Origin of the sequence: Paenibacillus sp. LjRoot56 (assembly GCF_964253335.1) — a bacterium.
Taxonomy (GTDB): Bacteria; Bacillota; Bacilli; order Paenibacillales; family NBRC-103111; genus Paenibacillus_E; species Paenibacillus_E allorhizoplanae.
The window spans coordinates 1-57,671 of the sequence record NZ_CAXURV020000006.1; the positions used below are offsets into that span (position 1 = coordinate 1).

The 57,671-nt window shown below is 41.7% G+C and carries 64 protein-coding genes and 2 pseudogenes (1 of these 66 running past the window's edge); 8 read left to right on the forward strand and 58 right to left on the reverse strand.

Annotation, left to right across the window (positions count from 1 at the left end):
- Positions 1-208: 208 nt before the first annotated feature.
- The 5 genes from ACSQ8O_RS33375 (at position 209) to ACSQ8O_RS33395 (ending at position 3,349) form a co-directional block, all read left to right on the forward strand.
- Positions 209-376, forward strand: a complete 168-nt coding sequence (locus ACSQ8O_RS33375; protein ID WP_436245204.1) for an NAD-dependent epimerase/dehydratase family protein — start codon at positions 209-211, stop codon at positions 374-376.
- Positions 377-501: 125 nt separating this feature from the next.
- Positions 502-720, forward strand: a complete 219-nt coding sequence (locus ACSQ8O_RS33380; protein ID WP_436245205.1) for a hypothetical protein — start codon at positions 502-504, stop codon at positions 718-720.
- 192 nt (positions 721-912) lie between these two features.
- A complete protein-coding gene (locus tag ACSQ8O_RS33385; RefSeq protein ID WP_436245206.1) occupies positions 913-1,731 on the forward strand; it encodes a peroxiredoxin-like family protein in 819 nt (272 codons plus the stop codon).
- 60 nt (positions 1,732-1,791) lie between these two features.
- Positions 1,792-2,493 carry a Crp/Fnr family transcriptional regulator gene (locus ACSQ8O_RS33390; RefSeq protein ID WP_436245207.1) on the forward strand — a complete coding sequence of 234 codons (702 nt, stop codon included), beginning with the start codon at positions 1,792-1,794 and terminating at the stop codon, positions 2,491-2,493.
- Between the two features lie 208 nt (positions 2,494-2,701).
- Positions 2,702-3,349, forward strand: a complete 648-nt coding sequence (locus ACSQ8O_RS33395; RefSeq protein WP_436245208.1) for an FMN-dependent NADH-azoreductase — start codon at positions 2,702-2,704, stop codon at positions 3,347-3,349.
- A 699-nt stretch (positions 3,350-4,048) separates the two neighbouring features.
- Here the strand turns inward: ACSQ8O_RS33395 and ACSQ8O_RS33400 are convergent.
- The 4 genes from ACSQ8O_RS33400 to ACSQ8O_RS33415 form a co-directional block, all read right to left on the reverse strand.
- On the reverse strand, positions 4,049-4,576 hold the full coding sequence (locus ACSQ8O_RS33400; RefSeq protein ID WP_436245418.1) for an RDD family protein: 528 nt from the start codon (positions 4,574-4,576) through the stop codon (positions 4,049-4,051).
- Positions 4,577-4,803: 227 nt separating this feature from the next.
- Positions 4,804-5,031, reverse strand: coding sequence for a hypothetical protein (locus ACSQ8O_RS33405; RefSeq protein WP_028554780.1), 228 nt, complete (start codon positions 5,029-5,031; stop codon positions 4,804-4,806).
- Positions 5,032-5,130: 99 nt separating this feature from the next.
- Complete coding sequence (locus ACSQ8O_RS33410) at positions 5,131-5,769, reverse strand: cell wall hydrolase (protein WP_436245209.1); 639 nt, start codon at positions 5,767-5,769, stop codon at positions 5,131-5,133.
- Between the two features lie 1,239 nt (positions 5,770-7,008).
- Entirely contained in the window at positions 7,009-7,953 is a 945-nt protein-coding gene (locus ACSQ8O_RS33415) for an alpha/beta fold hydrolase (protein ID WP_436245210.1), read from the reverse strand.
- Between the two features lie 98 nt (positions 7,954-8,051).
- Between ACSQ8O_RS33415 and ACSQ8O_RS33420 the strand changes: the two genes are divergently transcribed.
- On the forward strand, positions 8,052-8,963 hold the full coding sequence (locus ACSQ8O_RS33420; RefSeq protein WP_436245419.1) for a helix-turn-helix transcriptional regulator: 912 nt from the start codon (positions 8,052-8,054) through the stop codon (positions 8,961-8,963).
- Between the two features lie 230 nt (positions 8,964-9,193).
- On the opposite strand, the gene ACSQ8O_RS33425 is transcribed toward ACSQ8O_RS33420, so the two are convergent.
- The 31 genes from ACSQ8O_RS33425 to ACSQ8O_RS33575 all read right to left on the reverse strand — a co-directional run bounded on the left by ACSQ8O_RS33425 (position 9,194) and on the right by ACSQ8O_RS33575 (position 30,870).
- Positions 9,194-9,511 (reverse strand): hypothetical protein, encoded by a 318-nt coding sequence (locus ACSQ8O_RS33425; RefSeq protein WP_436245211.1) that lies wholly within the window; start codon positions 9,509-9,511, stop codon positions 9,194-9,196.
- Between the two features lie 256 nt (positions 9,512-9,767).
- Complete coding sequence (locus ACSQ8O_RS33430; RefSeq protein WP_436245212.1) at positions 9,768-9,998, reverse strand: hypothetical protein; 231 nt, start codon at positions 9,996-9,998, stop codon at positions 9,768-9,770.
- A 215-nt stretch (positions 9,999-10,213) separates the two neighbouring features.
- Positions 10,214-10,612: a hypothetical protein gene (locus ACSQ8O_RS33435; protein WP_436245213.1), complete on the reverse strand. Its 399-nt coding sequence runs from the start codon at positions 10,610-10,612 to the stop codon at positions 10,214-10,216.
- Positions 10,613-10,680: 68 nt separating this feature from the next.
- Positions 10,681-11,151 carry an NUDIX domain-containing protein gene (locus tag ACSQ8O_RS33440; protein WP_436245214.1) on the reverse strand — a complete coding sequence of 157 codons (471 nt, stop codon included), beginning with the start codon at positions 11,149-11,151 and terminating at the stop codon, positions 10,681-10,683.
- A 574-nt stretch (positions 11,152-11,725) separates the two neighbouring features.
- Positions 11,726-12,907, reverse strand: a complete 1,182-nt coding sequence (locus tag ACSQ8O_RS33445; protein WP_436245215.1) for an ankyrin repeat domain-containing protein — start codon at positions 12,905-12,907, stop codon at positions 11,726-11,728.
- A gap of 71 nt (positions 12,908-12,978) precedes the next feature.
- The gene (locus ACSQ8O_RS33450) at positions 12,979-13,530 is read right to left on the reverse strand and encodes a hypothetical protein (protein WP_436245216.1); all 552 of its coding nucleotides are present in this window, start codon (positions 13,528-13,530) and stop codon (positions 12,979-12,981) included.
- A 131-nt stretch (positions 13,531-13,661) separates the two neighbouring features.
- Positions 13,662-14,714, reverse strand: a complete 1,053-nt coding sequence (locus ACSQ8O_RS33455) for a copper amine oxidase N-terminal domain-containing protein (RefSeq protein WP_436245217.1) — start codon at positions 14,712-14,714, stop codon at positions 13,662-13,664.
- A 212-nt stretch (positions 14,715-14,926) separates the two neighbouring features.
- Positions 14,927-15,109, reverse strand: coding sequence for a hypothetical protein (locus ACSQ8O_RS33460; RefSeq protein WP_436245218.1), 183 nt, complete (start codon positions 15,107-15,109; stop codon positions 14,927-14,929).
- 316 nt (positions 15,110-15,425) lie between these two features.
- Complete coding sequence (locus ACSQ8O_RS33465) at positions 15,426-15,827, reverse strand: Imm7 family immunity protein (RefSeq protein ID WP_436245219.1); 402 nt, start codon at positions 15,825-15,827, stop codon at positions 15,426-15,428.
- A 56-nt stretch (positions 15,828-15,883) separates the two neighbouring features.
- Complete coding sequence (locus tag ACSQ8O_RS33470; protein ID WP_436245220.1) at positions 15,884-16,339, reverse strand: hypothetical protein; 456 nt, start codon at positions 16,337-16,339, stop codon at positions 15,884-15,886.
- Between the two features lie 231 nt (positions 16,340-16,570).
- Entirely contained in the window at positions 16,571-17,299 is a 729-nt protein-coding gene (locus ACSQ8O_RS33475) for a GNAT family N-acetyltransferase (protein ID WP_436245221.1), read from the reverse strand.
- Between the two features lie 190 nt (positions 17,300-17,489).
- On the reverse strand, positions 17,490-17,957 hold the full coding sequence (locus ACSQ8O_RS33480; protein WP_436245222.1) for a hypothetical protein: 468 nt from the start codon (positions 17,955-17,957) through the stop codon (positions 17,490-17,492).
- A gap of 419 nt (positions 17,958-18,376) precedes the next feature.
- On the reverse strand, positions 18,377-18,712 hold the full coding sequence (locus ACSQ8O_RS33485) for a hypothetical protein (RefSeq protein WP_436245223.1): 336 nt from the start codon (positions 18,710-18,712) through the stop codon (positions 18,377-18,379).
- Positions 18,713-18,863: 151 nt separating this feature from the next.
- A complete protein-coding gene (locus ACSQ8O_RS33490; protein ID WP_436245224.1) occupies positions 18,864-19,112 on the reverse strand; it encodes a hypothetical protein in 249 nt (82 codons plus the stop codon).
- A 100-nt stretch (positions 19,113-19,212) separates the two neighbouring features.
- The gene (locus ACSQ8O_RS33495) at positions 19,213-19,665 is read right to left on the reverse strand and encodes a hypothetical protein (protein ID WP_056613478.1); all 453 of its coding nucleotides are present in this window, start codon (positions 19,663-19,665) and stop codon (positions 19,213-19,215) included.
- Positions 19,666-19,792: 127 nt separating this feature from the next.
- Positions 19,793-20,002, reverse strand: a complete 210-nt coding sequence (locus tag ACSQ8O_RS33500) for a bacteriocin immunity protein (protein WP_436245225.1) — start codon at positions 20,000-20,002, stop codon at positions 19,793-19,795.
- Positions 20,003-20,174: 172 nt separating this feature from the next.
- Positions 20,175-20,618, reverse strand: coding sequence for a hypothetical protein (locus ACSQ8O_RS33505; RefSeq protein ID WP_436245226.1), 444 nt, complete (start codon positions 20,616-20,618; stop codon positions 20,175-20,177).
- A gap of 347 nt (positions 20,619-20,965) precedes the next feature.
- The gene (locus ACSQ8O_RS33510) at positions 20,966-21,475 is read right to left on the reverse strand and encodes a DinB family protein (protein ID WP_436245227.1); all 510 of its coding nucleotides are present in this window, start codon (positions 21,473-21,475) and stop codon (positions 20,966-20,968) included.
- A gap of 332 nt (positions 21,476-21,807) precedes the next feature.
- Positions 21,808-22,263: a GNAT family N-acetyltransferase gene (locus ACSQ8O_RS33515; protein WP_436245228.1), complete on the reverse strand. Its 456-nt coding sequence runs from the start codon at positions 22,261-22,263 to the stop codon at positions 21,808-21,810.
- Between the two features lie 874 nt (positions 22,264-23,137).
- Positions 23,138-23,458, reverse strand: a complete 321-nt coding sequence (locus ACSQ8O_RS33520) for a helix-turn-helix domain-containing protein (RefSeq protein ID WP_436245229.1) — start codon at positions 23,456-23,458, stop codon at positions 23,138-23,140.
- A 243-nt stretch (positions 23,459-23,701) separates the two neighbouring features.
- Positions 23,702-24,148, reverse strand: coding sequence for a hypothetical protein (locus ACSQ8O_RS33525; RefSeq protein ID WP_436245230.1), 447 nt, complete (start codon positions 24,146-24,148; stop codon positions 23,702-23,704).
- Positions 24,149-24,311: 163 nt separating this feature from the next.
- Positions 24,312-24,845: a DinB family protein gene (locus ACSQ8O_RS33530; protein WP_171649549.1), complete on the reverse strand. Its 534-nt coding sequence runs from the start codon at positions 24,843-24,845 to the stop codon at positions 24,312-24,314.
- A 234-nt stretch (positions 24,846-25,079) separates the two neighbouring features.
- A complete protein-coding gene (locus tag ACSQ8O_RS33535) occupies positions 25,080-25,529 on the reverse strand; it encodes a hypothetical protein (protein ID WP_436245231.1) in 450 nt (149 codons plus the stop codon).
- 228 nt (positions 25,530-25,757) lie between these two features.
- The gene (locus ACSQ8O_RS33540; RefSeq protein ID WP_436245232.1) at positions 25,758-26,609 is read right to left on the reverse strand and encodes an imm11 family protein; all 852 of its coding nucleotides are present in this window, start codon (positions 26,607-26,609) and stop codon (positions 25,758-25,760) included.
- Between the two features lie 534 nt (positions 26,610-27,143).
- The gene (locus ACSQ8O_RS33545) at positions 27,144-27,413 is read right to left on the reverse strand and encodes a hypothetical protein (RefSeq protein WP_436245233.1); all 270 of its coding nucleotides are present in this window, start codon (positions 27,411-27,413) and stop codon (positions 27,144-27,146) included.
- A gap of 18 nt (positions 27,414-27,431) precedes the next feature.
- Entirely contained in the window at positions 27,432-27,629 is a 198-nt protein-coding gene (locus ACSQ8O_RS33550) for a DUF4926 domain-containing protein (RefSeq protein ID WP_056620528.1), read from the reverse strand.
- Positions 27,630-27,817: 188 nt separating this feature from the next.
- A complete protein-coding gene (locus ACSQ8O_RS33555) occupies positions 27,818-28,243 on the reverse strand; it encodes a hypothetical protein (RefSeq protein ID WP_436245234.1) in 426 nt (141 codons plus the stop codon).
- 419 nt (positions 28,244-28,662) lie between these two features.
- Positions 28,663-28,800 (reverse strand): hypothetical protein, encoded by a 138-nt coding sequence (locus ACSQ8O_RS33560; protein ID WP_436245235.1) that lies wholly within the window; start codon positions 28,798-28,800, stop codon positions 28,663-28,665.
- A gap of 142 nt (positions 28,801-28,942) precedes the next feature.
- Positions 28,943-29,509, reverse strand: coding sequence for an immunity protein Imm33 domain-containing protein (locus ACSQ8O_RS33565; protein WP_436245236.1), 567 nt, complete (start codon positions 29,507-29,509; stop codon positions 28,943-28,945).
- 272 nt (positions 29,510-29,781) lie between these two features.
- Positions 29,782-30,366, reverse strand: a complete 585-nt coding sequence (locus tag ACSQ8O_RS33570; protein WP_056620522.1) for a GNAT family N-acetyltransferase — start codon at positions 30,364-30,366, stop codon at positions 29,782-29,784.
- Positions 30,367-30,534: 168 nt separating this feature from the next.
- Entirely contained in the window at positions 30,535-30,870 is a 336-nt protein-coding gene (locus tag ACSQ8O_RS33575) for a hypothetical protein (protein WP_028554775.1), read from the reverse strand.
- A 173-nt stretch (positions 30,871-31,043) separates the two neighbouring features.
- On the opposite strand from ACSQ8O_RS33575, the gene ACSQ8O_RS33580 reads away from it, so the two are divergent.
- Positions 31,044-32,309, forward strand: a complete 1,266-nt coding sequence (locus ACSQ8O_RS33580; protein WP_436245237.1) for an IS110 family transposase — start codon at positions 31,044-31,046, stop codon at positions 32,307-32,309.
- Between the two features lie 436 nt (positions 32,310-32,745).
- Here the strand turns inward: ACSQ8O_RS33580 and ACSQ8O_RS33585 are convergent, their stop codons facing one another.
- The 21 genes and pseudogenes from ACSQ8O_RS33585 to ACSQ8O_RS33685 form a co-directional block, all read right to left on the reverse strand.
- Positions 32,746-33,258 carry a hypothetical protein gene (locus ACSQ8O_RS33585; RefSeq protein ID WP_436245238.1) on the reverse strand — a complete coding sequence of 171 codons (513 nt, stop codon included), beginning with the start codon at positions 33,256-33,258 and terminating at the stop codon, positions 32,746-32,748.
- Between the two features lie 185 nt (positions 33,259-33,443).
- The gene (locus ACSQ8O_RS33590; RefSeq protein ID WP_056620515.1) at positions 33,444-33,854 is read right to left on the reverse strand and encodes a hypothetical protein; all 411 of its coding nucleotides are present in this window, start codon (positions 33,852-33,854) and stop codon (positions 33,444-33,446) included.
- 978 nt (positions 33,855-34,832) lie between these two features.
- Positions 34,833-35,471, reverse strand: coding sequence for an HD domain-containing protein (locus ACSQ8O_RS33595; protein ID WP_436245239.1), 639 nt, complete (start codon positions 35,469-35,471; stop codon positions 34,833-34,835).
- Between the two features lie 120 nt (positions 35,472-35,591).
- A complete protein-coding gene (locus tag ACSQ8O_RS33600) occupies positions 35,592-35,726 on the reverse strand; it encodes a hypothetical protein (protein ID WP_436245240.1) in 135 nt (44 codons plus the stop codon).
- A gap of 433 nt (positions 35,727-36,159) precedes the next feature.
- Positions 36,160-36,996, reverse strand: a complete 837-nt coding sequence (locus tag ACSQ8O_RS33605; RefSeq protein ID WP_436245241.1) for a class I SAM-dependent methyltransferase — start codon at positions 36,994-36,996, stop codon at positions 36,160-36,162.
- 152 nt (positions 36,997-37,148) lie between these two features.
- Complete coding sequence (locus ACSQ8O_RS33610) at positions 37,149-37,379, reverse strand: hypothetical protein (RefSeq protein ID WP_436245242.1); 231 nt, start codon at positions 37,377-37,379, stop codon at positions 37,149-37,151.
- 286 nt (positions 37,380-37,665) lie between these two features.
- On the reverse strand, positions 37,666-37,803 hold the full coding sequence (locus ACSQ8O_RS33615; RefSeq protein ID WP_436245243.1) for a hypothetical protein: 138 nt from the start codon (positions 37,801-37,803) through the stop codon (positions 37,666-37,668).
- A gap of 490 nt (positions 37,804-38,293) precedes the next feature.
- Positions 38,294-38,965, reverse strand: coding sequence for a TniQ family protein (locus ACSQ8O_RS33620; RefSeq protein WP_436245244.1), 672 nt, complete (start codon positions 38,963-38,965; stop codon positions 38,294-38,296).
- A 240-nt stretch (positions 38,966-39,205) separates the two neighbouring features.
- A pseudogene (locus ACSQ8O_RS33625) lies at positions 39,206-39,394 on the reverse strand (sigma factor); the annotation flags it as partial.
- A gap of 180 nt (positions 39,395-39,574) precedes the next feature.
- A pseudogene (locus ACSQ8O_RS33630) lies at positions 39,575-39,699 on the reverse strand (SUMF1/EgtB/PvdO family nonheme iron enzyme); the annotation flags it as partial.
- A gap of 72 nt (positions 39,700-39,771) precedes the next feature.
- Positions 39,772-39,954 (reverse strand): hypothetical protein, encoded by a 183-nt coding sequence (locus ACSQ8O_RS33635; RefSeq protein ID WP_436245245.1) that lies wholly within the window; start codon positions 39,952-39,954, stop codon positions 39,772-39,774.
- The gene (locus ACSQ8O_RS33640; RefSeq protein WP_436245246.1) at positions 39,955-40,368 is read right to left on the reverse strand and encodes a hypothetical protein; all 414 of its coding nucleotides are present in this window, start codon (positions 40,366-40,368) and stop codon (positions 39,955-39,957) included.
- Positions 40,369-40,468: 100 nt separating this feature from the next.
- Positions 40,469-41,656, reverse strand: a complete 1,188-nt coding sequence (locus ACSQ8O_RS33645; protein ID WP_436235164.1) for a cytochrome P450 family protein — start codon at positions 41,654-41,656, stop codon at positions 40,469-40,471.
- 166 nt (positions 41,657-41,822) lie between these two features.
- Entirely contained in the window at positions 41,823-43,421 is a 1,599-nt protein-coding gene (locus tag ACSQ8O_RS33650; RefSeq protein WP_436245420.1) for a sulfatase family protein, read from the reverse strand.
- A gap of 112 nt (positions 43,422-43,533) precedes the next feature.
- A complete protein-coding gene (locus ACSQ8O_RS33655; RefSeq protein ID WP_436245247.1) occupies positions 43,534-45,792 on the reverse strand; it encodes a beta-glucosidase family protein in 2,259 nt (752 codons plus the stop codon).
- A gap of 25 nt (positions 45,793-45,817) precedes the next feature.
- On the reverse strand, positions 45,818-47,377 hold the full coding sequence (locus ACSQ8O_RS33660; protein ID WP_436245248.1) for an ABC transporter substrate-binding protein: 1,560 nt from the start codon (positions 47,375-47,377) through the stop codon (positions 45,818-45,820).
- 118 nt (positions 47,378-47,495) lie between these two features.
- A complete protein-coding gene (locus ACSQ8O_RS33665; protein WP_436245249.1) occupies positions 47,496-49,082 on the reverse strand; it encodes a response regulator transcription factor in 1,587 nt (528 codons plus the stop codon).
- Between the two features lie 20 nt (positions 49,083-49,102).
- Positions 49,103-50,848 carry a sensor histidine kinase gene (locus ACSQ8O_RS33670; protein WP_436245250.1) on the reverse strand — a complete coding sequence of 582 codons (1,746 nt, stop codon included), beginning with the start codon at positions 50,846-50,848 and terminating at the stop codon, positions 49,103-49,105.
- A 113-nt stretch (positions 50,849-50,961) separates the two neighbouring features.
- Positions 50,962-51,849 carry a carbohydrate ABC transporter permease gene (locus ACSQ8O_RS33675; RefSeq protein ID WP_436245251.1) on the reverse strand — a complete coding sequence of 296 codons (888 nt, stop codon included), beginning with the start codon at positions 51,847-51,849 and terminating at the stop codon, positions 50,962-50,964.
- A gap of 18 nt (positions 51,850-51,867) precedes the next feature.
- Positions 51,868-52,737, reverse strand: a complete 870-nt coding sequence (locus ACSQ8O_RS33680) for an ABC transporter permease (RefSeq protein ID WP_436245421.1) — start codon at positions 52,735-52,737, stop codon at positions 51,868-51,870.
- 187 nt (positions 52,738-52,924) lie between these two features.
- A complete protein-coding gene (locus ACSQ8O_RS33685; protein WP_436245252.1) occupies positions 52,925-53,698 on the reverse strand; it encodes an SDR family NAD(P)-dependent oxidoreductase in 774 nt (257 codons plus the stop codon).
- A gap of 368 nt (positions 53,699-54,066) precedes the next feature.
- On the opposite strand from ACSQ8O_RS33685, the gene ACSQ8O_RS33690 reads away from it, so the two are divergent.
- Positions 54,067-55,845 (forward strand): sulfatase, encoded by a 1,779-nt coding sequence (locus tag ACSQ8O_RS33690; protein ID WP_436245253.1) that lies wholly within the window; start codon positions 54,067-54,069, stop codon positions 55,843-55,845.
- Between the two features lie 493 nt (positions 55,846-56,338).
- On the opposite strand, the gene ACSQ8O_RS33695 is transcribed toward ACSQ8O_RS33690, so the two are convergent.
- Positions 56,339-57,055: a chitobiase/beta-hexosaminidase C-terminal domain-containing protein gene (locus ACSQ8O_RS33695; protein WP_436245254.1), complete on the reverse strand. Its 717-nt coding sequence runs from the start codon at positions 57,053-57,055 to the stop codon at positions 56,339-56,341.
- A protein-coding gene (locus ACSQ8O_RS33700) for a sulfatase-like hydrolase/transferase (protein ID WP_436245255.1) crosses the window boundary here: on the reverse strand, positions 56,988-57,671 show its 3' portion. It continues 195 nt past the right edge of the window; 684 of the gene's 879 nt are visible here — the last part of the coding sequence; its start codon lies beyond the right edge, outside the window; it ends in the stop codon at positions 56,988-56,990. The genes ACSQ8O_RS33695 and ACSQ8O_RS33700 overlap by 68 nt, the downstream gene beginning before the upstream one ends.

The following is a 57,671-nucleotide window of genomic DNA, read 5'->3' on the forward strand; positions in this document are numbered from 1 at the left end:
AAATATCGAATGATAGCTTGATTATAATTCTAAAAAAACAGGAGTTCTGTAATGTAGATGACAGATGCCGATTTGGTTGGCATGTTAATCTGTTAACTAAACCGTCAAGTACCATTGAGTTATCACTCAATTTTATTTTGTCATGGATGGCAGGAGATAATTCGCTCGATTAATAAAATAAGAATGCAAACGTGAAAGGAGAATATGGATGAAGATACTCGTTTTAGGAGGAACAGCGTTTTTCGGTCGCCGGTTAGTCCGTTTATTACTCGGGGATGGCCACGATGTGACCATTGCAACAAGAGGTCAAACACCGGATGATTTTGGCGACGCCGTGACCCGAATAAAGGTGACCGGACGAATCAGGATGCCATGATGGAAGCGTTCGGCAATTGTTACTATGATGTCGTTTACGATCAAATCTGCTTTAATCCTCAAGATGCCAAAATTTCGCTGGAATAGTTTGGAAACCGCGTTAAGCGGTATGTATTAACCTCAAGTATGGCACTTTATAATAGTAAAGATACCGAAATCACCGAAGATGATTTCACGCCGGAACAATACGTCTATGATTTAGAAGTTGAGAAATATGATTATGCCGAAGGAAAAGGTCAGGCCGAAGCCTATTTCTTCCGGAATGCGACATTTCCCGTCGTTGCGGTTCGCGTAGCCATGGTCATATCGGGAACCGACGATTATACAGGCCGTTTTGATTACTAAGTGAGGCATGTTGCTGAACATAAATCTATCGGCTTGTTGGAAGCCGAGTATCCTATTACTTATTTGACAGCGTGGGACGCGTCCGAATTTCTTAATTCTATCGGTGCCAAATCCGATTTTGTCGGACCAATCAATGCTGCGAATAGCGGTTACTTAAGCATCCAAGAACTCTGTTATGAGATAGGGGACTGCTTGAATACGACCCCGCTGTTTCATGTAGGCCGACATGAAGAACAAACTTTATCCCCCTACGCCATGTTTCCTTATACTTGGAAGATATTGAATTCCATAGCAGCATCTTTAGGATTTAAATTTCCGCCAATTCAAAAATCGATTTCGCTTATGGTCCAGGACAGTGTTTCTAAATGGGAAAGAAGCTTAAAAGAAGAATTTGATGCACTCCATGCTCAAAACCGTAATATGTCGCCAGATGCCTCTGCGACATTTGCCAGATTGATTCAGGATCTTCGAGATCAAGGTGCAGGCAAAGGACTGAATATCGGAGATAAGGCTCCCGATTTTACCCTGGAAGATGCTACGGGCAAACCCGTCACATTATCTGAAGAACTAGCCAAGGGCCCCGTCATTATCGTGTTCTATCGCGGTGAATGGTGTCCTTACTGCAATTTGCAATTGAAGGCCTATGAGCGCATCATGAATGAGATTAAAGCTGCCGGTGCTCAATTGATTGCCATAAGCCCGCAAACACCGGCTCATTCGCTTTCCATGAAAGAAAAACATGAACTGAGCTTCTTCGTCCTTAGCGATGCGAACAACAAAACTGCGGAAAACTACAATCTTAAATACAAGCTACCTTACTTTATGCAAGCCATCCAGAAAAGATCTGGTATTGAGCTACATCAATATAACGGTGACACATTTGAGCTTCCTGTCACAGCCACATATATTATCGATAAAAAAGGAACCGTCATAGCCGGTACTTCGGATTTAAACCATAGAACGCGGATAGAACCGTCCGAAGCCTTAAAAAAAGTCCCTTCGTTGCAATAATGTTATTGCAACGAACGCCAATGACTTTGCCAACATTATTTTGGAGGACTGATATATCCGATGAACAAGCTTTGGTATTTATCGCAAATAAGTATTTTTGAAGAAATGTCGCTAGAAGAGATGAGAGAGATCGATCAGCTAGATACCTTCCATCATTTCAATTGGATCACAAAAAACACATTGGTCCAAACCCCGGAGTCCACGCGCGAGGGACTCTATTTCATCAAGGAGGGCAGGCTTAGACTCTATAACCTGAACGATAGCGGAAAACAGTTCACGCTTGGCATTCTCACAAGAGGAAATATATTCGGAGAGTTAAATTCATTCTCGTTCGGAACCAGGAGGGTTTATATTGAAACGATGGAATCGACGCTTCTTTGCACCATGTCCGAGCCTCAGTTCGAACGGCTGATGATCAATCGGCCTCAGCTCGCGCTCAAATTTCTTAAAGCACTCAGTGACCGGTTAAAGGAGCGGGAGAACCAATTGGAACAACTTGCGCTTCATGGTCTTAGAAAACGCGTGCTCCATCTCCTTTCCACACTGAGTGCCAAATTCGGCGTCATTCAAGACGGATATGCATTGATCGATCTTCCTCTTTCGCATCAAGAGATTGCCAATATGATCGGTGCTAGCCGCGAAGCGGTCAGTGGCGTGATGAGCGAGCTTGCCAAGGAGGGTGTCGTTAAGCTATCACGCCTGTCTGTTCAACTTGCTGTTACAATACTTGAAGAAAATATTCCTCGAAACTCTATACATTGATATGCTTCAGATCCCTATAGAGTTAGTTTCAGCTGAAACTAGCCTGGAACTGCTTACATTATTCTGTGACAATCATCTCTAATGCTTCCCATCCCCCCGCTGCACCAGGGGGTCATGTTCAACCCTCTCCAATGCAGGGGAAATAGGACTGTTCTGTATTTGCGCTAAAAAGCCAATCGCCATTTAAAACAAATTTAGGAGTGGAAAAATGGAAAAATTACTTGTTATAAATGCGCATGCCAATGTTGATTCCCCTGATTCAGTTAGTCTTGAAGTCGGCAAATATTTTATTGAGAACTACCGCAAGATGAATCCGAACGAATTGATTGAGCAAATTGATCTTTATGGCGAAGAAATTCCAGAAATAAACAGCACCGTTCTGAGCGCTTGGGGGAAATTTGAATCGGGTGGAGAGTTGACGGACGATGAGAAACGCGTTACCAGCAAAATGAACGAAATTTTGCAGCAATTCAAGAGCGCGAAAAAATACGTGATCATCATGCCGCTTCACAACTTCAATATCCCCTCCCGGCTAAAGGATTACATGGATAACATCATGATCGCCCGCGAAACCTTCAAATATACGGAAAATGGCGGAGTAGGTTTACTAACTGACGGACGTAGTCTACTCGTGATTCAAGGAAGTGGCGCTATCTACACGAATAACGATTGGTACACAGATAACGAATTCTCACATAAGTATCTCAAATCTATGTTCAACTTCCTCGGCATTGAAGATTACCGAATTATCCGAGCTCAAGGTACAAGCAAGCTTGACAAAGCAGACGTGTTGGATAAAGCAAAAAATGAGGCCCAAGAAGCGGCAGCGCATCTGGCAAAGATAGTAACTGTCTAACCGTGCCTAAAGCTCATTTGCGACCATCGCTATAGTCGAAGATAAAATAAAGCGATGTTTCCGAAAGGAAATGATCGCTTCCTCTACAGCATTAGATGAAATCCGGAAAATAGTTATTAGGGACTAATGGTTTTAATTCCGCATAATTGCTCATTGACTAGGTTTGTCTCTAGTTATTGTGCTAAACTGCCCGTTACTTTAATGGAATCAAAAAAAGAGCTGCTTCAATGCAGCTCCTGCGCTATAAGTTTTCGTTAGTTAAACAACAATTGTCCTCAGTCCTTTTCCTTTAAGGTCTTAAATGGAAAAAGTAGGTTTATCGCTGTGGCTACGATAAACATAATTATCAACGTCAACCATTCATTAACACTTGGCATTATAAAAAAAAATGACATCGCAACTATATACATAGTTAGCCAAACCATGAATGGATAATAACGCTTTATTGGGAACAATCTCCTCCCCAATATTTCGCCGCCTCTAACAAGCAAAAAGAATAATAATATTTTAACAACATCGCTATTTAAAAACTGCATACATGCGACTCCATTTATTCACTTTTTTTCTTGTTATTATCACCAACCGCTTGACAATTAATCCAAACAAAAAACCTCCAAACATATGCGTGGCAGCCCTTCAAATGTTTAACTATCGTTTTCCGTTAGCGTAATTGATTCTTAGCATGAGATCGATGAATCCTTAATTCTTGTATCTTATAACGGTCCCTGCAATAAGGTCATATACAGTTTGTTTATTTTTGCTCCATAATGGACTTATCAAATAGATCAGTGCCAGAACGTAGACCACTGCCAATAATGAATAAACTAATGATTCCGGGTAATCAGAAGGAATTACCATGTGCCAAATGGTGAAATGCGCTAGTTCCCAAGGGACGAATTTAAGGGCAGAACGAGAAAGTGAAGAACCTAGTCCGATTGATTGACCGTTAATTCCAGTCACCATAACCCCCACTTTTCTTTTCCCCCATGTCGCGTGTGATTTCGATCCCTCACATACGGCAAAATAAAGATATACAGGCAGTGTAATGAATAGAAACCCAGTGACCTCGGCCGACAAAGGATTTGACGTAAACAATGGAGTCAACAATGGCCGAATAAGAAAAGATACACCGATTAGTATAATGATGTAGCCCGTAATGATAACATAATCCCATAAAAAGGCGATAATGCGGGTGCCTAAAGATACACTTCTTAACTTTCCATGCATATGCACAACTCAACCCCTCCTTAACAAAATAAGGAACGTATCACTATTTGTTTATTCGGGTTTTTATTCAACTATTCTGCCCGATAGAGTTGAACAGGCTACCGAAATGTCGGTAGCCTGTTGTCGTGGAGCTATAGTTCTGCGTTAGCTCAATGATTAGTCTGAACCGACGTTATTGTTCCATCTCACAACAGCAGCCGGCTTGCCTGGTTTACGGAGCTTTAAATCTAAACGTACTGCTCCGGTAAAGCTTTAATAATCTCTTCATATTTTAGAGCGATAGTGATTTCCAAAATATGAACCGGGTTTTGATGAGCGTAGGCTAACAGTAGTTCTTTATTGAACTCGTCATCGTTCATTTTCAAGCTTTTTCGGATTAACTCCATCATTGCTTTTTGACTTCTCGTATTCAATTGCTCAATTTTCTCCACAGCCAATTCAATTTCACTCTCCATAACTACACTCCTAAGTCAGATTCGTTTGAGTTCTAACATTTAATGTCATTAACAACAAAAAAGTCGCGATTTACGCGACTTTTGTCATTACATCTACTCTTAAAGGGTAAATATGTGATTACCAATGGTAATCTTGGCGGGTCTTTTTTTGCTCCAAGATGCCTGGGCAATATCAGGATTGTAAAAATAAAGGGCTCCAGTTGTTGGGTCCAAACCATTCAAAGCGGATTTTGCCGCGCGATAGGCAGACAAATTTGGTTTAAGGTTAAACTGACCATCATCAACGGCTGAAAATTGACCTGGTTGATGAATAACCTCAGTGATGGAATCAGGAAATTTTTCGGACTGGACTCGATTAAGAACGACAGCTCCCACGGCAACTTGTCCTAAAAAGGACTCCCCTCGGGCTTCGGAATGAATTATTCGCGCCAATTCGTCCAGCACCGACTGTTTGGGTGAAATCGTATTTTTTAGTTTAGACAAAGTTAAGGAATCGGCTTCACCATCAACTGACAAGCCATAGCCTGCTTGAAATTTCTTTACAGCATTCTTAGTCTGGTTACCGTAATAACCGGTAATTCCTGTTTTAAAGTAACCGAGTGCGCTTAATCGTTCTTGCAAATCCAGTACTTGGTCACTTTGTGTGCCTTGTCCTAACGATTGAGCAACGACTGGTGCGGCTATACCCATTACACCAAGGGAACAGACACAGATAAGAGCTTGTAGTTTCTTCTTCATGTTCAAGATAACCTCCTCTTCCTTTTACGCGCCGCATATGGCAACGAATGCAGCATTACAAATTTAGGGGTGTTGATCCGACTCAAGATGTCGCCTAACACTCTCAAAAAATGGGGAACAGCACCAAGCTGTCCCTATAAACTTCGGGAGAAACACCAATTAAGGGTCGCAATCACAAAAAGGAGCTAGCTTCTTCACTATCGTTACCCTTTAGAGTAATGAAGTTTTAATGTAGTAACATCAAAACTTATAATTGAAACTCAATTAAATGCTCTTGGCACAAACCTAGCCTAACACTCAGTACATTGCATCCAGACGCTCTACTTACACGTTGAAGAAACTGCTTCTGCTTCATTTGTGATTTTAACTCTATGGAGCCTGTTCTAAACTGTCTCTGATGATGTGTAGCGCATAATCCCTTTGCTTTGATAGGCTTTTCACAATTTCCTGCCAAGCATAAATTATTGTCACTCGTAACTGTTTTGGTACGTGCCATATCAAATTACATCCATTCGTAAGTAGTTGCAGGAAACTATCTAACGCGCGTATAAAAGATAATTATTGTCTTTAGAAAATATAGTGTTAGAATGTCACTTTACTATTCAACTAAAGTTCCTCGTTAGCGTAATGACCTCACCTGACTTGACTTGTCATCTATGGTACGGTTCAGCGTATCATCTCTAAGGCGAAATCATTTGTTGTTTTTTCTATGTATTTTTGATAGCGCGAAATCAAGAAGCACCCTCTTAGGGTGCCCTTATTGTCCTTCTAAGTTTTGCTTGCTAAGCGACTCTATTCAGTATCATCGCGGCTTGCACTGTGTCAGTCGGCAGATTGTCAGGAATGTTATTACACAAGTACATTTCGTCGAACGTCCTGCCGGTCAGCAGCTCCTCAAGGGTCCCAAGGTAGACTGAACGATCGGCTCAATCCCACCGCCGTGCACCGCGTGCGGCGGGATCGAGTCCACGTCTATCAAAGCGGCAGCGTCCGTCAAAGCAACGAAGTACTCGGAGATCAGACCCATGAGCCTGATCATGCCCCCTTGCCCTCCCTCAACACGCGCTGACCACATCGAACGCCGCCCGCATGGCTCACGACCGCCACACCTTTAGAAGACACGTCCTAGCCCAACCGGTGTAGCGGTTCCCAATCAGTTACCTCAAATACGGTGGCCGCGTCTCATTTCCCCCTCCGGTCAAGCCGTAGGGCAGGCTCAACCTTGAAACGCTCTTGGGACTAGATGGAATTCTGCTGTTCCAGCCATCTCAAAATCGCTTGATTTGATTCCTCCGGCTTTTCTTCCTGGATCCAATGACCGCAATCCAGATTGACTACTTCCACATTGGGCACGAACTTTGTCAGGTTTTCAGACTTCGCAACCATATCCCGATCGCCGTAGATCATGAGGGTCGGCTGCTGGATGATTGGGTTCACCTTCGCCAATAAGTGCCAGTTGCGTTCAAGGTTCCTGTACCAATTTATGCTGCCCGTGAACCCTGATGTTTCAAAAGCGGAGACGTAAACTGCCAGCTCGCTATCGCTCATTACGGGCTCACCGAGCGGTGTTTCCGCGTTGGCGAGATTGATCAACGCCATACCTGGCTCAGGTGCTTTGAGAGGCTCGTTCTTCCGGTACAGGTTACGAAGGAACCTGTACGTATTGTCTTCGAATACGGCGTCCGCGACGCCTGGCTGTCGATTGAAGTGGACGAAATAGAAATCGCCGCCAAGTATTTCTTCCATGAACTCGATCCAGGGTTTTTCTCCGCGCTCTTGGTAAGGCAAGCTCAGATTTATCACTTTATTGACGCGGTTTGGATGCAACAAGGTCAGTCCCCAAACGACGAATGCACCCCAGTCATGACCGACAAAGGTAGCGTCTTCGTATCCGTAGTGATCGAGAAGGGCGACGAGATCACCCGACAAGTGTTCAATGTCATAGTCTGTTACTTCGGTCGGACGGGATGAGTTGCCGTAACCCCGCTGGTTGGGGACGATGACATGGTAGCCCGCTGCAGCAAGTGCGCCGATCTGATGGCGCCAAGAAAAGGCATGCTCTGGCCAGCCGTGGCAGAGTACAATAGGTTTTCCTGCGTTCTCTCGGCCTGCTTCAAACACTTCGAGTTCCACACCGTTGACTGAAATAAGGGTGGGTTTAGGAAAATTGGTTGAATTAAACATTGAATTAAAACCTCCTTCTTGTGATACATGTAGTATAATGGATAAAAGGTGACATCTTATTGTCACCGTTCTGAAATCATGTAAAAAAGAGGGCAATTATAGACAAAGTGGAGAGACTCATTTCGATTATCATGATATTGCTGAAAAAAGAGGTTGTTGCTGCAACGGAATTCTCACAACTATTCAATGTCTCCAAAAGAACGATCCTTCGCGATATGGAAACATTGAGCTTATGTAACATCCCGATCTACTCTGTCATTGGGGTCAAAGGCGGCTTCGGCATAATGGATGAATACAAGGTGGATAAACGCCTATTAAGCAGCTCCGATTTACAGAATATATTAACTGCGCTGGGTGGATTGGAACAAATCCTCCTTACCGAAGAAGTTGAAAGAACGATAAAAAAAATAGAGGCAATGGTTAGTCCATTGTCTCTTAATCGTTCCATTCAACTGTCGTTTTATGATTGGGAAGGTCGGTCCGAAATTCTTGAAACCGTAAAGACATGTCAAGAATCCATAACAAAGAAAAGGCTGGTTTCGTTTAATTATACAGATAAAGACGGGGCTGTAACGGATAGAATGGTTGAGCCCTATGAGCTGCATTTTAGCGAATCGAGTTGGTACTTGAAAGGATTCTGTTTACATCGACAGGGATCTCGAACATTCAAGTTATCCCGGATCGATCATATTACTATGGATGAACGCGCGTTTCATCCTAGAGACGATTGGTCTGAGCAAGGACACGAAGCAAGTTATCTACCGCAATTCGTCACGATTAAGGCATGGATATCGCCTAGCATAAAAGATCAAATCATCGAAAGGTATGGTCGAAAAAGTATTGAAGACCATGGTTCTGGACTTTTATTAGCAACCATATATGTCCCTCAAAATTATATGGGATTTCAACTTTTAGCAAGCTTCGGCACTCATCTAAAAGTTGTAGAGCCCAAAACCTACGTTGAAGACTTTCGAAATTATTTATCTCAAATGATGGAGAACTATTCCTGATCAAGGTCTCGTCTCGGCCTATATGACCGATTCCACATGAGTTGGGTCTTTACGCGCTTCTTCATAGATTTAGCATCGAAGCTTCAACATTCAACTCAACACTTTTCGCCGTTACTTATGATACGGTTCACCGTAATGTATTTAAACACAAAGTACAATTTGAACGTAAGACATCAGTTTATAAAGATAGGACCACTACTAACAATGGAGTGGTGTATAGAACTTCACTTTTATTTACTTTTACGAAACCAACGAAACATAAAAAAAACCAAACCTAGAATAACAAAAAACGTAAGTAGAAATTTTAAATACCACATTGTTAAAGAAGTTTCATCACTTTTAAATTCCCCATGATTTAACGCATTGTTATATTCTCCACCTCTTTGAACAGCAATCGCTTCTTTCGTACTAATCCCTTTTATCTCAAATAATTTTGTTCCAACAGGAATAGTATTAGAATCTCCGTTTTTTTTCGGCATTGGATTAACGTTGCGTATTACTTCGCCGATTTGTTGCCCAATTCTATCCATGGGAATTATTTCTTTCAAAGTGTCTTATATGTTGTCGTTCCACAACACTCTATCAGAAGGATAACTTGTTGCTTCAGTAGTCGTTGTAATTCCAAGCACACAGATAGTTAAAAAAATAACATATACCCAAATTCGCAGATTTGCCACCACCATACATTAGATTATGAAATCGTTTTGCATCGTTGTTGTTTCCTAATAAACGCCTTCTTCAATATTGTGCTCTCGTTCTCTCGTTAGTGCAATGATGTATTTAATCATTAAACAGATGCTTCTGTTATTGCCTTCTTATTTTGAGAAGTGAAAAAATTAATAAGGCAAGCCCAATAATCAAGAACCATATCCATCCCTCGTAAGAAATCATTAGAGCTAGTTCCCATGTGTTTGATGGTCCTGAATTGGGTCCATCGCTGTATGGATAAGCAGAGACAGATGGTAATACTCCAATAAGAATCAGAGCCATTCCGATTATAAAAAAGAAAAAGTATGAAACTCTTCTCTTTGCCATCCCCTATTACCCTCCCTTTCATCGTTAGGATTCTGCGTTAGTCCAATCAAATAAACTAATGATTAACACAAAAACGCCTCCCAACATTTAGTCCTAGAAATAAGACGAAGGGGAAAGTTTCCATTTTATAACTTTCTTACACGCATGCTATTTCACTACACTGCCCGTTACTTCAATAGAAAAGGCAACCGATCGTATTACCAACTGCCGTCGTGTCATGATTGAGCTATATGTTCTTCGTTAGCGCAGCGAGGGACAATTCCTATCTGGTACTCGTCTTCGTAAATAAGTATGCCTGGAAGATCTTTAGAGATGGATTTAATTATCTCGATGTTATACTTCTCGGCAATATTAAAGAAAGGCTCCAATTGGGTTATCATATTAGGTGCATTATTTCCATCCTTAAACCATGTTACTGCATTTACTGAATTGTTATCATTGTAGAAGTGCGGATTGGGTAGATTCTGTTCGAACCATTCTTTTGTGTCTAGGTAAAGCTTTCTATCGCTTTCCGAAAGCTTATCGTCACGATATAAGTGATAAATAACAACAAAAATGCCATAAGGTTGTTTAGTCTTAGGACTAGTATAATTACCATGATATCTAATGTACAAAAATCTCTCCTCCTTAATTTACGTGGTACGTAAATAAAAAACGTGTTTGACCTTAACATAATGATAATTTAGGTGAACTCAATCAATTTCTTATCTATCTCTTCAATCTGTCCTATATTCGATGTACCGTCCCACAGAATAATTGCCCTAGCTTCATCATTCTCAACAAAATCATCAAGTTGGCATAGTTTACCTGAAAACAATGCACCGAACTCTGTCCTTTCAGGACCATGAAAACTTGGTTTAAGTCTAAATTTCATCAACCCTTTGAAGTCAACTTCATCTATTTTTTGATTGGTTTCCTCAAATAATTCCCTAATTACACATTGCTTAGCAGATTCTCCTTCTTCGATAATACCCCCGGGCAATTCCCAACTGTTCCTCCATTTATTATGCATGAACAGATACTTCCCCTGGCACTCCACTACAATTAATGCATGTGTTAGTGGTGAATCGAGTTCGATAACATCTAGTTGACTCTCTGCTATTTCTAAGAATTCCAAGAAAATATTTCCTTTTGCATCTGTCATGATTGCCATTTCTTTAACCCTCCATTTTCTTATGTGCTGAAACAAAAAAAAGCGCAGAACCCATGGGTCCTGCGCGTTGTATATCGCAGGATGGGAAGCGCGAAGAGCGTTAACCCATCCCAAATCTTTAGGAATGTGTTAACGCCTTTCATGATGATGAGGTTGTTTAAAAATCAAATTATACATTTAAATACCCCATTTCACTAACATTATGGTAATCGTAACCATTATTTTTTAATGCGTCAAGACTTAAATTATTCTGCCATCTGACAACTGCAGCCGATTACATACTGCTGTCGTTTTGTGATTGAACTAACGTTACCCGTTAGCTTAATTCGAAATGCTTCGAGCGATCCAAAGACTAATTTCCCGAAGCGTGAAACTCATAAAGTTTTTATTTATATTTTTCCAATCTGAGGGTGCTGTTTATATTACCTTCGCATTTAATGTCTCAGAGAACAAACGTAAGGGTATATAAACTTTATTATTATAATTAATTACAGGATCATCATTGCTAAATGATACTTCTTTGGTTTCACAATTTCTTCATAGTCTCCACTCCTCAATTTATTCAAAAATCAATTCATTTCGCGCCATATTTCATTAGTAGATCTTTTATTTCTTGCCCTAGGGGAGCAAAGAAAGCAGGTACATTCTGAATTATCTGCAGTGGCGTGTTTCCTTCATTATCTTTCACATCAACAATAGCTTTTGCTGCAAGTATGCTTTTAATCGTTGAAACTGTCTCTTCTTTATAATTTCCATACATTGGTCGTAGTGCTGCAAGTAACGCTGTATAGCCAGAGTCATTTCTTACATTGACGTCTGCGCCGCGATCTAACAGTAACTGAACCAATTGGGGGGAATTTTTGTTTGCAAGTTGAATTAAAGCAGTTGTTCTATTTTTTGACTTAATATTTACATCTGCTCCAGCAAGGACTAGTGGACCTATTAAATTAGTTGCCCGTTCAGCTGCATAGATGAGTGGTGTATATCCTGTTACTTGATCCTGTAAGTTGAGATTAACGGGTTGTTTTAATAAACGATCGAGGATTGAGAAATTAATTTCTCTCGAGTTATTGTTAGAATTTTCCATGAATTCAATAAATAAATCATTTAATTTCTCTGATTGTACTGTTGATAAAATTTGATCTATTTTAACGTCATCATTATTTATTGCTGCCATTTTCAGGTCAGCAAGTACATCTTGTAGTGAAAACCGCATACTGCTTATCAATAATTTGACAGAAGCGTAAGCCGTGATATTGCCTTTCTTTTGATCAGTAAAAGTATTAATTCCAGATTGGTAGTAATTATTAATAGCTATACGGCTAATGAGTTTGTTCTGCTGATCATAAAACAGCACCTCACCTTGAATATGCAGTGATTCCGTTGAAAGTAAATCTAACTTTCCGCTTATGTTGGTAAGATCTGAAGTTGCATCGTAAGTAAGAATCAAGTTTCCTATCGTGACTGTCTTTATATTCGAATCTTTTATATCCATCTTCCCATTAACAACATAAATAGTTTTTGTTGCATCAACATACTCAACATTTGCCCCTGTATTTTCAGCCAAAAATCTAATAGGTACGTAGGCATGCCCATTATAATTTAATGTTGTATACTCGCTATCTAAATCTTTAGTTTGACCATTAAATTCGTATCTCACTGAAAATAAGTAAGCTTGTATCGTGTCTGAAGCATAGACGGCGGTCGTTGCTGCTAAAGATACTCCGCAAATTAAACCAAGAAAAAATTTTTTCATGATTCATCTCTCCCAATCCGAGCGCGTGTTTTCGTATGCTGTTCGATAAGTTTAGGACTTTTTTAAAATGGTTATTTGTAGGCTGTGACTTCAAAATTAACTTTTGTATATTTAGAGAAATCCCCGACTTCCCCAGCCGAAACATACTTAATTTCGCCCGTGCTAATGGTCTGCTTTTGGTCAGAACCACCAGGTTTGGACGTGCTTGATGCCGTCCCAATCAGCTTATCGTTCACGTCATAAAAATGTAATTTAAACTCAATGTCATGTTCGGTTATCGAATTCTTGTCATGATCTAAAGCTAATAATCCTAGAATGCCCGTATATCCGCCATCTAGGTATAAATCGAGCAAACCAAAGTTAATATTGGCATATTTATTATCTTTAAGTATAGGGACATTTGAAGGAAAATGATTGATGGTAATTTCCTTGTATGTACCTTGATCTGTGTAATCTACAAAAGCCCAAAGCTGTTCGGAAATAAAACGGACAGGAACGTAAGCGTGCCCTTGATAATTAAGTACCGCATACTCTTTGTCGTCAATAGGGGCATGGGCATTTTTACCATTGATATTGAAAAATGCTGGAAACAAATATGTTTGAACCGATTCTGAAGCAAACACCGCCGTAGAGATGGATAAAACGTTCCTACAACTAATCCAAGAATAAATTTTTTAAAAATCTCAACTCCTTAATAATTATGGATTAATGACGTCCAGTATTTCTAAATCCTCCCGTCTTAACCTACTCACAACTATAAATCCAAGATAACCTCTTCAATTGTTACATCTCGTTTTATATGCAATTCATGAATCTTTTGATCAATTTCATCAAAATGATATAAAACAAAATGATCAATTAAAGGATAAGATTCTGTTCTCCCCTCTTTCCAATAAACAAATAATTGCGATCGGAGTGAACCATTCGACAACCCTTGGAAATCAACATTAACTTCGTTTGTATTAGGAACCGAATAATTTGTTGTTGCTTTATCATCATACCTCCAAACAGGTAATTGTGATTGCGTACTTATTATTTTCTGATAATTTGAACCAAGTGCATCCACAACATTATGCTCCATTGAACCTGGAACAACGTAAGCAAGTGTTTTAAGAATTAATTCATTATAAATGAGGACTGTCCTTGCATAGGGGTTCCAATCAACTTTTGCACCTAGGGCTTCGCTAACAAAGCGCAAGGGTATCATTGTTTTATCATTAACAATTTCTGAAGGCTGTTCTAGCTTTACTACAGCTCCATCTATAATTGCAGTTGAGTCACCAACGGAGAGAACGATAGTTGTATTTTCTTTTGTTGCAGTTACTGTATACGTATCCTGATTCCACTCAACTTTAGCTCCAAGTTTTTCAAAGATCACTCTTAATGGAATTAATGTAACACCATATTTGATAATAGGAAGTTGTTCATCCTCAAAATCCATAAGGTTGCCGTTAAACTTAACTTTCATTGGTATACGTTCTGGCTCTTTTGGAGACGGAGGTGTACCTTTGGGTTGCCCACTATTTGGGACATATAATCCTTTTTGAATGGGGGTTAAGAAGGCTTTTGTGATGGTCCTTAATTCATTTTCAGTAATGCTTTGTGTTCTTAATGCATTCGCTAAAATTTCACTGCGATAGTCAAGTTTCAATATTTCATCATTTGATAGACCTAGAGTGACAAGAAGATTATCATCGTCTTTCTTTGTCGTACTATCCAAATTCACTTGTGCCGACGAAAAATTAGAAAACAAAAATAATTGAAAAATCATAATTGTAATAATAATAATAATAATATTTTTTTTCATAATCCCCACTCCTATCTTGCGAACAATCTTCTTCTTGGATATTTAAGTAATTTTTCAAGATATCCTAATATGTTTAGACGTTTAATTTTGGGAAAAGTTTCCTTTTTTTTTCGAGTACTTTCGATCTTTATTAACAACTTTATAAGCGCGTTAAGTTAACCTTTCGTAGATTGTTTTAACTCAAATGAAAACCGCCTTTAAAAAAAAGGCGGTTATTTTGCAGCTCCCCATTTCTCAATAGGAAGTTCCTTTGATTTAAAGTTGACATGATATTTCTCTGACAACTTATTTATCTTTTCGTTCTCCAATGTTTTCTCAGTAACCAAAAGAGGTTTTGAAGCCGTAAATTCCCATTCCTTGGTACTCTCCGCCGTATACGATCTGATGTCGTACATTCTATAGCCTGCCCCCTGCAAAAGCTGGTGTAACTCTTCGATCCCTTCCTTACTGACGGAGTAAAATGATATTCCATTACAACATGTTCTCTTCCGTTCGTTTTGTTCGAGCAGCTAGCCAACATTGCGGTCAGGGTTATAGCAGCAAGGAATATTACTTGGATTAGCTTCTGTTTTTAATGCGTCAATTACACACCATCCTTCAGTATTAATTGCAGGGGTATCGAACCCTTTCGAATTAGTGTGTAGGAACAAAGCGGCGCGAAGAATGTCCCTCAACTATCGTTACCCGTTAGGTTAATCATCAAACCATTATTTAATCTATTTTGTTTGGATCATATTCATCCTCAACCACAGGGATATACGGCGATAGGAGACTGTCCGTTTCACGGCTTATAATTCCACGAGTGAGTTTCCATACAATAAATTTGTTGTAATCTTCGACATCTTCATCGTCATGTATATATAAAAGCCCATATGAGCCTGGTAGGTTCTCAGACACCCACTCATATATCCCCAATACATAACTAGAGAAATGATTATGTAAGCCAGAGATGACCCAAGAATCTAATCCATTCCTTCGTTTAATATTCGAAAGTCCTTCAGTATCTACAACTTTCAAATAGTTCATGAACTTACTGTAGGCTTCATCTTGCAAGACTTCACTGGTGTCATGAGTATGGTATCTCAACACAATCCATCCATGAAATTCGAACATTATGCCCCTCCTGACTTCTTGAACTATTGTTATTCGTTAATTGAATGATCTTAGTGCTAGAATGCTTTTAATTTACTTATTTTTCGTAACATTTTCATGTAATGACCTAGTAATCCGAATAAGCTAGGTATTATAAATAATGTAATGTACTCAACAAAAATCTGATACTTAATTGGGAAATAATCTTGAAGAAAATAATATCCTCGCATAGGCTTTACAAAAAGATACTGTAAAAACTCCGCGAGCATATTCCAGTTGAAAATTTGAAATAGCAACCCAAGCAGAATACCAATAATTGGATATATAATTGTAAACAAAATATACATGCTCCTATTGTGTTGACGTATTCCATAAAAAAACCAGATGCTAAGGAATACAGTTGAGATTATAAAAGCTGGAAGAGTATTTTCTTCAGCGTTGGTTAGAGCCATTAAAAAATTCACCAAAACAGTTCCAATTAAAAGATAAACAATATGTCTAAATAACATTTTAACCCTGAGTTTCTCCCCCATGAAAAGTCCCCCTTTCCAAAGTACCTTAACTCCCATAATTATACATCAAAGTAATAATTATATTAACAAAGATTACTGCACCTTTATTGAGCATAACTGCCCGTTAGGTGAGCGAAAGGCTGCCGATCGTGCCGGCAGCCTCCCGTTACTGTATATTGAACAAACGTTCTTACTTTAGATTAGAAGGTTAAATTATATCAAATTAATTACTGCCTAAAACCAATCCAAGAATTACTCAAGAATCCTTATAGCCAAAGTACAAGCTAATTTTTCAAATCCCAGCGATTTAGCAACAGCAACTGACGAACTATTGGACATTAAAGTTTGATAATGCATTGTGTAACCATCCTCTAACCCTTTCCTCGTTAAAGCACTTACAACTGCTTTGGCGTGCCCTTTACTTCGATAATCAGGGTGACTTAAAATACCTACGCTAAGAAAACCAGATTGCTCTTCTCTCCAAGAACCTGCTGCTACAATTTTTTCTTCAGACATCTTTGCTAGGATTGGTTGTCTATTGATTTCTATGGAACTATGCTCCCACTCTGTTTCAGAGCAAGATTTACGTAAATCATTCAGTAGAAATAATTGATTTGAAGTTACAAGTTCTACAACCTCAAGGGAAGATGCTTCGAGAAATGAAGCCCTATCAACATATCCCTGAAATGCAGGACCAACTACCTTGTACTTACTTATATCAATTGACTTTATAAGAAAATTAGCATCAAACGTTTCCGCTGGATGTCTACCACTGATAGACCTTTTTATAAATGAGATATACTTAGTAGGAGACGATATAATGCTTGCTGTTCCATTAAAAAAGCAATAAATACCATTATAACCTTTCAAAGTCTTGGAGTGTTCACGAAGTATGACGTTCGGAATAGTCATGGATGAAATATCACAATCAAATCGCTCAGCCCAATCCTTATATACTCTTAATCTGGTTTCTTCATCCAACTAACTCACCCCCATCATCAACAACACAAATTGTATTATTTATACATATGCAATGATGCATTCATGATTGTTCAATTAAACAAATCTGCCCGTTTACTTCAACAAAAACTCTAACTAGCACAAAAACTAAAAACAGACCCAATGATATCTCCGATATCTCGTTGGGTCTGTTTTTATGACGGTACATGTTTTACACCGCACCTGAGGAATCCGGTACGTCCGGACCATCGACGACATCGATCACACCGATAGCCAAAATGCTGATAGCGACCGCTTTACCCAGCTTTTTCACGCCGTCTTTCATCCGTGCTTTATCGCTATCCTTGAAGCCTGTCACGACATCTTTTCCGCTCTCAACCACATACTCGATGCCATGGCCAACTCCTCTTGCCGTCGTAATGGCCGTTTGTTCAAGCTCATGGAGTCCAGCTTTCGATTGTTGCTTATCCGCGGTAATTAAGCCTGCGCCTACATCCCATACACCGCTCGCTGCATGGCCTGCGATCTCACCCGTTTTGGCCGTTAACTGTTCTACATCATTCCCAATTTCCTTTATATAATCACTGCGAACAAGCTCCCCTGCCACACGGACAGTTCCTCCAAGTACTTTGCCTATCACATCGCCTGCCAGTTTACCTAAATCCTTCAGAAAATCCATCTCAAGCACCTCCGAACATCAGTATATGCTATATTACGATTGTCGAAACACTTGGTTGCAATTCATGAAGAAATGGGGCTTTCTTAGTTATGCACCTTAAATTCATAAGGCCAAAGCACTTGCTCCACTGTAGTTAGAACCCGACACGGTTACCAGAGTATTATATTCGAATATGCGTTCAAAAGTTATTTATAATTAATAACTTACATACGTTATTAGTTCAAAACTTTATTAAATCAATGATATTAGAGAACAAAAAAAGCGTTCGAATTAGGATTAACTAATACGAGCACTTTGGTACCTCGGTTTATTTATTCATTTTTCATGTAATCCCCAATTGCTACAGTATTCCGCAATACTGCCTATTGCTTTTAACAAAACGAGAAAACTACCGTGGCGGTCTGAACGGAGTGGTTTCTTTAATAGGACTTCTCTTTTATATGAAGTTCATTTTTTTCAGTTTTAGGTATCAGAAACAATAACCCCTTTACAAAACAAACCATGCTTAACATCCATATTATACCTATCCAAGCTATGGTTAAAGAATTATCAATCGAACTGGCTGTGGCTCTTGTTTCCAAAATCCTTATCCAACCTAATGCACTCCAAGAAAATAGTAGTAAGTGAGCTAAAAACCAACCGAAGCCACGCTTTCTATATTTCACCATCAAAGTAATTACAATGATTACTACAATTCCCATTACAGCAATAAAACCAGTTCTAAGTAAAGGGATTACCTCTTCTTCCATCGACATATAAATCAATCTCTCCTTAACTAAAAATCGCCAATGAAATCCATGTTTTATTGACATACATTAGGAATTATTTCCCCGAGGCTAATTCTAGAATTACTTTGATATCCTCAGTCTCTATATGTCTTATATTCAAAATTGCCCCTCCAACTCGTTATCTGTTCGAAACAATTTCTTTTTTATTTGCATCATTTTTCCTAACAGGTATTCCATATTTTTCAGGGTGAGTAAAATATTCTTCATAGTTCAGAGTTCCTACGATGTTAAAAGATTTTGTATTACTATCATAATCAAAAATAACTAGTTGTTGATAGCCACTACTATGACCTGTATCAACTATGCCGATTCTATTAGGTTCAATCTGTACTACCCTACCACGATTATCTACATCTACATTGGGCATAGGAGATTGAATGTATTTATCAGTTGGTTTGAATGCAATAATTACAAGACATAATTTGCTAGTAAAAAATGATCGTACCAAATCGTGTTCGGGAATATAATTATATCCACGTTTGAAACGATTTATTGACCATCTTTACATTGTTCATTTTTGCCCAACTCTTTAAATCCGGAATACCTCTATCTTCATCCCTTGAATACCTAAATGCCATATCTAATGGGACTATCTTCCTCCTGTGAAGCAATATTCCGATAACAGGCTTAAAGTACCCCTTGGTCATTATCACTTTAATATCCCCCGAAGTAATTAGAACTCCATTTAATATGATCTTGTCAATGGATAAGCATAACTCGGTTGGTTTCTTGAAGAATGTTCTGTACAATGCGAGTAACAGTACAACTAAACAAAGAAGTATCACCGTTGCCGAAGCGTAATATACTCCTATCCGATCCCATGATCTCAGTACAAGAATAGATTGACTACATATAATAGCAATCATGCCTAAAATGGTTCCAACCCCTGGAGGACTCTTAACCAGATACTTTTTTTCCATCAATATGCCCCCTCCCTTGTTTTAAATCCCTAATCCAAATATACCACATATTGGAACTATCCTGCCCGTTAGCGGGGTGAAGGGCTACCATGACGGCACCCTTCAGATGTTTAACTATAGTTCTCCTTTACTGAATGGGCTTATAGCTTAGTGCTTGTTCAACCACTTGTTCTGCTGTGAGTTCATTTTCATTCCAGTAAATTAAATCACTAACTTCAGGATGCGGGACGTTAGATTTGAGAATTTCGATCATGTTATCGATTTCTTCTTCACTGCCTTCAACGTTCATAATTTTCCTTACTAACTCGATCAATTCCTCTTTAATTAGCACCTTCATTACGGTCACCCATCCTCAAAATGATGAATAATAATTCTGCGTAGTCACCACGTTAACCTGCCCCTTAGGTGAGCAAAAGCTACCGATTGTGCCGGCAGCCTCCCATTGCTGTGTATTGAACAAAAGTTCTTACGTTAGTGGAATGCCCATAAGATAGGCATATTTGTTTGTTTCATTGGACGTCAAAAATCCATTTTTCCTTCTCAGGAGTTGGAGTCTCTTTATAAAGAGCGTTATCTCCCTTGAACCACGCTGTTTTTATCTGATTCTTCAGGGAGTATGTAACGAAAAAGTAATCATCTTTGGGCTTCGCTCTTCCTTTATCCCACTCTTTAAATGGAGTTAAACTCTTCCTCGAAGATTCAATTGATATTACCACTGCCCCCTTACTTTCAATTAGGTTTGTAATTTCCCTTCTATGTTTCACGTCTTTAGCTTGGAGTACAAATACCACAGATACAATAAATATCACCAGCAATATTGGCGATAGTATCCACTGAATCTTTTTACTACTAAAAATACCTTCTGATTTTTGGGAACGATTCATCAAAAAAACGCCAACCAGTACAGTAATAAAAGATACCGCCACAAAAATTTTTCCATATAAAGGATACAACGTTTAACCTCCAAGTCATTTAATAGAAGCTACCGCGTAGCAGGCTCGCTCCTAAACTTATGTTCACAGGTAGTTGAAATTTCGTGAATTTCTATGCATGAAGGATTCGTGAAACGATTGAACTCTCCTGCCCCTTACTTGAGAAAAGGCAACCAATCCACCTGGGCTGGCTGCCTTTTCATGTTATTATTGAACTCTCGTTCTGCGTTTGAGATTATTATTTGCTATTCATTTTTAGACAAAACTCCAGTCAGCAAGCAATCGCTGCTGTTTTTTTCAACCCGTCTTGTCCTCTCTTCATATCAGTCTATGAACGGGGCGGAAAGGGTGCCATAAAGTAAGGACGACTAACTCAAGTAACGATTTCGTATGATCCCCATGTGATGAAGCTCGTGTCCTGCGATGCCATAAGCGAGGGCGCGCGCCGTAATGCTTACGTTGTTGGCTGTGCCCTTGCGGGACCACGCCTCCGTCGGTAACCCGCGCAGCAGTGTGATCGTCGATTGCCGTACGGTCCGGTAGTCTTCGGCCAATTGCGCGGTTGTCCAACTTCCGAAAGGAGAAATGAACAATTCCTGGTCGAAACCGGGCAGAGGCGTCTGATCCCCTCTTGCAAATCGGAGCAGGCGGTAGGTCATGACGCGTTCACTGTCTGCGATGTGGCCCACGACTTCTTTCAGCGTCCATTTTCCTTCCGCATACCGATAGGCGCTCTGGCTTTCGGTCAACGATGCCAGCAGCTCGGTCATTTGCTTTTCCTGGGCGAGCAGAATGTCGATGATGTTGCCTTCCGGCACCAACCAGATATACTCGCCGGCGTCCCCGGCGTATTCTTCTTCTGACGGTCTTTGGTTCATGCATAATCACCTTTCTATGAAGATATAGAAAACTAAAATGCTCTTTCCAATGCTCTACCGCGATTTTTTTGCGAAATTCGTAACTTCAGCATGTCTAATGAATTCGCGAAAGAATAGAACTTTCCTTCCAACAATTGAGAGTAGATTAAGCAACCACTTAGTTGGTTGGCCGCCACGCTAAACTGCCCGTTACTTTAATGAAAACAGGGCGCAGCTGCCGCGGCAATCTGCTCCCTGATTATTGTGCTATCGTTCCCAGTTAGTTTAATAACATATGCCAAGGATTGAATTACCTGATCTCTATATAATATCCGTCAGTTTCTATATGCTCTTCAGGTTCTGATATTTCCCTCTACATTCACAGACATGTAAACGTCTATGAGATCCTCACTTTCAACTTTAAAACCAAACCGTTCATAAAGACGTTTAGCAGAACTTCCTTGTAAAACATTTAATGTTACACGTTTTCCTTTTACATCATTTTGTTCAAGCAATTTTTTTAATACATGACTACCGACTCCTTTACCTTGGTAATTGGGATAAATATAGAAATGTTCCAATAAATAACCATCTAACGTTGGTTTAAGAGCTACGCAGCCAATAATAGAAGAATCTGACTCAATAATCCAAGTGTGATCTGAGTCAAATGAATTACGGAAGCGTTGACGAACCTTCTCTTCATCAAACCTTCCTAACCTAGTTAAATCATTTCGTAGTACAATTGTCCGTAAATTAGCAATTGTCTCAACATCGGAATTTTGGGATTGGCGAAGAGTAATCTGTTTCATTTAACGTAACAGCTCCTTTATTCTTTTTTTGACAGCATAGAGGTTGAGCCACCTTAAAAATCATTGTAATTATTTATTTTAAGGTCATTATGTCCTTCGCATATTATAGCGGGTTAATAAGGGCGTATCTATGTAGTCATTTGTAATACTAAGATATTAACATTGGATAGCTGCCCGTTAACGGAACAGGCTACCGAGAATAAATCTGCGGTAGCCTGTTTTGGTATTTTATTGAGCTATCGTTCTTCGTTAGCGGAATGAACTAACCCATACGTCTTCTTCTTCTTCTCCATACAATTGTCATTGTTAAAAGGACCAAGAAACAAATAAACGATAGTGTAACTATCCATGTTTGTTTTTTGGACTGGTCTGTTGTAACTTGAATCGGTCCAAATTTAGATGCCTTGAAGAACTTATCGTTTACCTTAACTGCTATTACATCTTGAGTGTCTGCCCCTTTAATTTCAAACTACAGGCTTCTTACTGGTATACGTATATCATTTGACTCGCCGTTCTTCTTTGGCATCGGAGTTCTTTGGCGTTCAATCTTTCCAATCTCATTGCCAATGTCTTTGTTATCGACTCCCTCGGTGGAAAGTCCATATAGGAGATTATTCCATGCAACGGAACTTGGGTAGGTACTGGTTAACGCTCCTTCTATATTTGATGAGAACACCGAAACAATGACAAAGAACAAAAGGAAGAATTTCAGATGCTTCACATGCCATACCTCTTATGTTGAATAAAGCTTCCCGTTACTTCAACGAGGCTGCAGATTGATACCGGCAGCCTCGTACTGGTTTTATTATTGAATAATCGTTTTCCGTTAGCCCAATACGTCAAGTCCAATAGATAGGACTTGTCTTACATTTTGTTATTGGACAATAACAGCTTCAGTTTTTGTAAGCCAACTGTCAATAGCTTTCAATGGGAAATATATTGTATTCCCAATTTTCACATACGGGATTTGACTTGTAGTTGTAACCCCCATGGATTGCGGGCCCAGTTTGTCTACCGCAGTTTCACTAATACCTAGGTATTGGGCTAATTCAGAACGGGTTAAAAGCTGATTCTGAAGATTAGAAGATGGAACTTCAACGTTATTTTTGTTAAATGAATTTGATATGAGCCAGCACCCAATTATTAAACAAACACCTAAAAATACAATGGTCAATGCATTTACAGAATTTTTCATTTTTTCCTCCTGCAATATATTTATTTTTCATATTCGTCTACGTAATAATAAACTCCTTTTACAATGTAGTTATTATTTAAATATTATATAACGAATGCTACCCTTTATTAGCGTGGAAAAGGCAGCCGATCATCATGGCCGGCTGCCGAGGTGTCTTTATTCAGCTATCGTTATCCGATCATTAGGTCGGCTGCCTTCTCTTGTTGTTATTGAACTAACGTTATCCGTTAGTTCAATCAATCTTTATTTTATATCTATAACAAACACGTATTCCCCGCGTCCTTCCTTCCAAACACCCGATAAAGTGTAGATGCAACGCCCTTTTTCAGCGGGAAGCTTGGCTTCATAGCCATCAATAGGTTCGCTATAATTTAGTTTTCCTTCGGTTGCCCATGAGGTGAGTTTCAACTCATTAGGTTTGTAGTCAAATTCCACCATGAGCAGTGACGACGGCGAAGCGTTAACTGGTTTGACATGCTCGGCTAATTTCAACGGCTGAGGTGCATCGGCGATAGCACTCTTCCATTGGTAAGATCCTAGTAGGAAAGGTACGTTTTTCCCGTCTACCATTATCTTGGGATTCGGTGGTTCAATTCCAGTGCTCGTTTTCAGCTCTTCCTTTTTCATACAACCTGATGCCAACAAAACAAGCAGAGTGAGCGTGAACAACAGGATTACTGACAGAATCATCTTGCTAAAAGATCGGTTCATTAGAACCCCCCTTTCTTACTACATTATTAGACGAAAAAGGGAATTTTTAGTTGCGCTATACTGCCCGTTAGCTCAACGAAGGGCTGCCTAAGCGGCAGCCCTTCCAATTTTGAACTATAAGTTTCGTTAGTTGAATGAATGATCAATGATACTGTCCTGTTATGTGTTCATTCGAATCTTTCATTAATTTGGAGAGTAGCACAATTTGCCCAGCATGATATCCATAGTGTGCCGCAACCTGAACAAGAAGCCGACTGATTACTCTCACTTCATAGGTTTCATTTTCTGAAGCATTAACCCGAAGCATTCTGTTCCAATCCTCCAAGTCATAGCGGATTATGACTTCCCTTTTTAAATCCTGCTCGGACAAAACTGATAATATACTTTCCGATTCAGATCGTGTCCTCAAAAGAAGACTACTCAATTCATCCTTCGATATGCCACCTTCAGAATTAAATTCTTGAGCGCGTTCCCGAATGAAGGGTTTGTTTCCGATTGCACTTATGAGGTTCTGATACTCGTTTCCCGCTAAATGTAAGCAAAGGTTTCCAATGCTGTTCATAGAATCCTTCATTTTTTTCCAAATCAAATCATCATCAAGTCGGTTTAAGCTCTTTATGATTCGATCGAGCTGCTTGTTCATGTCTTCAAGTACGTTTTTTGTTAGGTCTGGCACACTATTTCCCCTCTGCAATTTAATGAAAATGCACATATCACTTTTTTAATAATTCGCTTAACTCAGAATGATTCCCTTTAATTATTCTGCCTGTCCCTCGGCGGCTGCCGTCGTGTCATGATTGAACTATCGTTCCCAGTTAGTTGAATGACCTTTTAGCTAAATATATACAAGTCAAATTATTATAGAGCTATAGGGACTCGATAGCTTAATCTTCTTCTTTGATAATTCTCCCTAGTGCAGTTTAATCGTTTCTTTATCTTTTATAGATTCATTAATAAGATCGAGAACCTCAGATGTTACATTCCAATAATATCCGTTACTATCTTCCCAAATTTGATTCCCTACATTCCACAAGCTACCACCATAAGTAGAATTAGTTTCTTTATTAATTCCTTCTTGTAATAGAATTTTTGGCATCTGAGAATATAACTCGCCTGGCGGAAAATTGTTTTCTATTTTTGTTGTTATCTTCATTTTAGACATTTCATCTAAAATTTTTTCAAGAAGTTCTTTGTTGTTAATTTGGTAGGTATCAGTTGAAGTATAAACAATAATATCTTGGATTTTAGATTTCCTTATTGTAAAACCGTAAATATTTATATATAACATTGTGTACAGCAAATAGCCTACTGCAATTAAAACTATTGGAATTATTAAGTATCTTTTCTTATTGAATTTCATTGAAACTTCCCCATCTCCTTACTTATCCTGCCCCTTACTTTACAGACGCTTGGTGCATGTACAAAGTTTCGCAATATGGGGAATTTTAACTTTCATAAATTGGTTTTGCCATTTATGTAACTTATGGGTGCATTGAGTATAAAACAGCTTTTACCACTTCGCTCTACTGCCCGTTAGTTGAGAAGGCTACCGATCATTTACAGTCGTTAGCCTTCATTAACAATAAATTTATAAATTAAATATGCTAAATAATGACTTTTTCTTTTCTTTAATTCCCCATGTTAATCCCAAAATCACAGGAGGATAATAAACTGGGTTGATCCAAGAATAAGTGCCGTCTAGTACAAGCTGCCCCAGCAATATTTCATTTTCCTCATCAACTTTTAAAGCCCATTTTCCGCTAAATACTATTTGTCCTTTATTTTTTTGTATATAGTCGATAGCTTTCTGAAAATCAAACGTTACTTTTAATGAAATATTGATTTCTTCACACATGGATACATACTTTTCTTCTTTCTGCTTCCAAGAAAACTCCGAATCCCACATCTCAACGAGTTGATACCCTTTCAGGTGGTTTTCAATCATTTCCTTTAGACGGTCAGAAACATAAATCTTAGTTAAGATCTTGTTTCCTTCATGTAACATGATTCTGAAAATATCATTATCTTGTACAACATCCTTAAAAAGCTCCAACTCTTCATAATCAATTAACAAATTCGAACTACCCAGTCGCTTCTCTTTTGAATGGTTCGGATCTACACAATTTAAAACCGTTAATACATTCAAGACAAAAAACTCAGACTCACCTTCAGTGTTTGTTAGTGGTAAGAATTCAACATTCAGGTTTGGTGTTTGCGATATTATTTCTTTTGCTCGTTCACTTACAATTAGAGCCCCTCCAACCGCATTTAATATATCCGAAGGTTTTTCCTTGTTATCTAAAATCACATTGTATGTTTTCCAATTACCTACCAACGGGTTAGCATCTTGTACCAATTCTCTAACTTTTTTTCCTTCATCATAATTTACAAAACTTACAGTATTATAAACTGGGTGATAATCTAGCCACCATATTTTCAACCAAACCACTCCTTTGCTATCAAAATTTAAAATAAACCATCCTAATTATTTCATACTAGTTTGCTCGCTAACGCCAGTGAAGATTTTCTCTCTATTAACATAGCCATTCTTGTTAAAATGCACCAGTGCCTCAATAACCACTTAATGTAGTTCCGCATTACTGCCCGTTACTTGAGAAAAGGCAACCAATCCACCTGGGCTGGCTGCCTTTTCAATTTGTTATTGAACTATCGTGTCCCGTTAGTTAAATGGACTTTCCCGATTATCATTTATCATTACACGCTATACAACCATTCCAATATAATAAAATTCCATGCTTCTCACATTTCGGATATCCTTCAGGGTTTTTAAACCTTTTGTCCCTAATCCCCAAATTAATCCATTCTATATATTCATCTTTTTTTATATTCTCAGGTGCAAGGATTCGAATCATTTCCATAAAACTCCCCAAATATGACATGATTAATTCTTCATTCGGAACATAATCTAAAGTATCCCATCCAATTTTCTGTTTTGCCCCTTGAATAACATTTACTAAGAACTCTTTTCGATTTCAAAGTTAATTACATCCCAAGGTATATCCTCGACATCAAACCCACCATTTCCAAGACCTCTCACTTCAATGTCGTGTTCCATAAGCCACAATATTAATTCTTTCTCTTTTTTCGTATTAGCTGATAATGTGCCACTCAGTCCCAATACGGTAAGAAAGACGGTCAATCCTCCATTGCTCATTCCGAAATCTAGGTTATTAGAGCGATTGAAAATATAGTTTCCCATGTCCTTTACCTGTAACGTTGTCATTAGTAAATAAGAGGTAGATTAAATGCAAAGTTCAATGTCATCTGGTCCAACAGCGAACAATGCCTTAGTTATCCCACCCTCACCCACAAACTCTAATTCGTAACCTTCCCTTGGCAAAGTATAAACTTCTACAATCGTTGCAACTTCTCCCGTTAATACACCTTCGTCATCGAAGTCTTTAAGCAATCTGACTACATCGAATATTTCAAATTTCACTATAATACTCCGCTCCATTCAACCTTTTAAATATTAATGTTTAACCATATTTTAACATACTGAATTGAAGATATCTGCCCAATAGCTTAATGGCAAAAGGAGCAGCTGCCTCGGCATCTGCTCCCTGGTTTGTTTCAACTAACGTTCTGCGTTAGCTTAGTAAATCAACTCATCACATTTCACTGCAATTAACGTCTTTTTATTTCATTTACTACAGGTTCAGAGACTGAGACTACATCAACAATGTGGTCAAGACAACAAATCCCATAGTGCTTTAATGGTCCTGGAAAATCTACTGATGCGAAAGTCCCAACAGTAATAAAATCAAGATACCTTGATTTCTTATAGATTCTAAATATTTCCCCTTCAAACTCCTCATAATCATCCCATGTTGTAAATGATTCATTTCGGATTGAATATGCAACGTAAGTCTCAAAGTCAACTTGTATTACTGGCGAGTTTTCGTCAATGATAATTGGGTATGAATCACCAAAGTTTTTTTCACCGATAATAAGTGGTTCAGCTTCTCCCGTTTCACTTTTACTGAAGTGCAGTCTTAATGAATTTACTTCAGGCTCTGTAAGACCAAAGAAAAATATATCCTTTTGTTTCATTAAGTCTTTATATTCCAACTCGCACCCTTCCCCTCAATTCATAATTCAATAATACTCCATTAAACTGCCCGTTAATTTAACAAACAAAAAAGAGCTGCCGCGTAGGCAACTCCTCAACTATCGTTATCCGTTAGCTGAACAATCTTCACTTTTTATCTAATTAAATAAAACTGTTACTTCTTACTAGTTCTTTGATCAATGACTTGTATTTCCTCAACATCTTTTAAGGCATCTTTTAATAACAAGGTTAGGTATCCATCTACTCGGAAGTGTTCCAATTCCTGACCCTTAAAAATATAGGATGCTGAAAACGGAAAAATTCCTAAACTAAAACCTTGATCTTCTTCCCGACCACTGAATCCCTGCAAAATTATTCTAAGGGACATTATATCATGTTCTAAATAAACTGCAGGAACTTCTTAGTAAATCTTTTTATCCTTTCCTATGAACTTCAAACCGCCAAACAATTTTTCCGATATTTTCTCTCCAACTTCTTCAATACATAATTCTGATTTTAATGACGCATTTCCGACTAAGTATGGTATTTTTTCATTCACTCTTGATTCTCTCCTATTAATTAAGGCTATGTTAAACCTTAATTGTTGTTTTTATCCCTAAAGAAAACCGCCCTTTGAAAAGGCGGTTAATTAAACTATCGTTATCCGTTAGCGTAATCGACCAGCTGAGGAACAAAAGTGGTTAATTTATTGCATTTTCATCGAACCAAACATCTTGTTCTTTCCCTGCGGTATTAAATCTATATCCATAAGGTAAAGCGAAATATTTCATTAGGTCTGGCCTTTTAAATGCTAAATGGTGATAATAAACCGTCATCAAAGATCCCACGTTATCGTCATACAGGTCAGTTGTAAGCCACCATCCTGACATATGCTCTGGTGAAGGATATCTCACTGCATCGACTGCTAGTCCTTCGTACACACCTTTAGAAATAACTATCATTTGATTAAAAATTGGAAATTTCGGAGTTGCTCCGTTTTCCTGACATTCTTGTTTCTGTTCTTGGACTACTTTAATTGCATAGTCTGCACCTTCACCAAAACCTTCACCATTGCTTTGGACTTCCCATATCTCATAATAAAGTTCAGAAAGTTCACAACATTTTAACAACCAAGAATGGAATGCAATGGTTTGGTCAGGCATAATTAATGGTTTAGCATCAATCACGTAATTAATTAGGTATCTGATCAGCTCTACATATCTCATTATGCAACCTTTTTTTAATGGATATAATAAATTCTTTTTCAATCATTTTATATAGTCCTTTTGTCTGAATGTATCCATTTTCAAACAAAATTTCAATTCCGCGATATTCAATCATTAATTTTCTCCTCATTTCAAATCATTGCACTTCGTCCCTTTTTACAGTTGATTAGTAATTCTAGTTCCATATCACTTTTCCCTTGTCATTATACTATACTCCCTTAACGAATCCAGGGAGCAGCTGCCGCGAGGCGATCTGCTCCCTAATTATTACGCTATCGTTCCGCGTTCAATCCGTAAAAAGATTGGATAAATAATTAAAACTCCACACCGCGAACTTTAGAGAATACCATAGTATCTCTCAATGAACCATCTACATCACAGTTATCATTTCGAAGAATTCCTTCTAATGTGAATCCTAGGCGTTCGGCTATTCGTGAACTTCGTGCATTGCGTCCATCACATCGGATTTCAATTCTATTAGCCTTTAACTCCTGTACAGCATAGTTTGTAATAGCGTCTACTGCTTCAGTAATATATCCTTTATTGCCAAAAGATGTACGCACCCAATAACCAATTTCAAATTTACGCGATTGCCAATCAATTCGATGTAAACCGCTGCTACCAATTAATTGGCCTGTCTCTTTCAGAATAAGGAGTAATCTTAGATCGGTGCGATCCAAGAATTGAAGCCTAGCTCGTCGGATACTTATTTCAGACTCTTCAATTGTAGGAATGTTCCCAGCCCACGGCATCCAGGGACGCAATTCTTCGATACTTTCTTTAACTGCCTCATTTACCGCCACGCCATCTTCCCATAATGGGGCTCTTATAAGCAATCGTTTACTTTCAAAGCTCTCAGGTATCGTATATAGTATCGGATCGGTTGCTTTAGTGCTCATTCAATAACCCCCCACAGAAAATATTTCCATAAGATTAACAGCATTTTACTCATTCTTCAATATAAAATTAACACGTTTATGAAGTAATCTGCCCAATAGTTTAATGAACACGGGGGAACTAATCTTCAACATCTGCTCCATGTAAATGATTCAGTTATGACAATATATTTAACTAGAGGTATTTTCATCATAACCCCAAAACTCTAAAAGCCGTTTATTTTCTCTAATATCATCCTCGGATAAACGGCCCAATTTCATCTTTGCAAGAAGAAGGAGGTCTTTATTATCTGTATACGTAAAGTCTTTATAGATCTCCTGGTTCTTCTTATGGAATAGATGAATTAGTTCAGTTAGTTCGAAATATGGCAATGTCCCTGATTTCCATTCCAAAAAAGAATGATACAAAGGCTCCAGGGCTTGTTCAGTTTCTAATTTGTGATACTCATCAATAATTTCACGTTCTAGTTGTCGTTTTTGTTGCTTAGGAGTTAGTCTGTTCTCCAATTTATTTACCCCCTCTTTTTTGTTTTACTTTGAAATGTTGAACTAACGTTCTTCGTTAGATTCCTGTAGATGGATAAATTTCAGCTTTGTAAAAAAAGGAGCGCCTCTGTACGATGGAAGTACGCTACGGGTCAAAATCCCTTTAATTCCATCATCCAGGAGGACGCTCTACTATGAAGTTTAAATCACAAGATAAGCAAAATCAACTCATTGAAAACATTACCTTTAATCATATTGTTGTTGGTGTAGACATTGCTCAGGAGTCACATGTTGCCAGAGCGGTTAACTTTCGAGGTGTCGCTCTCGGTAATCCTTTAGTGTTTAGTAATGACGAGGATGGTTTCAAGTCCCTCGACCGTTGGATTCGCGACTTGTTAGCTTCATTTAAATTATCTCAAGTTATCGTTGGTATGGAACCGACTGGCCATTACTGGCTAAGCCTTGCCGGGTGGCTCCAAAACAAAGCCATTGAAGCCGTACTTGTTAATCCGCATTTAGTTAAAAAGAATAAAGAAAACCGCGACAATACACGCTCTAAAAGCGACAAAAAAGATGCATTAGTTATTGCAGACATGGTGAAAAACGGCTACTACTCCCCTGTCCGTTTCCACTCCTCTGAGTACGAAGAGTTGCGCGTGCTCATGGCTAACCGAGAAACGGTCGTTAAACGACTCGTAAGTGCCGTTAACCAGATCCACCGCTGGGTCGACATTGTCTTCCCTGAACTGAGACAAGTCTTTAAGATCTTAACTTGTAAAGGTGCACTGTTAACCCTTCGGCTATTTCCGCTCCCGGCTGAGCTATGTAAACTAAGTCCTGACGATGTAATTAAAGGATGGCAGAAATCAATGAAACGGCATTCAGGTGTGCGTAGAGCTCATCTACTCATCGATCTTGCCAAGAAAACTGTTGGATCTAGGCAGGCAACACATGCTTACAAACTCCATCTAGAGCAGCTCCTTGAGGAGCATGACTTAGCCACTAAACAACTGCAAAGAATCGAAAAAGAAGCCAAAGACGTTGTTGAACGTATCCCCTATTCAGGCAAAATCCTTGCCATTACTGGAATAAGTGCAATTGCTCTAGCTGGTATTTTAGGAGAGTCTGGAGATCTTAGAGGTTATGCGCACGGGAATGCTCTACTCCGTCACGCAGGCCTCAATGTGACCGAAGCAAGCTCAGGTAAATGGAAGGGTCAACTGAAGCTCAGTAAACGAGGCCGTCCACGCCTGCGTCACTTTCTCTATTTAATTACGATGTGCATGGTCATGAGTAACCAAGAATTTAAAGCCTTACATCACCATAATGTTCAAGTAAAAAAACTCAAAAAGATGAAATCTATTATGAAATTATGTGGAAAGCTAGCTCGACTCTTAGTAGGAATGGCCCGTAGTGATGAAGCCTACAACCCCGATAAAATCTTTGCAGTAGCAGCTTAAAATATACCTTATCTCACGTAAGTTGGCGTATTCGCATTCGCAGGAGACAAAGAAAGCACGGAGTATCGGGATACATTACGCAAAAGGGCTCTGACCCGTTCCGTTAGAAAGACCGACCTCCACCCCTTAGATAGATGTGACGAAGGAATGTAAGGGCTATGACCCGTTGAGACATGGGAGTGAAAATCACTAAGGGCATCGTGGAGAATACGTGCAGCATTTGGAATGAATTGGGTGAGTTAGCTTCACCTCTGTTCCCGCATGCCTTTTTAACGACACGTCCTAATATTTCCCGCTCTCTTTCATTCATTATTAACATCTAAGAGATGAAATCCTGCGAATAGACGAGCTTGCGTGAGGAAATCAAATCATTCCGAGGGAGCTTAATGTCCTCTTGTACAACGTCGGAAACTCTAAGAGCTGGGCGAAGTTCAAATCAATACATCATAATTTTAGCAAACGCGTTCTCGCGACGTTCTCCAGTTGGATTACTGCGGGGCAGAGCCACACGAACCTCATAAGAGCCAGTTTTGGCTCTTTTCAATCCGTATTGCTCCAATTGCTTTGGGATAAACGTATCTGTGTCTTCAACGGTTTGGTTAGGAATCAGTTTTGAAGTTGCCAAGTCCGCTGTACAATCTCCACCTGGCTTGATGGATAGCTCTTTTTTTGACTTTTCGTGAACAATTTCGACAGATAGGTGACTCGGGCAGCTGGAACTTCCTGATAAGGAGGTATAGGTTTCATTTCCAATATTCGTCACTTTCGTGTGAACTGAAATTTCCTCGTATCTGCTAAACTGGTTCTTGTCTAACTGGATATCATATACCAAGTTTCCAATCGTTACTTGGGTTTGAATCGGTTCTATATTTCTTGGTTTCTGAGGGAAGACAAGGACTACTATAGCAATTGCTATGATAATAAGACCTATTATTAATTTCTTTTTCATTTCCTCACGCCTTTACCTTAATCTTGGTTGATATAGATACGTTGATATTGATTTAAATGTTGCAATTTCCTACTTGGTAAAATTTATCATTATACAGTTTCGTTAACCGTTAACACAACAGGCCACCGAGTTTATCACCGGCAGCCTGACCCTCAACAAACGTCCCCACAAATTCAAGTACGTTACTAAATTTTTAAACCATCTGGAAGAATAATTTCACCATTCTCACTACTGACATTGAAAAAACCAACATTATGCTTAGTTGCTAACATGCGAACATGTTCGTACGCCTTTTCAGCTACTGACCATGCAAAGGCCATGTAAATAGCATTCGATGCAACACAATAATCAGTTAATCTTTCCTCAAGCTCCTCATTCCCATTAATTTCCTCATCAGATGGTGCAAATGAACCGTTCATAGCAGGAAATGACTTGATACTTTCTTGAAACCAATTTTGTAGTGACGTAGTTGTGTGTGATATCTCGTTATAGTCTACATCTTCACTCCAAGTTGTTAAGTTTTCATACCAAGACATAAACTCTTTCTTTGTTTTTGGAGTTCTCGTATTTTCAAATACCAATAAATAGTAACTCATGATTCGTATACCCCCGGTAATTTGGTAAATCAGGTGTAAGCGTATATATTTTTAGCAAGTGTTGGTACTGAAGAGAACTCCCGATACTTGAACGAATAAAAGAGGAGCTGCTACAAGGCAACTCCTGCACTATCGTTTACCCGTTAGTTCAACGAAATCATCAGCTAACTTAAGTCAAATGTTGACCATCCGTTATCCCGTATTCGATATAGTAAGTCTAAATAAATGCGAGAACACTTACGAAAGTTTCGCTTTGTAATTCTCTCCCACAGCGTTTTTTTGTATGGAATTATTATCTTTATTCTTGGTTCACTAAAAAATTCAATTTGCAACATACAACGCCAAGCCACACATTTCGATTCAATTTCTTTTAAATCTGTTATATTAAAGTCGTTAGATGAATTCACATAATTCACAAAATTTTTTCTGCACTCGAGAAAATCAATATAGTGTGTTTCCCCTTCATCAATGTAGTATAAACCCTGAGGAGTAATTTCTTTTATACTTTTATAATGAACCTCTTTACCACTAAGGCGACAATATTCCACAGAGTTCACCTCATTCTATAATATCCTTATCCTTTGCGGACTGCTCGTTTAGCGGAGTGGAGGGCTACCACGTGGTAGCCAACCAGATGTTAACTATCGTTCTCCGTTAGTTTAACATTCATTCATGCAATATGATAAACTTGGACTGAGGTGATTTAACTAATGCCATCAAACAAATTAATGCTATCAGGTATTTTTCTCTTTGTACTGATGTATTACGTTCAAAACAATATGCATATAAGATTGCATCTGTTTGAAGTAATAATTCCACTTATTGGGGTTGTCCTGTTTATTGTTGGACTAATTACGAGGGACAATGAATAGTCAACTGTTAAACTAATCTGCCCGTTAGTTCAGCGAACAAAAAAACGGATGCATCAGCATCCGCTGTTCAACTATCGTTACCCGCTAGCGCGATCATTCAAGTCAATTACTCGTCCCATTTGGAATGAAGGACATGATGGCAAAAGTTGGGGCGCTTATATCCCGGAAGAAGCAATTCGCACACGTCGGCGTTAATCGTCCCGTATGTCGTTTCCGGTTTGTGTTTGAAGCCTTCCAAGAATGCATGTAAGATGTTGTGTTTGAACCGGTTGCGAGGAAAAGCCTCGACGACTTGCTGCCGCGCTTCTGTTGAGATGAGATCGAAGTTCTTCCCGACCACATCATAACCGACGCCAAAATTCATAAGCGCCACTTCGGTTTCCTTATATTCGACGATTCCGATGGATGTATGCAGGGCAACAGCATCCCATACAAGCCGAATGGAATCTTCCGGGACGCCGCGACTTTTAAGAAAATCGCGGGCAGCATTAGCCCCATCGACCTCAAAGCGTTTGTCCATGCTTCGGAATGCGGAAGTAAGACCGATATCGTGGAAAAGCGAACTGATATAAAGCAATTCAGAATCGTATTTCATTTGATTCAGGTTACCCTTCATAGCCGCAAATAGAAATACCCGGTTAGAGTGGTTCCACAGAAGGTCGTCGCCATGCTCACGCAATAATTCAGCAGCTTCAACGGCTAGTTTACTATCGGGAATCTTTATATCAGCGATTAAATTCGTCATCGACAACTTCCCCCTTATTCATTCGTTAACCAATTATAGGACTTGATCGTTGCGAGATCAATGCGCCAGTTTCTATTACAATGATAGATCAACTGAATGAAAGCTTGGCATGCCGCTCAATCACGAAATGCTCTCTTCCACTTCGCGTCTCGCCTCGAGCAGTCTGCTCGCTTCCTTTCCATATTTCTCATTTGTGGGACCGAATATGCGGAACAATTCACGCCAATACTCCCAATAATTATTACCGTATTTCATCGAACGTTTAATAGGGACAGGCCCAACAATAATCCTTCTTGACCTTTTTTATCCAGCCCCTGAATAGGTTTTTTTTGAGTTCTCCTTATGACTGTGTAGGTGATGCTTATCCGGGTTGGAATGGAAAATAGGGAGAACCATTATGGTCCTCCCTGATTGAGCTAACGTTCTCCGTCGAATATGGTTTTTTGGAGCAATTGCCTTTGCAGTTTGTTGGACATTCGGAGGTTATTTTCTGAATGGGTTCCTAAACTATTCGGGCTTAGTCGGCGGGGCTGTTTATTTTGCACTCAATTTAATATTCAAAAAAATGTCAAATAAGGTAGATTGATTACACAAAACTGCCCTTTAGTTGAGAAAACGGCAGTCCTTATGCCGGCTGCCGTTGCTCATGTTTATTGAGCTATCGTTCTCCGTTAGCTTAGTTCATTGTCTATAATCTGTTCAGTATAGGTTTTTTTCCACATGCCATTACAAAATTCATCATCGCATATGCCTCAGGAGAATTATTTATGTTCTCAGAAGCTTGGTTTAACTGATCGAATTCTTCCTTATTGAGGATCCCATTCTTATAAAAAGCTATAAAACGATTAATATCAAATTGCCTTTTGAAACCCTCAATTCCATGAAGATCACTATGCTGTGTTACGGTATCCATATCTAAATCAATATAACCTGCTTTTGCTAGGAGTCTAGGCAGACTCCTACCGATATACCGATTACCGCCTTTTGATGCTTGATAATTCGCTAGTTTCTGTATAACAGAAGATAGTAAAGTAAAATTGGGTTCAACTACTCCAAAAACTTGGTCATCTACATCTATGATGACCAGTTTCCCACCAGGTTTTAGCACTCGAAAGATTTCTTCGGCTGCCTTCTCTGGATAATGTAAATGTAGAAAAAGTAATCTTGCAATGGCAAAATCAAATGTATTATCAGGCAATCCAGTATCATATACAGACGAATGCACAAACTGAAGTCTTGGTGATGGGAATTTGTCTAACCTACTTTTAGCTACATCCAAAAGGTCTATATCAACTTCGAGAGCAGTAATCTTACTATCCTGTAATCCATTTAAAAGTTGTTCTGTAACGAAACCTGGACCACTTCCCAACTCTAATACGCTCATGCCGTTCTGTAATCCATACCAACTTAAATTACGGAACTCTTTATCCCAACCCATCATTGCTTGGACTTTTAACCTCTCTACTTCGTTTTGAAAACCTAACTTTGCATTTGCAATATTGTAAGTAGAATCGCGTTCGTTCATTTTTACCCCCTAATATGAGACATATTGCTTCCTAAATATTACCACAAAGATAATTTCCCTTACACTTCAATAGAAACAGGAAGCAGTTGCCGGATGCGGCGATCTGCTCCCTGTTTATTTCACAAACGTTACTCGTTTGTTTAGCCATCAGCCTAAAGTAAGTAAGGATTTACGTACTTATTTAATTTTATTATCTGTTCAGGCTCTTCTTTAGTATTAATGACTTCAATGACTTCCCCAGATTCACTCGTCATGTACTTTCTTTTAATTTTGAATATCGTTCCTTGAAATTCAATGTATTTGGTATGGTCAAGTACAACGGGGCTTGTTACAGGTATAAACCGTTTATGGTTAGGCAATTTGAGGTTATAACCAATATTCATAAAATCACTCCCATTATAAATGCCTATAAGGTTTTTCAAACTATCGTTCGCTAGTTTTGTTCCCCAACTGTTCCTCAAAGTTGCTTGCCTTGTTTAGTTACTCTTTCAGATAGGAATCAATCGGCCCAAAATCTCCGCAAGAAATTATTAGCTCCGCACTGTTGGGCATTGAGAAAAAGCCCATTGTTTGAGATACATATCCGTACTCGCTGGGATCGACGTGTACAAGGTAGCCGTTTGTAAAATCATTATGAGCCAGTCTTAGTAATTCCTGTGCGAAACCAATTTACCCATTTTTACTTAAAGTGATCATCACTCGATTATTTTTTAAAATATCAACCTGTCCTACGTTATCTTTGTTTGTAAACTCGGGAGTGTCATCATCAATATTTAAATTAACCACTACGGAATCCATACTCTTCATGTGGATTGTAACTTGTTTTGTCGTTTTTTAATCACTGCTTTGGTCTATTCGGATTTAAGTTTTGGCGCTTTCTGTAATATATTTTGTCGTTTCATAAGGTTATTGTAAGATGAAATGACACAATGTTGTGCTCTCCTCCAGCGAACCTGCTTTATGTGTGGGTCTGAGTTACGTTTACTTGAATGAATCCGAACCAAGTTCAGGAAAATTAAAAAGCCGTTATTGAAATACCTAAAAGAGGTATTTCAATAACGGTTTTACATAATCGGATGAAATGGCTTAACCCCAGAAATGGTTTTTACCTTGACGAGATAACTCGTATCCCGTTCCTGCAACTAAATACAACCTTATACTAAACAATAATTGGAATGATGACAAGCCTAAAATAAAGATATAACTTCCATTGCAATTGATGTTTTTCCAATCCCCCCCCCGAGGAGAGAAGTCTTTTAAAAGAGTTTACACAATAAAATTTGACAGACCCCGAAAGTTAAGTAAATAACGAAGTATCTGCCTTTTCAAGATACACATAACTTTCTAATTTTTGAGCTAACTGTTGTTTATCGAAGAATATTTTATTTAGACCCAGTTTCCCCGGTTTTATATACAATTGTATTCCAGATTCAAATAAGAACTTGTAGTAGTCAATTAAAGTTCCCTTGGTTATCCTAATAAAATAATTTTGCGATTGATATAACACTATTAATGAAGACTCATCGTTAATTACTTTACTTTTATGATTGATTAACTCCTCTAGCTTTTCTATAAAGTCCTTTTTAATATAATAGCTATGCCCTCGTTTAACGTTATTCTCTCTTGTTATCTTTAATGCTGATCTAATTGGAATTCGTAATATTTGATCAATTGTATTTTGAATCACTGAGTTTGAATTTTTGATATTCAACGTTAATCTATCAAACACATTTTGATCAATTCCAGTAATTTTCGACAGAATTGCTGTATCTATTTTTTCATTTCCAAGTTGAAATCCACGAGTACGTATTTTAGTAATATCAATTCCTAGCAACTCATATATGCAAGAAATATCATAATAGTTTGCATTAGCTAATCGATAAATATAGCTAACTAAACTTTCATCATCACGGGGGCGAGGACGGATTGGCAATCTTTTGGGGCTGTTGTTCGATATTTTTTTTTTCAAAATCAATCGTCCTTACGATTATTTAGGCATACCAAATTCAATATTCCCAATCAGACAAAATTATATTCATAGAAAGTCAGAGATACTCAACCAAAGAACAGATAATCTTTAGTTTAACATTACATAAAAAATGCTTAATTTTTATTCTCAATCTTATGCTCCAACGCACCCAACCACTCTAACCGAGACATATTTGCTCGTTTTCTTCAATGAACGCAGATGCATTAGGATCTCATTCTAGATACAACGTGCGGAAAACGTTGCCAGTTTCGTGCCCTTCTTCGGTTAGAAGGATTCGATCGCTTTGATCAATCCAATTGTCCCAATGGAAATCAAATCCTCGAGATCTTCTCCTGTATTGTCGAATTTATTGAGGTTGTGGACACGAAGCAACGTAAATTTCTTCAGGTGGTAAAATGTTAGAGTGATTCTCCATATATTTAAACACGGCAGCCATGGACTAAAAAATGAAGTCCTGGACTGCCGCTTGTATTAAAGTATGTTCCTCGTTTGCTCAACAAACTACTCATTTATAGAAAATATCCAGAAATAATTTCCCGTATAACTTGTCAAATACCTTCAATAATTCATCAACTGGCCATGACATAATTACCGTGTTGCATCTACTGCACAGCGGAATCCTATATTTCCGGCCGAGCGGTCCGGCGTATTTTGCTACGTGCCGCTACGCGATATCGGTTGCAGTCCGATTTCTGGCATAAATACGAACTCCCACACGTTCCTGGACATTTAATACAATCCGTATCCGTCCTACACAAGTACCATGCCATCCATTTGCATGCACATCATATGTGCCCGGAGCACCCGCAGCCATCGTGACTTCCTTCCGCCTGCAAACGTTTGATATGCTGCTCAATAATAGCCTTCGAAAAAGCTGGCTTTTTCTCGTTATTCGCAAATTCGTTCGGATGACGGCTCATCAACTCAAGCAATGCGTCCCCTCGTCCGGTCGCTTCCGGCCGTTTCACTTAATTCTTCTGGAATCCCTTCGCATGGAACGGACCGCCTTCGCGAATAACCGTCCACATCGGATCGACATCGCAAGTCATCGAGGCCATCCACTCGTCGTGCCACTCCATTAAATAGTAAACAGCCTGCTTGACGATATCGGGACGTTTGGAGGCAATATTGTTAAACTCAATCGCGTCGCGCTCAAGGTCAATGATATCCATCATGATAAGTGCGTATGTGCAGCCAATTGTCAAAGCGGACGGAACGCTGGCAGACGTGGGCCATTTGGAAACAACCAAATAATCACGGCACACGTTCCCTACGGTCAAAGATTCGGCATAGCTTTCGGCAGGCCTTGAACCCAACATCTCCGCAAGCGTGGGCAGAAGATCGAGATTGTCGTGCAGCCCTTCGCGGACGCCAGGCTGCACGCGGTCCGGCCAGCGAATAATCATCGGGATGCGGCAGGTACCCTGGACCAAAACTGATGATCCTTAGTAGGAGGAGCACCAGTTTTCTTCGTTTGACAGTCTATAAAGAAAGCGGTATTTCTTTAACTCCTCTGACGATCATCCCGGGTCGCCACTCGAGCCCGTTTTTGTCTACCTTTAGTTTGATTTGAGGATAACGCTTAAGTAGATTCGTAATGGCAATTTCACCTTCCAGGCGAGCGAGGGGGGCGCCCAGGCAAAGGTGAATTCCTGTTCCAAATGCAAGGTGTTGGCTTTTTTGCCGGGTAATATCAAAAATTTCTGGATCTTGGAACTGGTTCGGATCGTGGTTGGCGGAATTCAGCGCAACAATCACTAAGTCTCCCTTTGTGATTGACTTGCCTTTGAACTCCAAATTTTCTCGCGCCCATCTCGATGTACTGAATTCGACCGGACCGTTGTAACGAAGCACTTCCTCAATTGCGGTATGGATCAATTCCGGATTATTTTGAAGCTGCTTAAACTGTTCCGGATGCTCTAATAAAGCAAGAATGCTATTGCCGATCAAATTAACGGTTGTTTCGTGTCCGGCAATAATGAGGAGTGTTACTACGCCATATAGTTCCCTCTCTGTTAACCGATCGCCCTCATCTTCAGAAATGATTAGCTGGCTAATTAAATCTTGCCCAAGATTTCCCCGCACTTTGGCAAACCACTGTCCAAGGTACTGGATGAATTCGTTTATGTGAGTATAAAGTTCAGCTGCATTTTCACCACTTGGACCCTCGATCAACGAATTGGACCAGACGCGGAACTTATCGCGGTCTTCAGAAGGAACTCCGAGCATTTCGCAAATGACGATAATCGGCAGCGGGAAAGCATACTCGTCGATTAAATTCATACTATCTTTCCCGGAGAGGTTATCGAGTAGTTCATCGGCAATTTCTTGAATGCGGCCTCTCAACCCGGCTATCATTTGCGGCGTAAACGCCTTTTGGACGAGTCCGCGTAATCTTTTGTGATCGGGCGGGTCGGCAAAAAGCATATTGTGGGTAAAAACGCTTGCGGTTTCTTTATCCGCGCCGGATATTTTAAAATTATCCTTAATAAATCTGGGGTCCTTCAAAGCCTCGACTGCATCTTCATATCTCGTTATCATCCATCCGTACTGGCCATTCGGAAGCATCATCCGGTACACAGGATCCTTCTCCCTTAATTGAGAATAAGCGGGATAGGGATTTTGAGTGAACGTTTTCGTAAACAAAAGGTTTGCCAAGTTTGAATTCATTTTAAACGCTCCTCGTATAGTATTTCTTGAAGGCAGTTATGAGCAAATTCCCATCCCCCTCGGGGGATGGGAGCCGCCATCAAAATTTCCAGCTAGTTCTTTGAAATTAGCATTTGGGACTGGACCTTCAGGCATGCCTCTGGACGATGGTTCGAACGATCGGCTTTTATTTCTTCACCATCATTTCCGCGATTTGCGGATGTCGCCGCATGAGCTCTTCCAATTCATCGTGCCGTCCTTCTGCTTGCAGCTTTTTGATATGCTGCTCAATGATAGCCTTCGAAAAAGCTGTTTTTTTCTCGTTATTCGCAAATTCGCTCGGATGACGGCGCATCAACTCCGGCACTGCGTCCCCTCGTCCGGTCGCTTCCAGCCGTTTCACGTAATCCTTCAGGAATCCCTTCGCATGGAACGGACCTCCTTCGCGGATAACCGTCCACATCGGATCGACATCGCAAGTCATCGAGGCCATTCGTTCGTCATGCCATTCCATTAAATAGTAAACAGCCTGCTTAACGATATCGGGACGTATGGAGGCGATATTGTTGAATTCAAGCGGGTCACTCTCAAGGTCAAACAGCATTTCCTTATCGAACAAATGATAGCCATCATGATAGGTGCGCATGTACAGCCAATTGTCAAAGCGGACGGAACGCTGGCAGACGTGGGCCATTTGAGAAACGACCAAATAATTGCGTCCCTCGTCGGTTTCTCCGGTCAAGGATGCGGCATAGCTTTCACCATCCCAGCTTTCGGCAGGCTTTGAACCCAACATCTCCGCAAGTGTGGGCAGAAGATCGAGGTGATAGTGCAGCCCTTCACGGACACCCGGCTGCACGCGATCTGGCCAGCGAATAATCATCGGGATACGGCAGGTTCCCTGATCGGCCGTGCCGTGCTCACCGTAGATGGCAAGCTCGCCCATGTTTTCACCGTGATCCGCAGTAATGATCACGACTAAATCGTCCATGACACCCTGACTGCGTAACGCTTCGAAGACCATTCCGAGATGATCGTCCATGAAACGGACGCCACAATCGTAGCCGTCGATCATCTTCCGCATGCCATCCATGTCGGCGATCTCGCCCGGATTGCGCGGATATTTCGCATACGTCTGGTTGTCGTACATGTTGATCTCATGCACGCTGTGCGGCCCGACCTTTTTCTTGTGCTTTTCCAGCACATTTTCATTGATCCAGGCGGGCAGCGGATCGTCGGCAAACGGATTGCCGAATGACTCTGGTGCGCGGTAAGGCGTGTGCGGATCCCAGTAATTCACGTATAGGAACCAATCGTCGCTAGCGCCGTTCCGTTTGATCCAGTCTAGCACCGTCGGGGTAACCTCTTCGGCCGATTCCATTCCGTTATCTCCCGTATCGTACACCTCATTGAATCCCGCATAGAAATGCCAAGCCGAATGCCGTTCACCGAATGGGCTAATCAGCGCGGTACGCAGGCCGCTAGAGCGTATAAATGCAGGCATGCTTTCAAAGGACAGCCTGTCCTTAAAGCTACGAGATACCCCTTCATGACGCAGTGAAGCTGCAGTTCCGCCGTGCCCAACAAGGCCGTTGCGAATGCCAAACTGCCCGGTCATTAGCGACGTTCTTGAAGGAAAGCACGGGGCGTCCGATGTGTAGTAATTACTGAAGCGAACGCCCTCTTTAGCAATCCTGTCGATGTTCGGGGAGGTGTTACGATGATAGCCGTAGCATCCTAAATGCCATGGAGCCATCGAGTCCAAATCCAAAAACAAGATGCGCATCAGTCTGCTTCCTTTCTTTTCTTCATGGATAATATTTAAATATAAGGACATGTTTAACTTCTCTTGCTGGACTTACTACGTCTACTAATTGACTGTCGTGTAATCTTCCGCGTTAAGCGTTCAGCGTAGCCAAAATGCCATCCATCATCTCTTCCGTTAATCTGCCGCCGCTCATCGTGAGCAGTTGTCGAAGAGGCATAGCGCGTACGAAAGATTCAATCATGTGGCGCACGGTAGCGTCCAATTCACCCACTTGGTCGAAGCCGAACGGTAGGTATTGCTTCAATTGATTCATGAATTCCAATCCTCCAGGGAACTCAGCCAGCTCCTCGATTGTCGTATTCAACGTAGCAAGCTTCCGGATTATAGTTGTCGAATTCACCTGAATGTTCTGCTGAAAGATAATATCTTGTGACGACTTTCCAATCAGAATTTCAAATTCGCCGGATTCAACATGCCAGTCCGCAATCTCCACGTTATAGTAGGCGAAGGAACGTTTATCCAGCACAAAAGTAATCGTCTTCTCCTCGCCTGGTTCCAAACTGACTTTATCGAACCCCTTCAGTTCTTTAATAGGACGTGTCATGCTGCTCGCGACATCTCTTACGTAGAGCTGCACAATCTCTTTGCCCACTCGCGTTCCGATGTTCTTGACTTTTACAGATACCCGAACCGTCTCCGTATCGTCAATTTCCCGCTTATCCAGAAGCAGATCGGAATATTCGAATGTCGTATAGCTTAGCCCGTGGCCGAACGGGAACAATGGTCGGACGTTTTTCGTGTCATAATAACGGTACCCAACGAAAATTCCCTCGCGGTATTCTACGCGGTCGCCGTCTCCTGGGAAGAACAAGTAGGAAGGGTTATCGCAAAAGCGCTCCGGAAATGTCTCCGCCAGTTTGCCACAAGGGTTGGCATCACCGAAAAGCAGATCAGCAATCGCTCCGCCTACTGCCTGTCCGCCGAGGTAAGCTTCCAAAATCCCCTTTACCCGGCTAACCCACGGCATCTCGACGGGGGCCCCGTTACATAGGACAACGATGACCTGGTTTTGCGCGGACGCAAGCGCTTCGATCAACAGGTTCTGGCTATCAGGCAAGCGGAGATCCTTGCGGTCGAATCCTTCCGACTCGTAGCGCTCCGGAACTCCGGCAAATACGATCGTCACATCTGCATCCCGAGCTATTGTCAGCGCTTCTTCCAACTGCTGCGGGTCTGCGGCATCACTTTCCAGATCATAGCCCTGAGCGTACATAATCTCCACGCCTTCTCCCGCTGACTTCACCATTTCCTCGAGAGCATTCTCCAGCTTGGTCGGTTTGATATGAGAGCTGCCGCCGCCTTGATAGCGTATCGTCTTGGCCAATGCGCCAATGACGGCGATCTTCCCCGACTTCGGGAGCGGCAGCAGATCGTCCTCGTTTTTCAGCAGCACCATGCTCTCTCTTGCAGCTTCCCTCGCCAATTGGTGGTGCGCTTCCGTGTCGTAGGATGCCCCGGACTTTTTGTTGTCCGCCGCTTTGAATATAACAGTCAGGAGACGTTCAACAGCCGCATCCAACTGCTGCTCGGACAGCTCGCCGTTTCGAACGGCATCGACGATTTTCCGATCCCCAAGGCCGCTGCTGGAGGGCATCTCCAGTTCAAGGCCTGCTGCAAGTGCGTCTACCCGCTTGTTGACCGCCCCCCAATCGGACATGACAAAACCTTCATGCCCCCATTCGTTCTTCAGAATGTCGGTCAGCAAATATTCGTTCTCGGAAGCGTAATCCCCGTTTACTTTGTTGTAGGAACACATGACGGTCCATGGCTGGCTTTGCTTCACTGCGCCTTCGAAACTGGCTAGATAAATTTCCCGAAGCGTGCGTTCATCTATGATCGCGTCGATTGTCAGCCGGCGGTGCTCCTGATTGTTAGCAGCGAAATGCTTCAGCGCGGTGCCGACCCCTTGGCTTTGTACCCCATTAATATGGTGCGTCGCCAGTTCGGAGGATAAATACGGATCTTCCGAGAAATATTCGAAATTTCGTCCGCCGAGTGGAGACCGTTTGATATTGACGCCGGGACCGAGTAGAATGGCAACATCCTCAGCTTGACATTCTTCACCTAGTGCGATTCCAACTTTATCCATCAATTCTCGATCCCACGATGCAGCTCGCCCTACCGCTGAAGGGTAGCATGTAGCAGGAATACTCTCAAACATGTTATCCGGCTTTTGCTTACGCAGCCCGTGAGGGCCATCCGTCATCATGATCGCCGGTATGCCGAGACGTTCAACGGCTTTCGTGCGCCAGGCATCTAATCCCGAACATAGTCCGGCTTTCTCCTCTAACGTCAATTCTTTCATTAATACTTTGATATCTCTTTTCATGGGATCACCTTTCTTGGGCTAGGCGTTATTGAATATGGTTTATTTTCGCCCACTCATCCAGCTGTTTTTGTTTTTCCGCGATGACTTTGTCAATGCCTGCCGATTTCAATTTGGCGATAAACTCCGGAAGCGTCTTATCAGGATCTAATGTCCCCGTATTCAATCCGTTCAAGTATTGCTTCTTAATGTTTTCAAGAGACGTATATTCCGTTTTCACAGCCTCGGGGTTAAAGTTAAACCCAAGCGCTTTGGATTTCGTCGAGTTTGTATTGAACTGAGCGGTGGTTTTCCAGATGTCCGGGGCATTCCCGTTAAAGACATATGACAAGAATTGGTTCCCCATCATAAAGTCCCAATTCGGTGCATATCCGATGTTCTTGGTGTCAACGCCCGCAGCGAAGTCGATGACGTTATCGGCCACTTTCTGATAGTGCTTGCCTTCGATTCCCCAATCGAACAAATTCACGAGATCTTTATCCGAATAGAGCATGTTCAGGAGCATCATGGCCCGCTCCGGATTTTTGGAATTTTGGGGGATCGCCCACATAATACTGGTAACATCGGTGGTGGTGGAAACAGGTGGCTTGATTTCCACCGATACCATCGCGGTACCTGCAGTTATTGATTGTTGAGCATCGTAACCAGGCTTCATATTGGTGATATAACCGAACGCTTTTCCCGCCTTGACCAACTGGTTGCCGGTAATTTGATTCGTCGCGGCATCCTTCAGAATGTATCCTGATTTGTACCATCTTCTAAGCGTTTTCAAGAGTTCCGCATATTCCGGCGTTTCGTAATAATTGGTTACCTTCAAGGAATTGTAGTCCATCAGAACACCGTAATCGTCCCCAAGCGAATCGCGATTATTATAGCCAAGCAGCATCCCATAATCACCGCCTACTGCAGGCACGATCGGTGCCAAGTCCGGCTCGTTGTCCTTGATCGTCTTCAAAACCTTCTCAACGTCAGCCAATGTTTTGATCGCAGCAATGTCAATTTTGTACTTATCAACCAAGTCTTTTCTCATCATAAATCCAGTATTGGTGGCAAAGTTCCGAATCGAAGGAATCCCGTACACCTTGCCTTTTACTCTCGGCGCGTTCAGGTAAGCCGGCTCCAATGCGCTTTGAATCCCCTTGCCATACTTTCCGATCAAATCGTCAAGCGGCGTCAACTGACCCTTCAGTGCTTGGGCCGCATATGCGGGGGCACCAATAGTGACCATCAGATCGAGCTTCTCCCCAGAGCTCAGCATCAGATTCATCTGCTGCTGCCAGTTACTGAATGGAACGACCATGATTTTTACGGTTGCATTGATTTTTGCTTGGGTGATTTTATTAATTTCTTTCTGAACCAGCGCCAAATCCTTGGGCTCTGCCAACGCGCTGGGAGCCGCGAGGACAATCTCGTAAGGTTCTCTTATTACGTCATTCACGGCACCAGGGCTTGAGGAAACTTCGGAAGAGCTTGCTCCACCCTTGTCCGATGAATCGCCGCTGCCATTGCTCGAACTGCAAGCGGAAAGCAACATGAACACCATCGCGAGCGAAATCATACCCGCCATACTACGTTTCATTCTTGTCATCTTGTTACCCCCTTGAACTAGGATTACTTACATCACTTATGTTATCTCATCTGTGAAACGACTCTCTAACAATATCGAGACTATTTCTTATCACTTTTCCGACTATTGATTTCTCTCGCTACTCCCCGAATTTTTGCCGATACTCATTGGGATTTAAACCCGTTTGCTTCCTGAACACCTTGGAAAAGTAAGCAAAATAGGTAAAGCCAACCTCCAATGCGATCTGGCCGATCGACATCCCCGTCTTCGCCAGCAGTTCTTTGGCCAGCTTGATCCTCTCCTGCAGCAGATAATCCATGATAGAGATTCCCGTTTCCTTCTTGAATACCCTCGACAAATAATCGGGGTTCAGGAACGCATGATTCGCGATCTCTTCCCTGGATAACTCGCTCTCGCTCAAATGCTCCGCAATATACTGCTTGACAGCCTCCACCATGGCAGCCGCATGTTCCATAACGGCCGTACCGGATACGACCTTGGCAATGGTATGCTGGATCCAAACCATCATATCCTTGACGGAACAGCTCGCGTTGCGGGACATCTCCATCGAAGAGGGGTCGCACAATACTTGATGGGCAGGCGTTCCTTTGGAATGAAGAACAAAATAAACCATTTGCAGGAAGTTTTGATGAAACTCCTGCAACAGCTTAGCATCGATTTCACCGCTAGCGATGAGATGGCTGAAATAAGCGTCCACATCATGGGCGACTTTGTCTCCATTTCCTTGTTTCAGATACAAGGACCAGTTGCTCATATCTGGCAAGGAAACCGATATGGCTACTGGAGGCGCGGCGCCGGTTAACAGGAAGACTTTATTTTCGAAAGCAACGTTATTTTTCTCAAAGCGTTTTAATTGTTCCAGCCCTACCTGCAACTGCTGCGGTTTGGTCTGATTACCGATATAACAGGACAATTCACAATAAAAAAAACTCCGGCAGGAATCGATATACGCCTCGCAGTTTCGCTGCAAAGCTTCCATATCATCGCTTTCTTCGCAAGGCAGAATAATGAGGATCGCTCCCCGATCGATCGTTAAAATTTGCCCGCTCATTCCTTTGCCCGCGATCAATTCCTCGGCTGAATTTTTAAGCGCATATTCCATGATTTTCTCTTCCCGCAGCGTCAATTCCTTTTGCCAGCGGTGGATACTGACAAGTATAGGCACGAACAGCATGCTCTCCGTCACTGGTAGATTCCGTTCGGTCAAGACGCTTTGGATGGCGCTAGACTCCGATGGAATCACTTGGTACAACAAATCAAGCCAGAATCTCTCCAGCACAACCGGATGATGATAAGCCCACAATTTCCGAATCTGGTTCGTTTCACTGATTTGGTTCACTTTCCCTTGCGCTTTCCGGACCACTTGCTCCAATTCTTCGTCCGACGCAGGCTTCAGTAAATAATCGAGGCAGCCGAGCTGTATCGCTTGCTTGGCATACGTAAAATCCGCATGACTCGTTAGAAAAATCGTCTCCAAATTCGGGCAGTAGCTTCTCACCCACTCCAGCAGCTCCAGTCCGCTTCCTTGCGGCATTTCGATATCGCAAAGCATAATATCAACCCGATGCGCAAGCAAAATTTCTTTCGCTTGTCGAATATTATAGGCAGAGTGGATGGACGAGATATGTAGGCTTTCAAGGTTCATACTAGCCATCAGGCCTTTGACCACATGGATTTCATCATCGACAATCAGCATGCTGTACATGGTTGTTGTCCTCCCAGCTTCTAAGTTTCGGCCGTATTTAAGGGCAGCCACATCTTCACTACCGCGCCGGTCGGCGTCGCGTTAGAGAACTCGATCTGTGCTCGATCCTGATACAGCAGGTTCAACCTCCGTTGGACATTCCAGATGCCGAGATGCTCACCCTGTTCGTTCGTTAAACGACTTCCTTGCCTGATAGCTTCCAGAACGGAATCGGGAAACCCTTGCCCCGAATCCTGAATGACGATCTGAATGCATGGCTCCAACCCTTGCTCTACGATATCGATCGAAATGGCAATGCGGGTAGGCTCGTCCAACGTAACGGAATGCTTGATCGTATTTTCGACAAACGTTTGGATAATGAGCGGCGGCACAAGGACATTAAGTACATAGGGAGGAATGGAACATTCGCTGGAAAGACTGTCCATAAATCTCAATTCCTGAATACGAAGGTAGTTCTTCGTATGCTCGATCTCATCTTGAATGTGAACAAACTTCATCGTGCTCTTGAACATAAAACGAAAATGCTTGATCAAACATTGCGACATTTCCAGAATTAGTTCATAGTCCTTCACTTTGGCCAAACTATAGATGATATTTAGCGAATTCAGGAAAAAATGCGGATTGATCTGAAGCTGCAGCGCCTGCAGCTCCTCCCTTTGTTTGCTGATCTGTTCTTCGTACACGTCGTTTTTCAACCCTTGAATCTGCCCCATCATGTTGTTGAACGTGGCATGGACGTATTCAAATTCAATCGACGAGGGAGAGGGTTCGACTCGAGCGCTCAGATTACCAGTGTGTATTCTTCTCATCGCCGCCATTAAGCGGCTAAGGGGCAGCAAAATAATTTTCCTGAGGAAAAACAACCCCAGAGGAATGAAGATAAGGGTAATAAAAGGGATCATCGTTGCAAGACGTTGAAAATAAGGAAGCTTCTCCAAAATTTCATCGTCGGGAATCAAGGAAACCAGACTGAAGTTTCCCTTATCGGACTGTTCCCCGACTACCAGTACCTTTTTCTTGTCGCCGGAGATCTTGTACCCACTCGCGCCGATCACAAGATCAAGATAGTTTCCTTCAGAAAGGGAAGAATCCGTCATAGCCGTGCCATCCCTCGTCGCCAGTAACATCCCTCCGCTTGCGCCGAAACGGATCTCCTTCAAAGGTGCGATTCCATTGCTGGCCCTAACCCAAGCGCCGAAATATAGGCCACCTGACTTAACCGTGTGGAACAAATAATACACATTGCCGATCCGCCGTGTTTCCCAGCTGTTGGAATAAAACCCGTTAATGTCAGGGGTTGCCTTCAGACGATCTTGAATATCTTGCTGAATGTTCATTGTTTCATCATAATAAGCGCTCTGGCTGCTTTGCACTTGCAAAAAATTGTCCCACTTGGGGGATAGTACGAAAAATCCATTGATGGATTTGTACATGATAATATCGTCGTTCAGCTTTCGATACAGTGCAATCTTTGCCTTATAATAGTCTTCTTCCGTTTCGGCCTTGTCCATCGCGAACAATTCCATCCCCGTGCCCGCCATATTATTGATATACTTGTCCACATCCTCCAAACCGGAATCCATGCTCTTCATATACAGGTTCATCATATTGCTGTACGATTCCGCTACCTGATTGCGGACAACGCTAACGGCATAGGCGTTGCTATAAATAAGAATGACAATTAAAGGAACAGTCAGGATCAAAACGCCGCTGATGAGCTTGACACGAATTGAACGAAAGGATAATTTGCCTGTAGCCGATATCATAGTACTCCCGCCTCTTCTTTGTAGCATGCTTACTCCTTCATTTATAACAAGAATCTTGTCAAATAAAGAAAGCCCCAACGCAGACGAGGCGGTGAGGCTGGCGCAATCCAGGATTACCCTTTGACTGCTCCAATGGCGATTCCTTTGACAAAGTATTTTTGGAAGAACGGATACGCTACCAAGATCGGAATGACCCCCAAGACGGCAATCGCCATCTTCATCGCTGCAGTCGGAGCCAAGGCAGCTTCGCTCGCGGGACCGGACCCAAAATTATTTGAAGCCAAAAATTGTGAGTCCGATAAAATCCTGTTGAGTAGGTTCTGAATGCCATACAACTTGGAGTCTGTTAAATAAATGGTCCCATTCGTCCAATCGTTCCAGTATAGAAGCGTTTGCAGCAGGCCCGTCGTCGCCATGATCGGCATCGAGAGCGGAAGGACGAACGACCAATAAATTCGCCATTCGCCGGCACCGTCCATATTCGCTGACTCGATGACAGGCATCGGGATGGACGTCTGAAAGAACGTTCTCATGAGCATAACCGAAAAACCGTTCATCAATATACCTGGGATAATGAGCGCCAATATCGTATTTTTCAAATCGAAAATCTGCGTATAAACGAGGTAGGTGGGCACGAGCCCGCCATGGAAAAGCAAGGTCACGAATATGCATAACGCAATCGCGTTGCGTGCCGGAAAATCCGCTCGCGAAATCGGATAGGCCAGCAAGGACGTGATGAGCAAGCTGATAGTCGTTCCCATGACCGTCACAAAAACTGTAACTCCGTACGCCCGAGCGATAGACGATCCACCGCTGAATAAGTAGGTATATGCCTCGGTACTGAACACTTTCGGTAAAAAGGAATAGCCGTTTTGCAAAATTTCTTTCTCATCCGTAAACGATGAAGATATCAACAGAACAAAGGGGATGATGCATGCTGCCGCAAGTAAAACAAACATTAGATGGCCGAACCACTGCCATGCGCGATTTTCCGTAATCATTTGATCTCCTCCTTCTTGCTAAAACAAAGCATTGTCTTTGCTGAGCTTACGGACGATCATGTTCGCACTGATAACAAGCACGAAACCTACGACCGATTGGTAAGCGCCGGCGGCAGCCGACATCCCGATATCCCCGGTCCCCAACAGCCCACGAAACACGTAAGTGTCGATAACATTGGTCGTATCATAGAGCGAACCGGAATTCATGGGAACTTGGTAAAACAAGCCGAAGTCGGAATAAAAAATGCGACCGATAGACATCAATGTAAGCATGATAATAACCGGCATAATAAGAGGAATAGTGATTAATCGGATTTGTTGCCATTTGCTTGCACCGTCCAATTTTGCCGCTTCGTAATACTCCTCGTCTATTCCGATGATCGAAGCGTAGTAAACGACAACGGAAAAACCGATCCCTTTCCACATATGCACCAAAGTCAGAATGAACGGCCAATACTTCGGCTCGAAATACCAGTTAACTTCATCCATTCCGAGCGCCGGCAGCACTGTTTTGTTCATAAAACCGGTATCCAGGCTTAGCCCCGCATAGACCAAATAACTGATGATAATGATCGAAATCAAATGCGGCAGCAAAATCACGCTTTGATAAAAACGGGCGAAAAACTTATTTTTGATCTCGTTCAGCAGTACAGCGAAGAAGATCGGCAACGCGGTACCGAGAACAATCCATGATCCGTTGTATAGAATCGTATTCCGCGTAATCACAAAAGCATCGGATGTTTTGAACAAATACTCAAAGTTTTTAAATCCAACCCAGTCGCTTGCCCAAAATCCTTTCGTAAAGTTAATATCTTTGAAAGCGATGGTGATTCCGAGCATCGGGAGGTAGTTATTAAAAAATAAATACGTTAAACCCGGAAGCGTCATCAGAATAAGCGGTACATATTTGCGCCATTTAGTTCGTTTTTTTACTGGTACATTTGTAAGTGAAATCTTTCCAGATAGTTGTGCCACATGTATTTCTTCCCTTCATCCTGTTATACCAATCATCCTACCTCAAAGCGATATTCCGCCTCTAACAGAATTCCGACTTTTCATTAATGATTCTCTGACTTTATAGCGTTAACCCGCCATCAATCGCAATAATCGATCCCGTCATGTAACTGGATTTATCGGAAGCCAGGAATACAACCATTTCCGCCATTTCGTCAGGCTCGGCAAATCGTCCCATTCGCATGTTTGATAACTCTTCCGGAATGTAGCCAGTTTCCATCATCATCGTTGAAACAGATTTCGTTAAGCTTGTATCTACGCCTCCCGGACAGATCGCGTTGACGCGAACTCCCCGTTTCACGTACTCCAGCGCCGCCGCTTTCGTCAATCCGATTACAGCATGCTTACTCGCGGTATATGCCGCAATGCTGTGTTCAGGCCGAATTCCCGCTGTAGAAGCCGTGTTTATTATAGAGCCATATCCCTGTTTTTCCATAACCTTGATAACATGCTTCAACCCTAGAAAAACACCTTTTACATTAACACTCATGACGCGGTCATACTCAGCTTCTTCAATGTCCGTCAGCATAGAAAATTTCTGAATGACCCCAGCGTTGTTAAAGAATGCATCTATACCTCCATACGTATCGACGGCCAGATTGACATACCGTTCGACGTCTTCGTTCCTCGATACGTCGGCTTGAACGAAGATACCCTCCCCGCCTTGTGCACGGATAATGGCAATCGTCTCTTCCCCCGTTGATCGATTAAAGTCGACGGCAACGATCCTAAAGCCCGCTTGCACTAATTTTAAGCATGACGCACGACCGATTCCGCTTCCTGCTCCGGTTACGACGACAGTTTGTTCCCGTTCCGAATTACCATTAACTCCCATTTTCATTGCCTCCTATGAAATATTATTGTTGAACAAGTCACCTTCCACATCAGTTTTCAGCGTGGATTTCGATGTGTTAGCAATCATGTTATTTCAAAACTGCATGCTGTCTCTAACAAAATATCGACTTTTTGATAATGCTTTTCTGACTTTTAATCCGTCTACAACCCTTACATGAATCAAAAACGAGTCTATAATCGCATGAAAGTCGGAAAAGTGACAATGAGAAGTCGGAAATAGCTTAGAACATTGGCCGAGTATACAATACAATAAATTCGAATTACCCAATGAATTGCCGTTCAGGCACATAATAATGAGAATATACGCAAGGCGCCAAGAAGCAGAAATTTTACTGGAGGGGATATTATTTGCGCACGATTATGGTCATGTTTGATACGTTAACCCGTCATTTGTTGCCGCCTTATGGAGGAAATTGGGTGCATGCGCCGAATTTCACGAGGCTTGCGGAGCGTACCGTTGTATTCGACAACAGCTATGTGGGCAGCATGCCGTGCATGCCAGCGCGCCGGGAGCTGCACACAGGGCGCTACAACTTCCTTCATCGCAGTTGGGGGCCGGTAGAGCCGTTCGACGACTCCATGCCGGAGCTTCTGAAAAAACAAGGCGTACATACCCATTTGGTCACCGATCATCAGCATTATTGGGAGGACGGCGGCGCCACCTATCATAACCGGTACAGCACATATGAGCTCATTCGCGGTCAAGAAGGCGACCTATGGAAAGGGCATGTGAAAGGTCCGGAACTTGAACAAAAGGTACCCCTGGAAATGATGAAACCATCGCGCCGCCAAGATCAAATCAATCGCGAATATATTGCTCGGGATAAGGAAGAGGAGTTCCCGCAAGCCCAAACGTTCACGAGAGGCATGGAATTTATCCGGAAGAACGCAGAAGAAGATCGCTGGTTCCTTCAGATCGAAACGTTTGATCCTCATGAACCGTTCTATGCACCTCAGAAGTATAGGGATCTGTATCCCCACGTCTACAGCGGTGGAACATTGGATTGGCCTCTCTATGGACCTGTCAGGGAAACGCCGGAGGAGATCACCCACTTACGCTTTGAGTATGCTGCTCTTCTGAGCATGTGTGACGCTTATCTTGGCAAAGTGCTTGATTTGATGGACGAGCTCGATATGTGGAAGGATACGATGCTGATCGTCAATACCGATCATGGCTTTCTTCTGGGCGAACACGATTATTGGGCAAAATCCTCCATGCCGTGGTACAACGAGATTGCCCATACCCCGCTGTTTATATGGGATCCGAGAAGCGGAAAGAAAGCCGAACGTCGAAACAGCCTGGTGCAGATGGTCGATATGGCCCCGACGCTGCTTGACTTTTTCAGTCTGCCGCTGCCATCTGGCATGACCGGCCGTCCTCTCCGGGAAACCATTGAGACGGACAAACCGGTGCGTGAAGCTGCTCTGTTCGGCACCCACGGCGGACATGTGAACTGCACCGATGGGCGATACGTATATATGAGGGGCCCGGTACATCCCGACAACGGTCCGCTGAACGAGTACACGCTCATGCCGTCCCATATGAAAAATATGTTTACTCCCGGGGAGTTGCAAAACATTGAATTGCATAAGCCGTTCACCTTCACGAAGAGCTGCCGTACATTGCAAATTCCTGTAGGATTCCAATGGATGAATCCTTATCAATATGGAACCAAGTTGTTTGACCTAGAAAGCGATCCAACACAGTACGACGAACTTCATGATCCGGCAACCGAGCTTCGTTTCATTCGCATCATTGCGGAGTTGATGATCGTGAACGATGCGCCGCCCGAGCAATTCGTCCGTTTGGGCATACCGGAAGACGGAATCATGAACGAGGCAAGCCTTGCGCAGCAGAAAGCGACCATATTGGAGCATGCCAAAGTGGACCTTCTGCAAGACGTGGAATGGACGCGCGGTGCGCAAAATCAGTGGCGCAGGCTGCTTGCCGTGATGCCAGCGGCTGCAAGAACGCATCTGATGCAAGGCTTCGAGCAGTTTGCTAAAGGCATGGGATTCAAGCAAGTGAACCATGACGTCATCCTGACATTCGCCGAGCATGCAGTGCCGCCGGAGCAAAAAGATTTAGTAAGAAGCTTTCTGCTCCTTGCTAGTCGAACGAATTAGCGTCTATATCCGGACACATAGTCCCGAAGTAACTGCGCGTATTTGGGTGGCTTGAGATGTTGGCTTAACAGCCAGTTAGCGCTATTTCTTTTTGTCGGTAATGTAACAAGAATCTTATAAATCAAATGAAGATCCAAGCTAAACTCAATTTTTGTGAAATCAGGCTGCGACAGACTATCAAGCTTCTGTTTTTCACCAAATGGTTGTATAAGACTTAAGGTACTTAAGGTATGACATCTATGCAAGTCCGTATGAAAAGACAGCCCGAACTTTGGTTCAGGGCTGTCTTTTCATGTAGTAATGTTTTTGTTTCCTGACATCAATCTTAATTTTAGTATAGTTTTTCATAAACAAACCCGCCCGTTACTTTTATCTCGATATCTAAGTGTACAAACAACTAACCGGTCTCTCATGTTTAGTTAGTAAAAAGCCGGCTGTGTGAAACCTCGGAATGGTCCCCACTCCCAAGATGACTTACCGCAGCCAGCATGACTTATTCGATTACAAATGAACCGATGGTTTCTTTGCTATCCTTGTATCCGATTCGAACCGCCTTGGCACGAATAATCGTGGTTCCTTCCAACAAAATAAACGGCTTCGTATAAAGCTTCCAAGACGGATTTAGTCCCTTATCCGTCGTGTAAGCAATGGATGCTCCTTGCGTAGCGCAGTGCAGCAGAACTGAAGTCGGTTCGATGTATTCACCGTTTGCGGTAGCTTCTCTTCCGGGCAGTTCGCTATTCAGCGGGATGAAAATGGGCGCAGCGGTTTGCGGCTGAACGCCGCCGGGATACATCTGAGCCACCATTCGTTCCTCTGGAACGTCGCCCCATACATCGTATTGATCACGCCAATCGTCCAAAACGGTTCGAAGTCTTTCCAATTCGACTCGATAGACAGGATCGTCCGCTAAATTGCTTATTTCATACGGGTCATTCACGCAATCGTACAGTTCCTCGACGGGCCGCTTATGCTGCATCAAGAGCCTCTGATCGCCCTCCAGTTGCCCGGATAGCTCCAGCCTCCAAAGTTCTTGGAAAGCCGCATGCTGGTGACTGAATTGAATCCATTGCAAATACGGCTTCTCCGGATAGTAATTACGAATGTATTTATACTGCTTGTCGCGTGCGGCACGAACCATATCATAGGATTCGTCGTAACGGTCTCGGGTAGCAAAGATGTAGTCTCTCGATTTCACCTGCTCGCCCAAGAAAGGCTGCCCTTGCATATGATACGGTACGGTTGTTCCCGTCAATGAAAGTACGGTCGGGCCCAAATCCTTCACCATGATCGCTCCACAGGAATACGATGGTGTTCTCAGCTAAACCATCCTCCTCCAACTGCTGAAGGAGTTTGCCGACAAACTCATCGGCCTCGGCGATCAGATCATAGTACTTAGCAACCGACTCACGTGTTTTCAGTGTATCGGGCAAATAAGGCGGCAACTTAACCAATTCCGGATCTGTAACTCGCGGAATATCCTCAACAGCTTCCGGATCCGTATACTTTCGAATCATATTCCCCCACATGCTGCTCTCATGCGTCAGCATATGGTTGAACACAGCGAAGAATGGCTGCCCCGGCTCACGATGACGCCAATGCGCCTCCCTCCCATTCTCGTCCCAGGCAGTTAAAGGAGACGGGAATTGATAATCCGTCTTCCAATTATTCGTACAGAAGTAACCTTCGGCGCGCATATATTCCGTGAACGTCTTCACATGAGCCGGGGGGACGACAGCATAAGGTGTAGGCAATTCCGGCGTGAATTTATTGACATGCTCCGTGCGCATATGGTGCGCTCCAATCGCCGTCGGGTACATACCGGT

Coding starts and splice junctions, on each gene's coding strand:
- ACSQ8O_RS33375 (WP_436245204.1), top strand. CDS start 209: ATGAAGATACTCGTTTTAGGAGGAACAGCGTTTTTCGGTCGCCGGTTA.
- ACSQ8O_RS33380 (WP_436245205.1), top strand. CDS start 502: ATGGCACTTTATAATAGTAAAGATACCGAAATCACCGAAGATGATTTC.
- ACSQ8O_RS33390 (WP_436245207.1), top strand. CDS start 1,792: ATGAACAAGCTTTGGTATTTATCGCAAATAAGTATTTTTGAAGAAATG.
- ACSQ8O_RS33395 (WP_436245208.1), top strand. CDS start 2,702: ATGGAAAAATTACTTGTTATAAATGCGCATGCCAATGTTGATTCCCCT.
- ACSQ8O_RS33400 (WP_436245418.1), bottom strand. CDS start 4,576: ATGCATGGAAAGTTAAGAAGTGTATCTTTAGGCACCCGCATTATCGCC.
- ACSQ8O_RS33405 (WP_028554780.1), bottom strand. CDS start 5,031: ATGGAGAGTGAAATTGAATTGGCTGTGGAGAAAATTGAGCAATTGAAT.
- ACSQ8O_RS33410 (WP_436245209.1), bottom strand. CDS start 5,769: ATGAAGAAGAAACTACAAGCTCTTATCTGTGTCTGTTCCCTTGGTGTA.
- ACSQ8O_RS33415 (WP_436245210.1), bottom strand. CDS start 7,953: ATGTTTAATTCAACCAATTTTCCTAAACCCACCCTTATTTCAGTCAAC.
- ACSQ8O_RS33430 (WP_436245212.1), bottom strand. CDS start 9,998: ATGGCAAAGAGAAGAGTTTCATACTTTTTCTTTTTTATAATCGGAATG.
- ACSQ8O_RS33440 (WP_436245214.1), bottom strand. CDS start 11,151: ATGGCAATCATGACAGATGCAAAAGGAAATATTTTCTTGGAATTCTTA.
- ACSQ8O_RS33445 (WP_436245215.1), bottom strand. CDS start 12,907: ATGAAAAAATTTTTTCTTGGTTTAATTTGCGGAGTATCTTTAGCAGCA.
- ACSQ8O_RS33455 (WP_436245217.1), bottom strand. CDS start 14,714: ATGAAAAAAAATATTATTATTATTATTATTACAATTATGATTTTTCAA.
- ACSQ8O_RS33460 (WP_436245218.1), bottom strand. CDS start 15,109: ATGTACGACATCAGATCGTATACGGCGGAGAGTACCAAGGAATGGGAA.
- ACSQ8O_RS33465 (WP_436245219.1), bottom strand. CDS start 15,827: ATGTTCGAATTTCATGGATGGATTGTGTTGAGATACCATACTCATGAC.
- ACSQ8O_RS33470 (WP_436245220.1), bottom strand. CDS start 16,339: ATGGGGGAGAAACTCAGGGTTAAAATGTTATTTAGACATATTGTTTAT.
- ACSQ8O_RS33480 (WP_436245222.1), bottom strand. CDS start 17,957: ATGGATTTTCTGAAGGATTTAGGTAAACTGGCAGGCGATGTGATAGGC.
- ACSQ8O_RS33485 (WP_436245223.1), bottom strand. CDS start 18,712: ATGTCGATGGAAGAAGAGGTAATCCCTTTACTTAGAACTGGTTTTATT.
- ACSQ8O_RS33490 (WP_436245224.1), bottom strand. CDS start 19,112: ATGCCCAATGTAGATGTAGATAATCGTGGTAGGGTAGTACAGATTGAA.
- ACSQ8O_RS33495 (WP_056613478.1), bottom strand. CDS start 19,665: ATGGAAAAAAAGTATCTGGTTAAGAGTCCTCCAGGGGTTGGAACCATT.
- ACSQ8O_RS33500 (WP_436245225.1), bottom strand. CDS start 20,002: ATGAAGGTGCTAATTAAAGAGGAATTGATCGAGTTAGTAAGGAAAATT.
- ACSQ8O_RS33510 (WP_436245227.1), bottom strand. CDS start 21,475: ATGAACCAAAGACCGTCAGAAGAAGAATACGCCGGGGACGCCGGCGAG.
- ACSQ8O_RS33515 (WP_436245228.1), bottom strand. CDS start 22,263: ATGAAACAGATTACTCTTCGCCAATCCCAAAATTCCGATGTTGAGACA.
- ACSQ8O_RS33520 (WP_436245229.1), bottom strand. CDS start 23,458: ATGAAAAATTCTGTAAATGCATTGACCATTGTATTTTTAGGTGTTTGT.
- ACSQ8O_RS33525 (WP_436245230.1), bottom strand. CDS start 24,148: ATGATTCTGTCAGTAATCCTGTTGTTCACGCTCACTCTGCTTGTTTTG.
- ACSQ8O_RS33535 (WP_436245231.1), bottom strand. CDS start 25,529: ATGAAATTCAATAAGAAAAGATACTTAATAATTCCAATAGTTTTAATT.
- ACSQ8O_RS33545 (WP_436245233.1), bottom strand. CDS start 27,413: ATGACAACGTTACAGGTAAAGGACATGGGAAACTATATTTTCAATCGC.
- ACSQ8O_RS33555 (WP_436245234.1), bottom strand. CDS start 28,243: ATGAAACAAAAGGATATATTTTTCTTTGGTCTTACAGAGCCTGAAGTA.
- ACSQ8O_RS33570 (WP_056620522.1), bottom strand. CDS start 30,366: ATGAGCACTAAAGCAACCGATCCGATACTATATACGATACCTGAGAGC.
- ACSQ8O_RS33580 (WP_436245237.1), top strand. CDS start 31,044: ATGAAGTTTAAATCACAAGATAAGCAAAATCAACTCATTGAAAACATT.
- ACSQ8O_RS33585 (WP_436245238.1), bottom strand. CDS start 33,258: ATGAAAAAGAAATTAATAATAGGTCTTATTATCATAGCAATTGCTATA.
- ACSQ8O_RS33590 (WP_056620515.1), bottom strand. CDS start 33,854: ATGAGTTACTATTTATTGGTATTTGAAAATACGAGAACTCCAAAAACA.
- ACSQ8O_RS33595 (WP_436245239.1), bottom strand. CDS start 35,471: ATGACGAATTTAATCGCTGATATAAAGATTCCCGATAGTAAACTAGCC.
- ACSQ8O_RS33600 (WP_436245240.1), bottom strand. CDS start 35,726: ATGAAATACGGTAATAATTATTGGGAGTATTGGCGTGAATTGTTCCGC.
- ACSQ8O_RS33605 (WP_436245241.1), bottom strand. CDS start 36,996: ATGAACGAACGCGATTCTACTTACAATATTGCAAATGCAAAGTTAGGT.
- ACSQ8O_RS33610 (WP_436245242.1), bottom strand. CDS start 37,379: ATGAATATTGGTTATAACCTCAAATTGCCTAACCATAAACGGTTTATA.
- ACSQ8O_RS33615 (WP_436245243.1), bottom strand. CDS start 37,803: ATGAAGAGTATGGATTCCGTAGTGGTTAATTTAAATATTGATGATGAC.
- ACSQ8O_RS33645 (WP_436235164.1), bottom strand. CDS start 41,656: ATGAATTCAAACTTGGCAAACCTTTTGTTTACGAAAACGTTCACTCAA.
- ACSQ8O_RS33650 (WP_436245420.1), bottom strand. CDS start 43,421: ATGCGCATCTTGTTTTTGGATTTGGACTCGATGGCTCCATGGCATTTA.
- ACSQ8O_RS33655 (WP_436245247.1), bottom strand. CDS start 45,792: ATGAAAAGAGATATCAAAGTATTAATGAAAGAATTGACGTTAGAGGAG.
- ACSQ8O_RS33660 (WP_436245248.1), bottom strand. CDS start 47,377: ATGACAAGAATGAAACGTAGTATGGCGGGTATGATTTCGCTCGCGATG.
- ACSQ8O_RS33665 (WP_436245249.1), bottom strand. CDS start 49,082: ATGTACAGCATGCTGATTGTCGATGATGAAATCCATGTGGTCAAAGGC.
- ACSQ8O_RS33670 (WP_436245250.1), bottom strand. CDS start 50,848: ATGATATCGGCTACAGGCAAATTATCCTTTCGTTCAATTCGTGTCAAG.
- ACSQ8O_RS33675 (WP_436245251.1), bottom strand. CDS start 51,849: ATGATTACGGAAAATCGCGCATGGCAGTGGTTCGGCCATCTAATGTTT.
- ACSQ8O_RS33680 (WP_436245421.1), bottom strand. CDS start 52,737: ATGACGCTTCCGGGTTTAACGTATTTATTTTTTAATAACTACCTCCCG.
- ACSQ8O_RS33685 (WP_436245252.1), bottom strand. CDS start 53,698: ATGGGAGTTAATGGTAATTCGGAACGGGAACAAACTGTCGTCGTAACC.